Annotated in this window: 35 protein-coding genes and 1 pseudogene; 32 read left to right on the forward strand and 4 right to left on the reverse strand. The window is 43.2% G+C overall.

Annotated elements, in window-relative coordinates; all coding sequences use genetic code 11:
* The 14 genes from AC1U9Z_RS15250 to AC1U9Z_RS15315 form a co-directional block, all read left to right on the forward strand.
* On the forward strand, positions 1 to 197 hold a 197-nt coding region (locus AC1U9Z_RS15250; protein WP_479958206.1), incomplete at its 5' end, for a hypothetical protein.
* An 85-nt stretch (positions 198 to 282) separates the two neighbouring features.
* A complete protein-coding gene (locus tag AC1U9Z_RS15255; RefSeq protein WP_479958207.1) occupies positions 283 to 1,566 on the forward strand; it encodes an IS110 family RNA-guided transposase in 1,284 nt (427 codons plus the stop codon).
* A gap of 477 nt (positions 1,567 to 2,043) precedes the next feature.
* Positions 2,044 to 2,277: a DUF2442 domain-containing protein gene (locus AC1U9Z_RS15260; RefSeq protein ID WP_479958208.1), complete on the forward strand. Its 234-nt coding sequence runs from the start codon at positions 2,044 to 2,046 to the stop codon at positions 2,275 to 2,277.
* Between the two features lie 27 nt (positions 2,278 to 2,304).
* Positions 2,305 to 3,429 (forward strand): alanine racemase, encoded by a 1,125-nt coding sequence (alr, locus tag AC1U9Z_RS15265; RefSeq protein WP_479958209.1) that lies wholly within the window; start codon positions 2,305 to 2,307, stop codon positions 3,427 to 3,429.
* A gap of 38 nt (positions 3,430 to 3,467) precedes the next feature.
* Positions 3,468 to 4,628, forward strand: a complete 1,161-nt coding sequence (locus AC1U9Z_RS15270) for an ABC transporter substrate-binding protein (protein ID WP_479958210.1) — start codon at positions 3,468 to 3,470, stop codon at positions 4,626 to 4,628.
* 17 nt (positions 4,629 to 4,645) lie between these two features.
* The gene (locus AC1U9Z_RS15275; RefSeq protein WP_479958211.1) at positions 4,646 to 7,051 is read left to right on the forward strand and encodes an MFS transporter; all 2,406 of its coding nucleotides are present in this window, start codon (positions 4,646 to 4,648) and stop codon (positions 7,049 to 7,051) included.
* The gene (locus AC1U9Z_RS15280) at positions 7,048 to 7,764 is read left to right on the forward strand and encodes a hypothetical protein (protein WP_479958212.1); all 717 of its coding nucleotides are present in this window, start codon (positions 7,048 to 7,050) and stop codon (positions 7,762 to 7,764) included. The genes AC1U9Z_RS15275 and AC1U9Z_RS15280 overlap by 4 nt, the downstream gene beginning before the upstream one ends.
* A gap of 29 nt (positions 7,765 to 7,793) precedes the next feature.
* Positions 7,794 to 8,936, forward strand: coding sequence for an ABC transporter substrate-binding protein (locus AC1U9Z_RS15285; protein WP_479958213.1), 1,143 nt, complete (start codon positions 7,794 to 7,796; stop codon positions 8,934 to 8,936).
* 27 nt (positions 8,937 to 8,963) lie between these two features.
* Positions 8,964 to 10,244, forward strand: a complete 1,281-nt coding sequence (locus AC1U9Z_RS15290; protein WP_479958214.1) for an NHLP bacteriocin system secretion protein — start codon at positions 8,964 to 8,966, stop codon at positions 10,242 to 10,244.
* A gap of 19 nt (positions 10,245 to 10,263) precedes the next feature.
* Complete coding sequence (locus tag AC1U9Z_RS15295) at positions 10,264 to 12,432, forward strand: NHLP family bacteriocin export ABC transporter peptidase/permease/ATPase subunit (RefSeq protein WP_479958215.1); 2,169 nt, start codon at positions 10,264 to 10,266, stop codon at positions 12,430 to 12,432.
* Between the two features lie 22 nt (positions 12,433 to 12,454).
* On the forward strand, positions 12,455 to 15,151 hold the full coding sequence (locus AC1U9Z_RS15300) for an NHLP bacteriocin export ABC transporter permease/ATPase subunit (protein ID WP_479958216.1): 2,697 nt from the start codon (positions 12,455 to 12,457) through the stop codon (positions 15,149 to 15,151).
* Between the two features lie 38 nt (positions 15,152 to 15,189).
* A complete protein-coding gene (locus tag AC1U9Z_RS15305; RefSeq protein WP_479958217.1) occupies positions 15,190 to 16,389 on the forward strand; it encodes a radical SAM protein in 1,200 nt (399 codons plus the stop codon).
* 95 nt (positions 16,390 to 16,484) lie between these two features.
* The gene (locus AC1U9Z_RS15310; protein ID WP_479958218.1) at positions 16,485 to 16,841 is read left to right on the forward strand and encodes a Nif11-like leader peptide family RiPP precursor; all 357 of its coding nucleotides are present in this window, start codon (positions 16,485 to 16,487) and stop codon (positions 16,839 to 16,841) included.
* Positions 16,842 to 16,858: 17 nt separating this feature from the next.
* The gene (locus tag AC1U9Z_RS15315; protein ID WP_479958219.1) at positions 16,859 to 17,188 is read left to right on the forward strand and encodes a Nif11-like leader peptide family RiPP precursor; all 330 of its coding nucleotides are present in this window, start codon (positions 16,859 to 16,861) and stop codon (positions 17,186 to 17,188) included.
* Positions 17,189 to 17,357: 169 nt separating this feature from the next.
* Here AC1U9Z_RS15315 and AC1U9Z_RS15320 read toward each other — a convergent pair whose 3' ends face one another.
* Genes AC1U9Z_RS15320 through AC1U9Z_RS15330 form a run of 3 tightly spaced genes read right to left on the reverse strand, consistent with a single transcriptional unit; the run spans position 17,358 to position 20,171 of the window.
* Complete coding sequence (locus tag AC1U9Z_RS15320) at positions 17,358 to 18,515, reverse strand: ABC transporter permease (RefSeq protein WP_479958220.1); 1,158 nt, start codon at positions 18,513 to 18,515, stop codon at positions 17,358 to 17,360.
* Between the two features lie 14 nt (positions 18,516 to 18,529).
* Complete coding sequence (locus tag AC1U9Z_RS15325; RefSeq protein ID WP_479958221.1) at positions 18,530 to 19,528, reverse strand: HlyD family secretion protein; 999 nt, start codon at positions 19,526 to 19,528, stop codon at positions 18,530 to 18,532.
* The gene (locus tag AC1U9Z_RS15330) at positions 19,518 to 20,171 is read right to left on the reverse strand and encodes a TetR/AcrR family transcriptional regulator (RefSeq protein WP_479958222.1); all 654 of its coding nucleotides are present in this window, start codon (positions 20,169 to 20,171) and stop codon (positions 19,518 to 19,520) included. Before AC1U9Z_RS15330 ends, AC1U9Z_RS15325 begins: the two co-directional genes overlap by 11 nt.
* A 463-nt stretch (positions 20,172 to 20,634) precedes the next feature.
* Between AC1U9Z_RS15330 and uvrC the strand changes: the two genes are divergently transcribed.
* The 18 genes from uvrC to AC1U9Z_RS15420 all read left to right on the forward strand — a co-directional run bounded on the left by uvrC (position 20,635) and on the right by AC1U9Z_RS15420 (position 43,271).
* Positions 20,635 to 22,485: an excinuclease ABC subunit UvrC gene (gene uvrC / locus AC1U9Z_RS15335; RefSeq protein ID WP_479958223.1), complete on the forward strand. Its 1,851-nt coding sequence runs from the start codon at positions 20,635 to 20,637 to the stop codon at positions 22,483 to 22,485.
* Between the two features lie 303 nt (positions 22,486 to 22,788).
* Positions 22,789 to 23,592: a Cof-type HAD-IIB family hydrolase gene (locus AC1U9Z_RS15340; RefSeq protein WP_479958224.1), complete on the forward strand. Its 804-nt coding sequence runs from the start codon at positions 22,789 to 22,791 to the stop codon at positions 23,590 to 23,592.
* 376 nt (positions 23,593 to 23,968) lie between these two features.
* Positions 23,969 to 24,838 carry an RNase adapter RapZ gene (rapZ, locus tag AC1U9Z_RS15345; RefSeq protein WP_479958225.1) on the forward strand — a complete coding sequence of 290 codons (870 nt, stop codon included), beginning with the start codon at positions 23,969 to 23,971 and terminating at the stop codon, positions 24,836 to 24,838.
* A 13-nt stretch (positions 24,839 to 24,851) separates the two neighbouring features.
* On the forward strand, positions 24,852 to 26,177 hold the full coding sequence (locus AC1U9Z_RS15350) for a gluconeogenesis factor YvcK family protein (RefSeq protein ID WP_479958226.1): 1,326 nt from the start codon (positions 24,852 to 24,854) through the stop codon (positions 26,175 to 26,177).
* A 346-nt stretch (positions 26,178 to 26,523) separates the two neighbouring features.
* Positions 26,524 to 27,210: a polysaccharide deacetylase family protein gene (locus tag AC1U9Z_RS15355; RefSeq protein ID WP_479958227.1), complete on the forward strand. Its 687-nt coding sequence runs from the start codon at positions 26,524 to 26,526 to the stop codon at positions 27,208 to 27,210.
* Positions 27,211 to 27,559: 349 nt separating this feature from the next.
* The gene (locus AC1U9Z_RS15360; RefSeq protein WP_479958228.1) at positions 27,560 to 29,404 is read left to right on the forward strand and encodes a polysaccharide biosynthesis protein; all 1,845 of its coding nucleotides are present in this window, start codon (positions 27,560 to 27,562) and stop codon (positions 29,402 to 29,404) included.
* 152 nt (positions 29,405 to 29,556) lie between these two features.
* Positions 29,557 to 30,567, forward strand: a complete 1,011-nt coding sequence (locus AC1U9Z_RS15365) for a virulence RhuM family protein (RefSeq protein WP_479958229.1) — start codon at positions 29,557 to 29,559, stop codon at positions 30,565 to 30,567.
* Positions 30,568 to 30,633: 66 nt separating this feature from the next.
* Positions 30,634 to 30,993: a prepilin-type N-terminal cleavage/methylation domain-containing protein gene (locus tag AC1U9Z_RS15370; RefSeq protein ID WP_479958230.1), complete on the forward strand. Its 360-nt coding sequence runs from the start codon at positions 30,634 to 30,636 to the stop codon at positions 30,991 to 30,993.
* 648 nt (positions 30,994 to 31,641) lie between these two features.
* Complete coding sequence (locus AC1U9Z_RS15375; RefSeq protein ID WP_479958231.1) at positions 31,642 to 32,859, forward strand: DegT/DnrJ/EryC1/StrS family aminotransferase; 1,218 nt, start codon at positions 31,642 to 31,644, stop codon at positions 32,857 to 32,859.
* The gene (locus AC1U9Z_RS15380; RefSeq protein ID WP_479958232.1) at positions 32,825 to 33,502 is read left to right on the forward strand and encodes a sugar transferase; all 678 of its coding nucleotides are present in this window, start codon (positions 32,825 to 32,827) and stop codon (positions 33,500 to 33,502) included. The genes AC1U9Z_RS15375 and AC1U9Z_RS15380 overlap by 35 nt, the downstream gene beginning before the upstream one ends.
* A 12-nt stretch (positions 33,503 to 33,514) precedes the next feature.
* Complete coding sequence (locus AC1U9Z_RS15385; protein ID WP_479958233.1) at positions 33,515 to 34,240, forward strand: GNAT family N-acetyltransferase; 726 nt, start codon at positions 33,515 to 33,517, stop codon at positions 34,238 to 34,240.
* A 93-nt stretch (positions 34,241 to 34,333) separates the two neighbouring features.
* Entirely contained in the window at positions 34,334 to 35,542 is a 1,209-nt protein-coding gene (locus AC1U9Z_RS15390; RefSeq protein WP_479958234.1) for a glycosyltransferase family 4 protein, read from the forward strand.
* Between the two features lie 13 nt (positions 35,543 to 35,555).
* Entirely contained in the window at positions 35,556 to 36,746 is a 1,191-nt protein-coding gene (locus AC1U9Z_RS15395) for a glycosyltransferase family 4 protein (RefSeq protein WP_479958235.1), read from the forward strand.
* A gap of 112 nt (positions 36,747 to 36,858) precedes the next feature.
* Entirely contained in the window at positions 36,859 to 38,172 is a 1,314-nt protein-coding gene (locus AC1U9Z_RS15400; RefSeq protein WP_479958236.1) for a hypothetical protein, read from the forward strand.
* Between the two features lie 45 nt (positions 38,173 to 38,217).
* On the forward strand, positions 38,218 to 39,720 hold the full coding sequence (locus AC1U9Z_RS15405; RefSeq protein ID WP_479958237.1) for a nucleoside/nucleotide kinase family protein: 1,503 nt from the start codon (positions 38,218 to 38,220) through the stop codon (positions 39,718 to 39,720).
* On the forward strand, positions 39,720 to 40,415 hold the full coding sequence (locus AC1U9Z_RS15410) for a hypothetical protein (protein ID WP_479958238.1): 696 nt from the start codon (positions 39,720 to 39,722) through the stop codon (positions 40,413 to 40,415). Before AC1U9Z_RS15405 ends, AC1U9Z_RS15410 begins: the two co-directional genes overlap by 1 nt.
* 78 nt (positions 40,416 to 40,493) lie before the next feature.
* The gene (locus AC1U9Z_RS15415) at positions 40,494 to 41,999 is read left to right on the forward strand and encodes a lipopolysaccharide biosynthesis protein (RefSeq protein WP_479958239.1); all 1,506 of its coding nucleotides are present in this window, start codon (positions 40,494 to 40,496) and stop codon (positions 41,997 to 41,999) included.
* A 105-nt stretch (positions 42,000 to 42,104) separates the two neighbouring features.
* A complete protein-coding gene (locus tag AC1U9Z_RS15420; RefSeq protein ID WP_479958240.1) occupies positions 42,105 to 43,271 on the forward strand; it encodes a nucleotide sugar dehydrogenase in 1,167 nt (388 codons plus the stop codon).
* A gap of 79 nt (positions 43,272 to 43,350) precedes the next feature.
* Here AC1U9Z_RS15420 and AC1U9Z_RS15425 read toward each other — a convergent pair.
* A pseudogene (locus AC1U9Z_RS15425) lies at positions 43,351 to 43,604 on the reverse strand (transposase); the annotation flags it as partial.

Genomic DNA, 43,604 nt, shown 5'->3' on the forward strand with positions numbered 1-43,604 from the left:
CCCCCCTTGCAATAGCCTTTGAAATTATCAGCCAAGGAAAGGTAATTTACTCTTCTGACGAGGATATGCGCACAGATTACGAGTTCCTTATTTCCGGTCGGTATATGGATTTTAAATATCATCTGGAACGCGGTTACAATGGGTTGTATGAAAATTTAAAGGAGCATTCCTGTAAGGAAATAAAATGGCCTTTGTAAAAAAGAAGCACCTCCTGTAATATACTGGGTGTCGAGCTGTCTAGGCGACCGACCCCTAATTTAATCACACAGGAGGCACTTCAAAGTGAATTATAAACAAAAACAGCGAATTGAGCAACTGACAGAATCAACTTTAATTATCGGTGCTGACATTGCCAAATCAAAGCATGTGGCACGTGCCCAGGATTTTAGGGGTATCGAGCTGGGGAAACGCTTGGTCTTTGACAACACTAGGGCAGGCTTAACCAAGCTGATGCATTGGATTAGAACCCTAATGTTAGAGTATGGTAAGGATCATGCACTCGTAGGCATCGAACCCACAGGACACTACTGGTTACCAATGGCTGAGTTTTTACGCAGGGAAGGCGTACCAGTGGTAGTGGTAAATCCTCTTCATGTTAAGAGAAGCAAGGAATTAGATGATAACTCGCCGACCAAGAACGATATCAAGGATGCAAGGGTAATTGGCCAATTAGTAAAAGATGGTCGCTACTCAGAACCCAACTTACCCACAGGTGTCTATGCGGAGCTGCGGGTGGGAATGGTTCAGCGAGACCGGCTGAATCAAGATCTTAACCGAGTAAAAGGCAGAATCCACAACTGGCTGGACAGGTACTTCCCTGAGTACACAAGTGTTTTTAAGGATTGGGAAGGCAAAGCATCCTTGATGATATTAAATAACTGTCCACTCCCTCAGGAGGTTGTCAAAACAGGTACAGAGGCCATTGTGGCCTTGTGGAAGACCGAGATCAAACGGGCAGTGGGTGTAAAAAGAGCTAACAAACTAATGCAGGCTGCTAGGGAATCTATTGGAGTATCCACAGGGATAGAGTTTGCCCGTCATGAAATAAGGATGCTACTTGAACAATATAACATCCTTTGTAAACAAATGGAAACCCTGATGGTAGCAGTTCAAGTGTTACTTCAGCAAATACCTGGGAGCGCTGAAATGATGACAATTCCAGGAGTTGGTTTTGTTACAGTAGCCGGATTTCTTGCAGAAGTAGGCGATTTAAACGGCTATGAACATGGGCAACAAATTATAAAATTGGCAGGCCTAAACCTAAAAGAGAACAGTTCTGGTAAGCACAAGGGACAATCACGAATCAGTAAACGGGGGCGCCCCCGTCTGCGGGCCTTGCTATTTAAGACTGTGTTAGTCATGGTTGCAAAAAACCGAGAGTTTAAGGCCATTCACCAATATTTAATAACAAGGCATGAAAACCCCTTAAAGAAAAAGCAATCCATAGTTGCCCTTTGTGGAAAACTTATTCGCATTTTGTTCACCATAGGCAGTAAACAAACTCCATATGATGCAGAGCAAGTATTAGGCGTTGTACGCCAAGTTCAATTACAGGAAGCTGCTTAAAAGGCTTTTAAATACTAACACTTATTCACAATGAATTGGACAGACAAACGAAGCACGGGGAAGCCGGGAACTAATTTTTCCATACGGGCATGACCCAGCAAAGGAGCATACCTGGCCTCCACCCCTTGAGAGGTAGAACGAAGGAATGTAAGGGCCATTATTGGACCCCGTGAGACGTGGGAGGGTTAACCACAAGGGTACATGTGGAGATCCATTGTGGGAGCACAAGGGGACGGTTCTTTTGTGTTGCTCTATAGAACAACACAAAAGAACCGTCCCCTTGTGCTCTGCCTTCATTGATAGGTTAGCACCAAGATCCTTCGCTGTCGCTCAATTTTTCATCCTCTGCTGGTGCCGCTGGCGGCACGGGGAACTATCCCATAAAATGTATCTCATGCGATAATATGAAGTGCTAGAAAAATCTGCTATGGTAAATCCGTAGCGGGTTTTTTGTTTTTTAAGAAAGAGAGGTTCACTATGCCAAAGGTTGTAAGAGTGATACCTAATGATGACCATACTTTGTTGATAGAGCTTAATAACCAACACAAGATTATTTACGATATGAGATCCAGGCTGCAGTCCTTGCGTTTTTCCGGACTTAGGGATTTAAACATGTTTAAGCGAGTCAGGGTGGAATATGAAAATACCCTTGTCTGGGACAGTTTGTGTGAAATCACCATCGATGAAATCCTCAATAGAATTGAAAGATAAAGAAGAATTTTCCGGAGGGTGTAAACTGTGCGGCATAATCAATTGGTATGGTCCGAAATCAATCTAACCAACCTAAACCATAACCTCCAAGTAATTCGCCAAAAAATCGGGCCAAAGCGAAAGATCATTGGTGTAGTAAAGGCCGATGCCTATGGACATGGAGCGGTGGCAGTGGCTAAGAGTATTCTTGGACAGGGTGTTGACCAGCTGGCAGTGGCCAGTGTGGCAGAGGCCCAGGAACTAGGGCAGGCAGGAGTAAAGGCACCCATACTTATTTTAGGGGCTGCTTCCAGGGAAGAAATTTTACCAGTGGTGGAAGCCGGCTTTACCCCCATGGTCTATACTGATTCCTTTTGTCGAGATTTAGCCAGCACCTGCCAGGAAAAACAAAAGGTCTTAAAGGTACATGTACGGGTTGAAATTAACTCAGGTAATTTAGGGGTTTCTTTAAAAAATTGCCTTGGTTTTGTACAAAGAATTAAACAGTATCCCTGGTTGGAAATCGAGGGGCTTTTCACCCATTTAGCCTCTTCCTATGGGCATGATCGGGAGGCCATAGCCAAGGATTTAGCCAGATTTGATGCTCTGCTAAGGCGATTAAAGGAGCATGGTATAACTATTCCCCTTATTCACGCAGCCAGCAGTCCGGCAATTTTGCGCCTGCCAGAGGCCCATTATGATGCTGTGCGACCAGGTACCAGTATGTATGGTCTGCCCTCCTTCCTCAATCAATTAGAACCCTTAAAACCAGTTATGCAGTTTAAAACCAGAATAGCAGAAACAAAAATAATCTCCAGTGGGGAGCTATGGGGCTATGGCTACCAGGTCAATACCAACGGACCCATTCAGTTAGCAGTTATCCCGGTGGGTTATAGTAATGCCTTTTTTATGTTATTCCTCAAGCGTGGTGAAGTACTGATAAATAGCAGCCGAGCACCCATCGTGGGTAAAGCCTTTATGAGTCACACCCTGATTGATATAACCCAGTTGCCTCAAAAACCTTTGGTGGGAGACGAGGTGGTGATTTTTGGCAGACAGGGGCAAGAGGCCATCCTGGTGCAGGATATAGCAGAAAAAATTGACATAGGTACAACCCATTGTGAGAGTATTTGTTTCTTAAACAAATCCGTAGAGCGAAAGTACATTTCATAGCAGAAGAGAGGATGGCTTTAGTGAGGGAGAGATTGAAGATGTCCAGATTCATAAATAAGTTCATATTAGGTGCGGCCTTGGCCCTAGGCCTGATTTTTACCTTGACCTACCCCTCTGAACCCACCCCAATTGATAAGACGAAGGCTCCTGAGCTTAATAATCAAAAAAAATGGCGCATTGGCTATATAGAAAGTGAATCCTTTGTTAACTACGGCTCCCATTTATACCACCTGCTGCGGGGACTGGAGGAATTAGGCTGGCTTAGCAGTTTAGAGGCACTGCCTTATCAGCCTGGCCAGCAAGACACCCATATGATGTGGCAATGGCTGGCCGCCAATGGGGTGAGCCCTTACCTGGAGTTTGTGTCCGATGCCCATTATACCCTCAGCACCGATCCGCAATTGGCCAATCAGGTTATACAGCGATTGACGGAAAAAAAGGATTTAGATCTGGTATTCGTTATGGGCACCTATGCGGGCACAGTGGTGGCCACTGACCAACATAGGATACCCACCATGGTTATGTCCGCCAGCAACGCGGTTGATTCCAATATTGTGAAAGACGAAGCAACCTCCGGCATTCCGCATGTATGGGCCCATATGGACTCCACGAGGTTCTACCGTCAGTTACAGGTTTTTCACGATCAATTCAATTTTAAAAAATTGGGGATGGTCTATGAAAACTCCGCCGCAGCCCGCAGTTATTCCGCCGTCAATGATGCCATGGCCCTGGGTAAAGAAAGAGGCTTTGAGGTAGTAAGCTATCATGTGGCTGAGCCAACCATGGATGGCAATACCGAACGCTATTACCGGCAGCTGGCAGAGGCCTACCGGAAATTAGCCGGGGAAGTTGATGCCATGTATATTACCATGGCCGCCATCGACTCCCAGAAGTTACCCCAGTTATTAAAACCCTTTCACGATAAGAAAATCCCTACTTTGTCTCAGCTGGGGGGCAGTGAGGTGAAATATGGTGTGCTCATGAGCATAACCATCGATGACAATACCAATATTGGGCGTTTTGAAGCAGCTACCTTGACGAAAATCCTTAGGGGGACCCCGCCGGGTCAACTGCCCCAGATCTTCAGAAGTACCCCGCATATTTTATTAAACCTGGCAACGGCTGAAAGGATTGGTTACCAGGCACCCTTTGAGATCCTATTGGTGGCAGATGAGTTATATCCAAATATTGCCGAATGAGATGGGAGTGAAGCACCATGGCAGAAGTTCGATCGAAAAAAATTAAAATCGTTATGCTAACCTCAGCCATTCTTTTAATTATCCTGGTGTTGGGTTTTACCGGCGGCCTCAATATTGCTTCCTTCCAAAAAAACTATACCAACTCCCTGATCTCCAGTTACGCCGTCTCCGGTCAAGAAACAGTACGAAAAATTGAATATGCGGTGAAGTATGGTAAGCCCTTAACAAATTTTTTTGGTATTGAAGAGTTGCTGTCGGAAAAAGTAAAGAACTCTGATTACCTGGAAGCAGTACAGGTTATCCTGCCTGACGGCAGTATCCTTTATGACCAGAATGGTACCGTGCAAGGTCAAAAACTGCCCCAGGATATACAACAACAAATTAATTTCCAGCCGGACAAAGGAGAGGATACCTTTACCTCAACCCTTTATGGAGGCAAATACCATGCCATCATTCCCATTCGTGATGCTCAGGCAGCTTGGATCGGCAGTTTGGATCTCCTCTTTGATGAGAGGGTTATCAGTGAACACACAGCAAAATACTTAAACCAATTAGTACGTTATCTGGCCCTCTTAGCAGCTTTGGCCTTACTGGGGCTGTATTTCTTTGTGCAGAAAGCACCCCTGGTGGTGGACAACAAAATTAATAAGAAGTACATGCTGACCGGCTTTATTGCCATCCTGGGTGTGGTGCAAATAATTTATAGTGCCATCAACTACCAGCTGTTTAAGCAGGCCTATCGGGAAATAGCCCGGGAAACTGTGGCCATCAGTGCGGCAATTATGCAAAAGGATATCAATTATGTCATCAACAAAGGGGTGCCCTATAGCAAACTGTATGACCTGGAAAGCTATATGCAGCGCATTGTTAAAGGGGTACCGGAAATTGAGAGGATCAATCTGGTGGGTGCCGATAATCAGGTGTTATACACCACGGCCGGCAGTGCAATTTCCGAAACCACCAGGGATGACCTGAGCACCAGTTTGCACCTGGCTAAGGATAGCCAAAATAATAGTGCCAAAATATCGGTACGAATTTCCGAAAGCTACTTAAATAGTAAATTACAAGCTGTCATTCTGGACGGCTTAACGGTGTTGGTGGCCTCACTGATCATCATGGTGGAAACCACCCTATTTCTCTTAATCTTCTTAAATCGCTGGCTGCAGCGGGAAAAAGCTCCGGCCCAAGGGGGCAGCAGTCTTTTCGAACCGGGTATTATGCGGCCTCTTTCCTTTGTGCTGTTCTTCGCCGTGTTTATGCCCAGTGCCTTTATCCCCCTGTTGATGAAGGAAATTTATCAGCCGTTCCTGGGTCTGCCGAAAAATGTCGTCCTGGGCTTACCTATTTCAATGGAAATGTTAGCCGCCGGCCTTGCCACGGTGGTGGCAGGCTATCTGGTGGATAAATATGATTGGCGCAAGATTTTCTTTACTGGTTTATTTGTTTTAGCCGTGGGCACGGCCCTGTCTGGGCTGGCCAGGGAACCCCTGCTATTTATCCTGGCCCGGGGTATTGTGGGTATTGGTTACGGTTGTTCAGCTATTTCCCTGCGTTCCTTTATTAATACCCTACCCGGTGATGAAGCCAAAAGCCAGGGCTTTACAGCCATGACCGCCGGGCTGTACGCCGGTCTGCTGAACGGTGTGGTAATCGGTGCCATGCTGGCAGACCGGATGGGCTATTCCCAGGTTTTCTTTGTTGCTTTGGCCTTTATGCTTTTGGCGGTACTTTTTGCCCTGGCCTTTTTCCGGGATACAGCCCTGGCAGGTCAAGCCTGTGCCCCGGCTAAGGCGGTGGGTCAGGGAAGCGGCGGAGGTCTGTGGAGCTTCTTTGGCAACAAGCAAGTATTGACCTTTTTCCTGCTCATTGTGTTCCCCCTAACTGTTTGCAGTATGTTTCTGGATTATTATTTTCCGTTATTTGCCGAAAGCATGGGGGCTTCAACCTCTAACGTCGGCAGAGCCTTTATGCTCAATGGTCTTTGTATTGTCTATTTAGGTCCCCTGCTGGGTAAATACACCAGTAAATACCTGAGCCCCGGGGGTTCCATACTGCTATCTGGCCTCATCATTATTCTGGCCTTTCTGCTGTTCTCCCTCAAGGCCACTTTGTTAACGGCCTTCATCGTGGTGGTTTTACTGGGTGTGGCCGAAAGCTTTGGCCTATTGGCCCAAAATAATTACTTTTTAAGACTGGAAGCTACCCAAAGGGTTGGTTCCGGTAAGGCCCTGGGTTATTACGACAATATCCGCAAAATGGGCCAAATGTCGGGGCCGCTGCTCTTTGGCGGTGTCTTAGCCTTTGGTATTTTGGGAGTGGGAGCCATTGGGGTAGTTTCCTTCGTTTTGCTGGGTTTGTTCTGGCTAACCAATCGGCAAAGAGGTGGGTTGAGCAATAAACCTGATAAGGGAGTGGGTCTGTGAGGATTGTAGAAACAGGAGCATTAATTGAAGCAGTCACCGGGGTCTGCCCCTTTCAAATGATTTTACTGGATCCCGAATATTTGCCCGCCATAGAGGCCCTGCAGGCTCTGGTATTGTCAAATTTAGGAAAAAAAGAACTATGTGTTTGTTTAACCAAGGCAGAAATAAAAAACATTCTGGCAGGCCAGGGCTTAGCCCTGGGAGTTATCGTCAAAAGGAAATTGGTGGCCTTTTGTGCCCTCTGCTTTCCGGGCCACAGTGAGGATAATTTAGGCCGGGAATATGGTTTGCCTGAGGCAGAACTGTCCAAGGTAACCCATTTGGAGATTACCCTGATTGCGCCGGACTACCGAGGCAACGATTTACAACGACGGATGTTTAAGCATTTGGGCCAACTGGCCCAACCCCTGGGTCGCTGGAGGTACTTGTATTCCACCATCGCCCCGGCTAATTACCCCAGCTTGAAAGCAGTAATGAAGCAAGGCCTGCTAATCGTAGATCTCAAGCAAAAATACAATCATTACTGGCGCTATATTCTGTTTCAGAATATGGATCGGCCGCTGCAGCTAGACAGGGGTCAAGTAATCCCAGTGCCGCCGAATGATTTAGCCGCCCAGCAGAAGTTACTCCGGGCAGGTTACATCGGCTTTGCACCCAGACAGGGTCCAGAGGGGGTACAGATACTATATGGCAGAAGGCGAACCATTACGTAAGGGCTGGTCAGATAAAGGGAGGAGTGTTTATGAGGTTTGTTTTATTGGCAATACTACCGATGTTTTTGCTTACGGGATGTTTCGGCGAAGTAAATATGGCCGAGGAAAGGGCAGATTGGATCAAGGATATCAGCCATGAAATTGTCTTTGGTATTGCCGGTCCCAAGCAATTGATTGATACCACGGATTTTATGGAGGGTATTAACCTGGCTTTAGAGGAAGTGAATGCCCAGGGTGGGGCAGCCGGACGGCAGCTAAAGGTTGAACTGGGTGACGATGAAAGTACCTTTATCATCGGTTCCACCGTGGCCCAGTCCTTTGCCAATGACCCCAGGGTGATGGCGATCATTGGGCACTGGCATACCCATATAACCCTGCCTGCCTCCACTATTTATGAGAATGCCGGTGTGGTAATGCTCTCGCCGGTGGTTTCCAACACCGAGCTCTGTCAAAGGGGTTATCAACATGTCTTTCAAAATATCCCCAGTGATGCCCAAATAGGCAAACAAATGGCTCTTTATGCCGCCCAAAGGGGGTATAAAAATATCGTCATCTATTACTCCAATACTCCCTATGGTTTAGGCCTGGCCAACGCCTTTGAAGATGTGGCCAGGGAAAAGGGTATTCTCATTGTGGATCGCATCAATGGCTTCATTGATAGCAACGAATTTAAACGCAATATGGATAAATGGGAAGCCCTGGATTACGATGCGGTATTTGTGGCAGGCTCTATGCCTGATGGCGGACTGTTTATTCAAGAATTGAAAAAGCATCGCCGGGATATACCCATCCTGGGTGGCGATGGTCTGGATTTTGACTTCATTGAAACCCTGGGCCAAGATGCCGAGGGAGTTGTCCTGGCCACCATATTTAACCCCACAGACCCAAAAGACAGTGTGCAAAGTTTTATCAAGAAATTTGAACAGAAGTATCACAAAAAACCAGATGTCTGGGCCATTCAAGGTTATGACTCGATCCAGTTGCTGGCTTACGCCATTAATAAAGCTGACAGCCCCCTGCCAGCGGATATTGCTGCTACCCTGAGGGATACCAAGGGCTGGCAGAGCGTTGGTGACAGCATTGGCTTTAATGAAGACGGCACCATCACCAATAAGGATGTCTTTAAAAAGGCAGTAAGAAATGGCCAATTTGAATATTTGCCTGAAAAGTAATCAGTCAGTTGGAAAGGAGGGGCTAAAATGAGTGTGTTTCGCAAGGTGTCCTTAGAAAGACTTTCTTCGCCGGAACAATTGGATCAAATGATCACCGTCACCGCACCAAGGGCCTGGTTTTCCCTGCTCGCCATTGCTGCTATCCTGGTTACGGTTGTTTTTTGGAGTATCTTTGGCAGTATTCCTTCCAAAACCCAGGGACAGGGCATCATTGTAAAAAGCGGCGGCATTTTCAATCTGGTGCATGTCAGTGCCGGGCAAATAACCGATGTCCGGGTCAAGGCCGGAGATTATGTGAAAAAGGGCGACGTGGTGGCCAGAATTGATCAATATGAATTAGTGGAAAAAATCAATGGTTTGAAGGCAGTCTTGAGTCAGGTTAAAGCACTGCAGCAAGTACAGCTTACCACTGTCGGCGGCAGCATGGAAAATGAATTGGAGCAACTGCGGCAGTTGAACAGACGAATTGAGCAGGCTAAGGCTACTTCCAGCTATGAAGAGGAATTTAACGACCTCAAGCATGAGTTGATCAATGCCAAAATCCAGCTTTTACAGTACCAAATCAATGAGCGGGAACAAGCATCGGATGTGGCAAGGCTTACTCAGCTAGTTGAAGCCGGGGCTGTCCCCCAGGATGAATTGTTAAACGCCCAAAAGGAACTTTCCTTACTGCAAGTACAAACCCAGGGGGCAGAGGTGGCAGTGGATCGCACCTTATCCACCATCTCAGCCAAAGTTACTGATACAGAGGAAGCCATTAAAAAGGCTCAGGATGAACTGCAGCTCAAATCGGCCATCGTATCCGAAGAAGAAGGAAGGGTTCTGGAGGTTATCGTCAACCAGGGTGATTTGATCCAACCGGGCAGCAAAATAGTGAGCATTGAAAAGGCCGGGGAAGCTATTCAGGGTCTGGAAGCGGTATTATACATACCTGCCCAGGAAGGTAAAAAGATCTTACCAGGTATGACGGCGCAAATATCCCCCACCATTGTCAATAAGGAAGAACACGGCTTTCTGTTGGGTCGGGTGGTATCTGTTTCGGAGTACCCCGCCACAGGTCAGGCGATGATGAATACCCTGGGCAATGAGGAGTTAGTAAAACAATTGGCAGGTCAGGGTGCCCCCCTGGAAGTACATGTTGATTTAATCGTGGATACCGCCACAGTCAGCGGCTACAAATGGTCTACCCCCAAGGGGCCACCGATCTTGATTTCCAGCGGTACCATGTGTACCGGTTCCATCACCGTACAGGAACAACAGCCCATTCGCATGGTTATTCCTTTGGTTAAGAAATATCTCCCCATATAGGGAAAAGGGGTGATGACAAATGGCAGAAACAAAAAGCACCGCTAAAAGAGTGAAGGTTCCCACCATTCTGCAAATGGAGGCTGTTGAGTGCGGGGCTGCCTCCCTGGCCATGATTCTCGCCTATCATGGGGTCTGGGTGCCTTTGGAACAATTGCGCATTGCCTGTGGTGTATCCCGGGATGGCAGTAAGGCCAGCAACATCCTGAGGGCGGCCAGGAAATATGGCCTGGACTCCAAGGGCTTTCGTAAGGATCCCGATTCTTTGAAGAATATGGCGGGGCCCATGATTGTGCACTGGAATTTTAATCACTTTTTAGTGTTGGAAGGCTTTAAAAATGGCAAGGTTTATCTCAATGATCCGGCGGACGGACCCCGGGCGGTGACCGAAGAGGAGTTTGACCAGTCCTTTACCGGTATCGTATTGACCTTTGGCAAGGGGCAGGAATTTAAAAAAATTGGCAGCAAACCCAGTATCATTGCGGCCCTGGGTAAACGGGTGAGGGGTTCTAAAATAGCCCTTTCCTATGTCATTCTGGTGGGCCTGGCGCTAGTTATTCCAGGGTTGGTTATTCCGATTTTTTCTAAGATCTTTGTGGACGATATCTTACTGGCTAATAAACAAAACTGGCTGGTACCGCTGCTCTGGGGTATGGCAATCACTGCTATCCTCAGGGGTATTCTGACCTGGTTTCGGGAGTATTACCTGCTGCGGTTGGAAACCAAAATTGCCCTCAGTACCTCGGGACAATTTTTATGGCATGTGCTGCGGTTACCCATTGAATTTTTCAATCAGCGGTTTGCCGGGGACATTAGTTCCCGGATGCAAAGCAACGATAAAGTGGCCAAGGTATTATCCGGGGAGTTGGCCACCACGGCCCTCAGTTTAATCACCATTGTTTTCTACTTTATCTTAATGCTGCAATATAACATCCTTTTAGCCCTGGTGGGTCTGGTGGTTGCGGCCTTAAATATTGTTTATCTACGGGTGGTTTCCCAAAAAAGGGTCGATCAAAACCGTAAATTACTGCAGGACAAGGGCAAATTAGTGGGGACCTCTATGTCTGGTTTGCAAATTATCGAAACCCTCAAGGCCACCGGCTCGGAGTCTGACTTCTTTGCCAAATGGTCCGGTTATCAAGCCAAGTCCCTCAATGCAGAACAGGAGATGGGTGTTTCCAATAATAAACTGCAAGTGATCCCCGAATTCTTATCCGGTATTACCGATACCATTGTTCTGGTATTAGGGGGTTACTTCATTATTCGAGGGGAAATGACCATCGGTATGCTGGTGGCTTTTCAAAGTTTGATGCAAAGCTTTATGGATCCAGTGACCAGCCTGGTTAACCTGGGGAGCAAAGTGCAGGAGTTGGAAGGTGACATGAATCGATTGGACGACGTGCTCAAATACCCAATTGATGACCAGACCAAGGAAAATTATACCGTGGAGGAACTGGCCGGGCAGCAAAAGCTAGCCGGCTATGTGGAAATCAAGGATCTGAGCTTTGGCTACAGTCCTTTGGAAGCACCCCTCATTGATAACTTTAGTTTAAGCCTGGTGCCTGGTTGCCGGGTGGCTCTGGTTGGCGGCTCTGGCAGCGGCAAGTCCACCGTAGCAAAAATGGTAGCGGGTATCTACAAACCCTGGTCCGGCCAAATTCTCTTTGACGGTAAAGAACGGACCGAAATGCTGCGTCCGGTGTTAAATCAATCCCTGGCGGTGGTAGATCAGGATATCAGCATGTTTGAGGGCAGCATCAAAGACAATATTACTTTGTGGGATGAAAACATTTCTGAGTTGGATATCATTCGGGCAGCTAAGGATGCCTGTATCCACGATGATATAACAGCCCGGGTCGGCGGTTACGATCACCTATTGGAAGAGGGCGGCAACAACTTTAGCGGCGGGCAGAGACAGAGGCTGGAAATAGCCCGGGCTCTGGTTAACAATCCCTCTATCCTGGTTATGGATGAGGCCACCAGTGCCCTGGACCCCACTACGGAAAAGAGGGTGGATGAGGCGATTCGCCGACGGGGTTGTACCTGTATCATCGTGGCCCACCGCCTCAGTACCATTCGGGATTGTGACGAAATCATCGTCCTGGCAAGGGGCAAGATTATTCAGCGCGGTACTCATGATGAGTTAAAGAATATACCCGGTCATTATGCGGAACTAATCAGTGCCAGCTAGTTTTGGTCAAGGAGGTGAACCCATGCAGATACCTTTGGACTTATTCAGCAAGGAGGGCACTACCCTTCCGGTGGAAGGCAACAAGCCCCTGCTGCTTACGGATACAGCCAGTGTTTGGTTGGTGGAGCAAGGCTCGGTAAATCTTTTTTATATCGAAGTTAAAGCTGACCAACCGGTGGGCAAAAGAAACTTTCTAATGGAAGTCAAGCCAGGCCAGCTTTTGTTTGGTGTCGCTCCCCAAGGAGAAAGTACGAAATTTGGTCTGCTGGCTGCCGGTTCAACGGGCACGGTGCTCAAACAGTTAAGACTAGAACAACACTTTACGGATTTTATAGACGAGGCAACGAAAAATGACTTTTACATTTTAATTAGCCAATGGGTTGAGCGGTTGGCAAAAAATGGCGTAACAAGGGATCAACAAGCAAGTGCTCTCATTAACCAATGGCAAGGGGAAGCAAGCCTCGCAAACCTGAAGGCAGTGAATGAGGCCATCTTGCTTTGCATTCGTCAACAGGCCCGGGAACGGATAGAGCAGGAGCAGCGGCGCTTTAAAGAAAGAGAAAAGTATGATCAGACCTTCATGCGCAAGGCCATTGTCAAGCTGGCCGCAGTTTCCCAAAACCAACTGGCAGATGCAGTGCTAGAAACCGTGGGGGCCGATGCACTGCTCACTGTTACTCAAATGGTGGGTAAAGCCATGCAGATAAACATCAAGACGCCCCTCCAATATCAGGAAAGACCGTCCAGGGACCAACTGGGTGACATTGCCAGGGCCTCCCAGGCCAGGGTCAGGCAGGTGGCCCTCAGGGGAGAATGGTGGCTGCGAGACAATGGTCCCTTGATTGCTTATCTGGAGGAAGATAATCGCCCGGTGGCCCTGCTGCCTCTCTCCCCCACTGAGTACCAGCTCTATGATCCAGCCAAGGGGATCAAGGTAAAGGTAAATAGGCAGCTGGCCCAGGGGGTGAAACCCTTTGCTTACACCTTTTATCGCCCCTTCCCCAACAAAGCTCTGAACTACAAGGATCTATTGCGTTTTGGCTTTGACAGCACCTGGAAGCGAGATTTAGTGATGATTATTCTCATGGGTGCCCTGGGTGGCATCCTGGGTATGCTGATTCCCATGGCCACCGGGGTTATTTTTGACAGTATCATTCCCCAAGGTCAACAGACACAACTTTTACAAATTAGTTTTATCCTGGCTGCCAGTGCCCTGGCCACCATGCTGTTCCAACTGACCCGTTCCATTGCCATGCTGAGATTGGAAGGGAAAATGGAAGGTTCCATCCAGGCAGCGGTCTGGGATCGTTTGCTGAGCCTGCCAACACCCTTCTTTCGGCAGTTTTCCTCCGGTGAGCTGGCCATGCGGGCCATGGGTATTAGTACCATTCGCCAAATGCTGTCCGGGGTGACCATTAACTCAATTATTACGGCTACCTTTTCGGTCTTTAATCTGGGTTTGCTTTTTTACTACAATGTCAAACTGGCTTTATTCGCCATTCTGCTGGTACTGATAGCCATTTTAGTTACCTTGGGGCTGGGTTATTTCCAGATCCGTTATGAACGGCAAACCGTGGACATTTCCAACAGAATAGCTGGTTTTGTACTGCAAGTGTTCAGTGGAGTCAGTAAATTTAGGGTTTCCGGCACAGAAAAGAGAGCCTTTTATCTGTGGGCCAAGGATTTTGGTGAGCAGAGAAAAATCTCCTTTAAAAGTGAGCGGATAGCCAATATCCTGGTGACCTTTAATTCCGTATTCCCTCTGATAACTTCCATGGTGATTTTTTATGTCCTGCTGCAGAATATGGAAAACCCCATGGGTGCCGGTAAATTTATTGCTTTTAACGCTGCCTTTGGCAGCTTTATGGGCAATATGATCTCTTTATCTAATTCTGTGTTAGCTGTCAATGGGATTATCCCCCTCTATGAGCGGGCCAAACCGATTCTGGAAGAATTGCCGGAGTATGATGAAGCCAAGAGCCAGCCCGGTGAACTGACCGGGGAAATTGAGGTAAGTCATCTGTCCTTCCGCTACAAGGCAGATGGGCCTCTGATTCTACAGGACGTCTCCCTGCGTATCCATAGCGGTGAATATGTTGGGTTGGTGGGAACCTCCGGCAGCGGCAAATCCACTTTGTTCCGGCTCCTGCTGGGCTTTGAAAAACCGGAAAATGGACGAATTTACTACAATGGCCAGGATCTATCCAAGGTAGATATTCGGGCAGTGCGCAAACAATTAGGGGTGGTATTACAAAACGGCCAGCTCATGTCCGGTGATATATTTACCAACATTGTGGGTTCCAATCCCAATTTAACCATGGATGATGCCTTGGAAGCGGCCAAGATGGCTGGCTTAGATAAAGATATCGAACAAATGCCCATGAAAATGCACACGGTGGTCAGTGAAGGGGGAGGCACTCTGTCCGGTGGTCAAAGGCAAAGGCTGCTCATAGCCAGAGCCATTGTCAATAGACCCAAAATTCTCTACTTTGATGAGGCCACCAGTGCCTTGGATAATATGACCCAGGCCATTGTCAGCCAGAGTTTAGAGAACTTAAAGGCCACCAGGGTGGTCATTGCCCACCGCCTGAGCACAGTGATGAATTGCGATCGCATTATTGTGATGGATAAGGGTAGCATCGTCGAAGACGGCTCCTATGAAGAATTGATGGGTCAACAGGGTGTTTTTGCCGAATTAGCCCGGCGTCAACTGGCCTAGGGCAAGGGGAAATAAATAGTCTTACGGAGGAAATGCCCATGAAACCAATTTTTCGCGCTGAACAAGGTGCCCTAGTTTATTATACAGCGGAGGGTAAGAGGGGCTATCTCCTTGGGCAGGGGCTAAAATCACTTTTTAGGTGGATTAAATATGGTGAGTCAGATGAGGTAATTCGGTTGCTTAATAAACAAAATATTATCAAGGAAGAGGATAAAGATAAACTTCTCCTGCTGTTAAAAAAATGCACCCAAATAAAATCTCCGCCCTACTCCTTGATCTATCCAGAACAAATGCAAGTGGAGCTTACGACCCGCTGTCCCTTGCACTGTCCCCAATGCTACTGCGATCTTAACGGCCAGGATGTGGATAAAGAAGTGCTGTTTAAATTCCTGCGGCAGGCGGCCTGGCTGGATATTCCCTGTATCTCCCTCAGTGGAGGTGAACCCTTAATCTATCCGCATCTGTTGGAAACCATTGCTTATATCCGTGACCTGGGCATGATTTCTGCCCTGGCCACCAGTGGGGTAGGATTAAACTTGACTTTTCTGACGGCCATAAAAAATGCCGGGTTAAATGATTTGTATATCTCCCTCAATGGTTCAACCAAGGAAATCCATGCCAGATCCAGGGATGCCTACGATGAAACCATTGCTGCCATGCAGCTGTTAAAGGCAACCAAGACACCCTACTATATCAATTGGGTGGCCAGGGAGGATAATGTGACAGATTTCCCCAATGTGGTGAAGCTGGCTAAGGAACTGGGGGCTCAACAAATTGTCATCCTGGTATTAAAATCTGACGCCAGCTATAAATCGGAAAGTTACTTGAAAGAAGAATCCTTCCGCCAGTTGGCAGGGTTTTTGGAAAAGTATCAAGAGCCTGGATTACCGGTAATCGTTGAAAGTTGTTTTGCTAATCTACTGGCCTATCTTAATCGTCATAAGCCACCGATAAAAATTGGCTGTGAAGCCGGACGGTTGATTATGTCACTAAACGTCAATGGACAGTTTTCCCCCTGTCGCCATATTCCCTATCTAGAAAAAAATGAGAGCATCAAGGATTATTGGTATAACTCAAAAGTTTTGCACCAACTGAGGCATACCATCAATAATCTTACAGAGCCTTGCGCTGAGTGTAAGTTTCAGGCTTCCTGTCACTCTTGCCGGGGCAGCAGCATCAAGGAACAGCAACAAATGGCTGCTGGCAGCCAGCACTGTGTTGTCCGCAAGAGGGTATAATGAGCAACTTATACGCCTGAAAAAACCAGGGAAGGGGGTATGTTTAAAATTTAATTATTGCCATCAAAAAATAAAATTATTTAGGAGGTTATTTCATGTCTACTGTTAATGAAGCGATGGTTATTCAGTTTATGGAAAAAATAGGTCAAGATAAGGAATTTATGGAGAAAGTATTAACAACCCAAAACCCCGAGGATGTTCAAAAGTTAGCCAACGAAGTTGGTATCCCCCTGACCATGGATGACATTATGGCATCTAAGGAAGTTCTCTATAAAGCCTTAGATAAAGCCAATCAAAGTGAATTATCCGATGATGAACTTGAATCTGTTGCAGGTGGAATTGAACCAGCCACCACCACAGCCCTAATTGTTGCAGGGATTGGGGTTGCCGGTGCAATAGGTGCAGCAGTTATCCCTGTGGTCTGGGATTCAATTAAAACCTGGAAATGGTAGCGAGGGAGGGTATACTTATGGCAAACGAAAACAACATTGAGCTGTTCCTGGAGAAACTAGCCAGTGATGCTGAATTTGCGGAGAAGGCCTTTAATACCGAAAGTCCTGAGGATGTACAAAAGCTGGCCGCAGCTGTGGGCCTTGAGTTGACGATGGAAGATATTATGGCTTCCAAGGAAATTATCTATAAGGCCTTAGATAAATCAAGTCAGAGTGAATTATCTGACGATGAGTTGGAAAGTGTAGCCGGTGGTTTTAATGTATTTGATTTTAGCAGAAATGTAATCAACAAAGTGGAGTCTATGTATAATAGTTTGCCGTTGCCGACGATATCATTTAAATGGTAAATAATACCTAAAGTTGATAAGTCAAATCAGAGTGAACTTTTAGCGTCATCAGTAATATGAAAGGGTAGGTTAATAGGCCATGAGCCGTGGGCTCATGGCCTTAAGCAATGGGTATAAGTTTCCGTTCAAACAGCTCAACCCCGGCCAAAAGCTAAAAGCTAAGGCAAAGCTAGCCACTTTCTTTCCGATACTGCAGCCAAAAACAGAAAATCGAAAGCGGCAGCAGTACCACAAAAAGTCCCGTCAACACCAGAATACTAGGCAGCACCAGAGACAAATCGATCCCCATCAAAGCAATATCCCGCACATCCGAGGCCAGATAAGTTAGCGGCAGGATGTAAGAAATAACCTTTGCCAACAGGGGCATAGAATCTATGGGCCAGGTAAAGCCGGAAAAGAGGAAGGAGGGAACCGCCACCAGCATAGCAATCTGGGTGGCCTCCAGTTCGTTTTTACAAATAATGGAGAGGAAAATCCCCAGGGTTAAGATGCACAAAATAAACACAGTAAATAACAGCAGCAGCACCAGGTAACTGCCCCGGAAAGGAACTTGAAAAACAGTAAAGCAGGGGGCCAATACCGCATGGGCACTGAGCATGTTTAACAGGAAATAAGGAATCATTTTTCCCAGTACCACCTGATAAGCCCGATAACCCCCGGTGGCCAATTCCGAAAGGGTGCCCAATTCTTTTTCCCGGGCGATGGCCACTGCCATATAAAGTAGGATCACCTGCTGCAGGGCAGTACAAGCCAGGCCCACCAGGAGAAAGTTAGTATAGTTAAAGGCGGGGTTATACCACACCCTCAGACGATAGCTTACCGGCAGAGCGGTGGAGGCGGCCTTTTCTGGCAGCAGAGCTTGACCCCCTGCCAGTGCCTTGATGCTGATACCAGTCGACAAGGTAGCCACAATCTCATTGGCCGCAGACATTACCGCATTGCTATAAAGCATATTCGTGCCGTTAGCAATCACCAGCACCTCTGACCCCTGCCCCTTTTTTACCAGGGTAGCAAAATCCTCCGGAATCACCAGAGCTGCATTGACCCGACGGGTCTCCAGCAAATGGCGTAAAGCATCCTCGCTGGTCACCTGTTCTACCACGGCAAACTTGTCCGAATCCTGAAAACCTTGCACCACCATCCGGCTGGTGCTGGTCTGGTTATAATCCAGCACAGCAGTTTTAATATCCGTCACCACATGGTTGCTGTACATGATACCAAACAGCAAAATGTACAGGGTGGGGATAAAGCACATAATCAGCAGCAGCCTTTTATTCCCTCGAATATATTGCCATTCCCGGGAGGCTATGTTAAGGATTTTACCCATCTTCAACCCCCCGGCTACTCAAATTTGACCTGAACACTCATACCAGGGCGCAGCTCCGGTGTGTTCACCTTGATCTTCATATTATAAGTCACAATATCCTTTTCACCCCGGTCGTTGGTGGCCCGGGAGGTGGCAAATTCCGGTTTTCGACTGATATCGACAATCTGACCGGTATATTTCTTTGTGTCCATAGCAACGGGTGTAAGACTGACCTGTTGACCCAACTTTACCTTATCTAACACCGACTGTTTTACCTTGACATTGACCCAGTTGTCGGTGTAATCCGTTACAGTCATTAAGGGTAAGCCGGTGGAAACCATTTCGGCCTGCTCTACATTGAGCGATGTAACAGTGCCGGAAATGGGGGCCTTGACTTCGGTTTCCTTTAAATTTAGGGCAACCTGCTGCAAATCTGCTTCGGCCTTGGCCAGAGCTGCTTCAGCCCTTTGTACATCGGCCTGGTAGACATCCACCTGGAGGAGAGAGGCCCTGGCATTGGCCAGATCACTCTGGGCCACTGCCACGCCGGCCAGTGCCGCCTGATAATCCTTTTCACTGCTGTCCATCTGCTGATCAGAGATGGCCTGGGCCTTATGTAATTCCATCATGCGGTCGTAGGTTTTTTTGGCCAAAGTAGCATCGGCATTGGCCTTGGCCAAAGCGGCCTCGGCCTTTTGCACCGCAGCCTGGGTACTTCCGGCAGCCAAGGCACTGCCCGCCTTGGCCTTGGCAATATCACCCTTGGCAGCAGCGATACCGGCCAGGGCCTGGGCTTCCTTGGCCTTTAAATCTTCATCATCCACCTTGGCCAACAGCTCCCCGGCCTTTACTGTCTGACCCTCCTGTACCAGCAATTTGACAATCCGCCCGGGAATCTTGGTATTTACATCCACCTCCCGGGCTTCCACAGTCCCGGTTATATCCTCTTCAGAGTTTTTGCTTGAGGCACAGCCACTTACCAAAAGCAGTAAGATCACCAATAATAAGGCGAGGCTTTTTTGCTTAGACTTCATTTATATACCCATTCCTTTCCCCCTTGTTTTGCAAGATCCCGCTCAGAGTAAAATCAAGGATATGTTGACAGCGTGCTTCCAGCATTTCTTCAGACATCATGTCACCGGGCCACAGGGATTGCACCATCTCCCGGCGAGCAAAATAGGCCAGACACATAGCATGAACACTTAGCAGAGTTTGCTGAACATCCAGATCCGGGCGAAAGTACCCCCGCCTAATACCATCCTCCAAAATCTGCCCCAGATCCGATTGGAAAATATCCAGCAACATAGGTAGTACCCTACTGCTGTAGCTCCCCCGGTTCAAGGCCTCCCAACTAACTAAGCGCACAAATTCCTCATCCCCAGCCAAAAAGTAAAAATACTGCCGCAAAGCCCGGGCCACATTCTCCCTAGGATCCGCCCCCGCCATAAAAGACCCTTTACTCAGCTGATAAACCTTTTGACAATTATAGCGCAGCACCTCTACATAAAGATTCTCCTTGCTCTCATAATAATGATAAATCATCCTCTTATTAATCCTAGCCGCCCCCGCAATCTCATCCACCCGAGCCCCATCCAGCCCCTTCCGAGCAAAAACCGCCGCAGCCGCCAACAGTATTCTCTGTTTACTTTCCTCAGCCCGGGAAAATTCGTCGTTCATGTTATCACCCTGTTCTTATACTGTAGTTCTCTCGGGTCTAGCCATCAGCCCTTAGCCGTCAGCCATCAGCCTTTAGCTGATGGGTATTCCTTTGGGGTCAGCCGTGGTTCTTGGATCTTGGGCCTGAGCTATCAGCCATCAGCTATAGGAAACCGAGGGTGCCTGGCTCCCGACGAACCAAGCCCAACCCCACCAGCTATGCTCCCCACACCAAAATCCCCACACTAAGTTTTCCAACCCAAGTAACTAACTAGTTACTTACTCCATTTCTATTTTGACTCACCCCCAACCCATTGTCAAGAAAAACCCCCACCGTTGATGTTATATATTACGTTAGATATAATGTCATTATGTAAGACAACTAAACCTACGGGTTTTCCTAAAACCCCATATCCCAACATGCAAAAAAGCTCACGGCTGATGGCTGAAGGCTGACGGCTAATATGACCGGAGGTGACCACCCTTGCCCCTAACAGAAAAAATCAAAAACATCCCATCCCGCCCAGGGGTTTACCTATACAAAGACGAAAACGACCAAATCATCTACGTAGGCAAGGCCTTGTCCCTAAAAAACAGGGTTCGCTCCTACTTTACCGGGGTAGCCAAACAGTCACCCAAGGTTAAGGCCATGCTCAACCGGGCAGTGGATCTGGACTTCATCGTCACGGATTCCGAAATGGAAGCCCTGATCTTGGAAAACAACTTAATCAAAGAACACCAACCTAAGTACAACATTCTATTAAAGGACGATAAAACTTACCCCTACATCAAAGTCACCAGCCAAGAAGAATTCCCCCGGGTCTTTCTAACCCGCCGGGTTCTCAAGGACGGTGCCCGCTACTTCGGCCCCTTTACCAACCTGGGGGCTGTTAACGAAACCATGCGGCTGCTGAAAAAAATCTTCCCCCTGCGCACCTGCAAGCAGCGGCAGCTAAGCCCCAGGGATCGACCCTGCCTTAACTACCATATTAAACGCTGCCTGGGACCCTGCTGCAATCTAGTGGAGCGTCAGACCTACCGGGAGACAGTCAACGAAGTGATACTTTTTCTGGAGGGGCGGCAGGAGGATTTAATGAAACGTCTGCGCCAGCGCATGGAGGAGGCGGCGGAAAACCTGGCATTCGAAAAGGCAGCCGAACTGAGGGATCAACTACTGGCAGTGGAAAAAATCGTGGAGCGGCAAAAAATTGTTTCCACCGACCTGGTGGATCAGGATGTCATCGCCATGGCCCGGGGCTTTGACGAGTCCTGCCTGACGGTATTCTTCATCCGGGGGGGCAAACTCATCGGCCGGGAACATTACTTCCTGGAGGGCACAGATACCCTGGAACGGGGAGAAATTATGGCCACCTTCATCCAACAGTTTTATAACCAAACGGAATTTATTCCGGCAGAGATAATGATATCCGAAGACATTGACAATAAAGAATTACTAACCTCCTGGCTTAGCGAACGCCGCGGCAGTAAGGTTCAGATCAAGGCTCCCAAACGGGGTGATAAACACAAACTGGTGGAAATGGCTGCCCAAAATGCCCTGCTTTCCCTGGAGCAGGCCCAACTGCAGCGGCAGGCCAACCGGGAAGCAGTGGATGGTGCCCTGGCCGAACTGATGGCTGGCCTGGGTCTGGAAAAACCACCTCACCGCATGGAATGCTACGATATATCCAACATCCAAGGCACTGAAACAGTGGCCTCCATGGTGGTTTTTGAGGAAGGCCGCCCGAAAAAGGATCAATATCGCAGATTCAAAATCCGCTGGGTCGAAGGCCCCAATGACTTTGCCTCCATGCACGAAACGATCACCCGCCGCTTTTCCCGGGCCCAGGAAGAGCAAGAGCAGATTGCCAGGGGAGAACTCACCCCCAAACAAGCCAAATTTACCAGGCTACCGGATCTCGTTATCATCGACGGCGGCAAAGGTCAGCTCTCTGCGGCCAGGGAAGCCATGCAAGAGCAAGGTTTCGCCCAGATTGCCACCTTTGGCCTGGCCAAAGAAGAAGAACTACTTTTCGCCCCCGGCCGCCCGGATCCCATCCGGCTGCCCAGGGAATCCAAAGGCTTGCAAATGCTCCAGCGACTCCGGGATGAGGCCCACCGCTTTGCGGTAACCTATCATCGTAAGCTCAGAACCCAAAGAAACCTCAAATCCCTACTAGACGAAATCGACGGCATCGGCCCCACCCGCCGCCGCGAACTATACAAAGCCTACAAAAACCTAGAATCCATCAAACAAGCCTCCGTGGTAGACCTAGCCAAAATCCCCAGCATGAATACCAAAGCCGCCCAGGCGGTATATGATTACTTTAGGGAGTGAATGATGGGTCTAGCCGTGGGCCATGAGCCATGAGCTTTTTGGCTTGGGGGTATTCCTTAGGGGTCGGGACGCAGGCCATAAAAAAGGGCTCCCAGCCCAAGGCCACCCACCTACCGCAGAAAGACAATCCATCGAACCGCCGGGGACAGTCCCCGCCCCCAAAGCCAGACCCCCCTGAGGGGCCTGTCCCCATACGCATCAGGGATAGCCCAAAACGCCTAGGCGCCCCAGCCAAACAGACCCCAAACAATTACATGCAAAACTGCCCATGGCCCATGGCCAAAACGAAAGGAGACACACCCCATGCCTAACTACAAACTAATTGCCATCGACCTCGACGATACATTACTCAATACGAACCTAACAATCTCACCTCGCAACAAAGAATATATCCAGCGAGCCAAAGACGCCGGCATCCACATCACCCTGGCCACCGGCCGCATGTACTGCTCGGCCCTACCTTACGCTAAAGAACTAGGCTTAAACCTGCCCCTCATCACCTACCAAGGGGCCTTAGTCAAAGAAATCCAAACCGATGAAGTTCTTATTCACCGCCCAGTACCACTGGACCCAGCCAGAGAGGTCATCCGGCGAGGCCGCCAGTTGGGCTACCATATCAACGTCTACGTCAACGATACCCTCTACGTAGAAAAAATGAGCCCAGAGGCCGCAGCCTACCAAAAAATCTCTGGCATCCCCGCCCACCCGGTGGGTGACTTACTGGAATTTCTCAAAGAAGCACCCACCAAAGTACTATTAGTGGGCAGCTCAGAAGAACTGGATGAACTGGAACAAGAAATGACGAAGCAATACGGCACCAGCTTACATATATGCAAATCCAAGCCCCACTTCCTGGAGTTCTCCCACCCCCAGGCCACCAAAGGGCATGCCCTAGACACCCTGGCCAAGGACTGGGGCCTAACCCCAGACCAAATCATCGCCATCGGCGATGCCCCCAACGACCTGGAAATGCTCCAATACGCCGGCCTCGGTGTAGCGATGTCCAACGGCGACCCCACCGTCCAAGCCCTAGCCGACTACATCACCAGCTCCAACGACCACGACGGCGTAGCCGAAGTGATCGAGAAGTTCGTTTTTGGCTTTTAGTTGGAACCCTTAAAGCGGAAAGCAGAAAGTTGGACAGCGGAAGAACCACCCTGTCAGCCTGAGCGGATAGCGAAGGATCTTAAGAGAGCCTCCCCCGCAGAAAGATAACGCGTCGAATCTAGCGGGGGTCTGACCCCCACCCATCAAAGATCCCTCAAAAACCCCACATACCCCCACTACCCAATCTTCTATGTTCCAACTTTCCCGCTAACTAGCTTTCCAACTAAACCAGCACCTTTCTCCCTCCTACCTACTATAATAAAGTTATATCCCCCCTCCAACAGACAGCCGCAAGCTTCCATTTGCCTAAATTAATCGAACAGTTTACAATATAGAAGAAATCAAGCATATGTCTGATTCAAAGGGGGGTGTTGAAGTGACCAGTCCACGTCTGTTAATTGTTACCGGCATGTCCGGTGCGGGGAAAACCCAGGCGGTGCAAAGTTTAGAGGATCTAGGTTACTTCTGTGTTGACAATTTACCTCCGGCCTTGATCACCAAATTTGCAGAGTTGGTGTCCCAATCCAGCGGCAAAGTAGAAAAAGTTGCCCTGGTGGTAGATATCCGCGGCGGCGACTTCTTTCACCAGGCCATCGAAGTATTAAATGAACTGACCGAACAGGGTTACTGGTATGAAATATTATTTTTGGAAGCTTCCGATGAAGCATTGGTACGTCGCTATAAAGAATCTCGTCGCCGCCATCCCTTGGATACGCAAGGGGAAGTGCTGGAGGTGATCCGGCAGGAGCGGGAACTGCTGCGGGAAATTCGCGGCAGAGCAACCAAAATCATCGATACATCCACGGTCACCAACAGCCAGTTGAAGGATCAAATCATTACCCAGTTTGGCGGTGATCGGGAAAGCACCAATCAGTTGTTAATTACCGTCATCTCCTTCGGCTATAAATATGGTATTCCTTTGGATTCCGATCTGGTTATAGACGTGCGGTTTTTGCCCAATCCCCACTATATACCCGAACTGCGCTGTCTCACCGGCAATGACGAACCGGTGCAGCGACATGTGCTGTCCAAGGATGTAACCCAGGAATTCATGGCAAAATTCACTGACTTTGTTCAGTTTCTCATTCCTCATTATCAAAATGAGGGTAAAGCCACCTTAATGATCGCCATCGGCTGCACCGGTGGCATGCACCGATCCGTAACCCTGGCCAATAAGCTGGGGGATATATTAAAGGAAAAAGGTTATCGTGTTAATGTAAGGCACCGGGATATCATGCGAGTGTAGGGCGGTGGAGTAATTGGCTTATTTGTTCAAATGGTTTGTACCTGGAATGAATGTCAAACGCTGGGTTTTCCTAGCCCTGGTGGGGGTCCTTATGCTGGGGCTGGGTTTGGCTTTACTGGATCGACAGCTGGCAGGAATGCTGGGTCTGGCCCTGGATGCCCTGACCAATCAATTAGTCGGAGTGCCCGGCTGGTTAATTGGCAGTGCTTTAGCAGCCAGTGGTTTAGGTCTGACGTTTTACAGCTTTAAAATGGGACTTAAATCCATCATGACCGTGATTCGACCAGACCCCCCGGAACGCTTGATAGAAACCCTTTACCAGCATCGTTCCCTCAAAAAAGGCCCCAAGATTGTGGTCATCGGTGGGGGCACGGGGCTATCCAGCCTATTAAAGGGTATCAAGGAGTATACCAGCAATATTACGGCCATAGTGGCAGTTACCGATGATGGCGGCAGCTCCGGCAGATTGCGGGATAACCTCGGTATTTTACCACCCGGAGATATCCGCAATTGTATTGTCGCCTTGGCTGACAAAGAAAGTCTAATGGAGGAAGTACTGCAATACCGCTTCCCAAGCGGTGAATTGGCAGGGCACAACCTGGGCAACCTTTTGCTGGCCGGCCTAAACAACGTTTCCGGCGGCTTCGACGGTGCTGTCCACGCCCTTTCTAAAGTATTGGCCATCCGCGGCCAAGTACTGCCAGTGACACTGGAAAATGTCATTCTAGGAGCGGAATTGGCGGATAAATCCCTGGTCTATGGAGAATGCAACGTTTCCAGCAGTAAAAGCAAAATAAAAAGATTATTTCTTAAGCCAGAAGTATGCAGCCCCCTACCTGAAGCCCTAGAGGCCATACGGGAGGCCGACATGATTATTCTTGGTCCCGGCAGTCTCTATACCAGTGTCATTACGAACCTCCTGGTGGAGGGCATTGCCGATGCCATCAAAAAATCCCAGGCTCAGAAAATCTACATCTGCAACATCATGACCCAACCAGGCGAAACCCAGGGCTACACAGCCCAACAGCACCTCAAGGCCATTTTTGACCATACAGGTCCTATCGTGGATCAAATCCTGGTCAACAACGAACCAATCCCCGGCCAGATGCTCAAAAAATATCGTACCAAGGGCGCAATTCCGGTCAAAGTAGACACAGCAGCCCTAACCAAACTAGGCGTTAAAGTCTGGCCCAGGCACCTGGTACAACACAGCAACCTAGTCCGCCACCAACCAGAAAAACTAGCCCAAGCCATTATGGAAATCATCTACGACTCCAAAGCCGCAGCCCTTGAGCGAACCCCAGTAAAAATCTACCAACCATCAAGGGCAAGGGAGTAGCAGATGGCTTATGGGTATTGCTTATGGGTCGGCCATGAGCCATGAGTCTTGAGCCTTCAGGCCCCCCGGGTGCCTGGCACCTCTTACAAAGCCCAGCATCCTGAGGTGCCTGGCTCCCGGTGCAAGAACCACCCAAAGACCCCAAAGCAAAACATACAAAAAAAGCCCATGGCCCACGACCCACGGCCCATGGCCAATTCGGAGGTGCACACCCATAATCAAACCAAACAAACTCATCCTAGTTATTCTACTAGTTATCGTAATAACACTGGCCTGGTACCAACACCAAACCAGAGTCATACCCTCCGATGCTAAATACCCCCCAATGCAGGGTATTCCCGTACTAATGTACCACAAAGTCAACCCAGACCCCCGCACCGGTGGTTTAGGCCTCCGAGTACCTCCGGGTAAATTTGAGTGGCAGATGAAATACCTAAAGAAAAACGGCTACCAAACCGTTTCCCTGACCGATGTCCTGGATCACTACCAAAGGGGCAAGGAACTTCCGTCCAAACCAATTGTCATCACCTTTGACGATGGCTACAAGGACAACCATGACTTCGCCTACCCCATTATGAAGAAATATGGCTATACCGGCACCATCTTTGTGGTCTCCAAAGCCATCGGCAATACCAACTTTTTTGACGTAGAAAAGAAACTCCAGCCCGAAAATAAAATTATGAACTGGCAGGAAATCAAAGAACTAGACCAAGCCGGTTTCATCATCGGTGCTCACACAGTGGATCACCCACACCTGGCCAAGATAACACCAGAAGCAGCAAAATACCAAATCGAAGAATCTAAGCGAGCCCTGGAGTATGGACTTAAAAAACCAGTGGAAGTCTTTGCCTACCCCTACGGCAGCTACAACGACCAGGTGGCCCAACTCACCCAACAAGCCGGCTACCGCGCCGCCGTCACCACCGAACTTGGTTTAGCCAAACCAGACTCCAACCCCTTCAAAATCCACCGTGTCCGGGTTACTGGCCGCTATAGTAATGAACGGTTTATCGAAGAATTGCATAAGTACTAGTTGGTTGGAAAACTTAAAGTAGAAAGCAGAAAGTTGGTTAGTTGGTAGGAGGTGCATTTACCCCTGTCCAACTTTCCAACTTTCTGCTTTCCATCTCGTGAAAAATGTCGAAAGAATTTTTTGTCGTCAAAGCAGGAAATATTGCAAGGGATGTAAAATTATTACACTAAAGTTTCTATATACGTAGTACTAAGCAAATTTCATAGGGTATCCTTATGGTGGCAAGAGACCCGGTTTAAAGTTAAATCTTGTCACAACTACTTTTATCAAAGGTGGTTTTTTTACACCCTCTTCATAGGTAAATAGTCCTAAGCAAAACGGTTAAAATGTCTTGAAACGGTGGTATACCATGCGTAACAAATTTAGAATACCTTTATTGATGTTATGTGATGCAATTCTAATAAATCTAGCCATCTATCTCCCCTGTTTTATCTATTTCCACGGAGAGATTCCTCGGTCTAGTCTGCAGGGTCTTTTTCAGTATTCCTTAACGGCAACCCTTTGCATATTGACTATATTTAGTGCTTCCAAACTATATCATCGTGTTTGGGCCTATGCCAGCATAAAAGAACTGGTCATTATTGTACGGTCTGTTACCCTGGGGGTAATAGCCTTGCTTCTCCTTACTTATGTCCTTGAAACACCTCACTCAAAAGCAATGTTTCTTTCAGTTTGGACCTATTCAATCCTATTTATCGGCGGTTCCAGGATGGCCTGGCGGCTTTACGTGGAAAGGCAAGGTAAAAGAAAATGCACCCACACCCATGCCAACAAAAAAATACTAATCTATGGAGCAGGTTCCGCCGGTGCGCTGGTGGCCAAGGAATATTACAACCACTACAATGGCAACCAACAGGTGATCGGTTTTATCGACGATGATGTCAATAAACACAACCTAAGTATTTATGGTCTCCCGGTGCTGGGGGGCAGAGAAAGCATTCCTTCCTTGGTTGACCACTATAAAATTGATGAAATTATCATTGCCATGCCGTCGGTTTCCGGCCAAGCAATTCGTGAGATTATTGAGTTCTCCAAGGATTCCGTTGGGGCGGTAAAAATACTGCCCGGTGTATACCAAATCCTAGACGGAGACGTTTCCATTAATAAAATCAGACCAGTGGAAATCGAAGACCTATTGGGAAGGGAACCGATACAAGTGGATCTGGGGCAAATATCCCAATACATAAAAGACAAAGTGGTCCTGGTAACCGGCGCCGGCGGTTCCATCGGCTCCGAATTATGCCGCCAAATCGCCCAAATGGACCCTACCAAGCTGATCCTGCTGGGTCATGGGGAAAACAGTATCCATAAAATATGGTTAGAGCTACGGGACAAGTTCCCCTTGGTACCCCTGGAAGTAGAGATCGCCGATGTGAGGGATCGCTTTAAACTGCAAATCACCTTTGAAAAGCATAGGCCCCAGGTGGTTTTCCATGCGGCGGCCCATAAGCATGTGCCACTGATGGAAATGCACCCAGATGAGGCCGTGAAAACCAATATTTTTGGTACCAAAAACGTGGCTGAAATGGCAGATCGAGTTGGTTGTGAAAGATTTGTGCTGATTTCCACCGATAAGGCTGTCAACCCCTCCAGTGTGATGGGGGCTACCAAGAGAATGGCTGAGCTGGTTATTCAGAACTTGTTTGTTGGTTCTGAGACGAAGTTTGCCGCGGTTCGTTTTGGGAATGTTCTGGGAAGTCGTGGTAGTGTGGTGCCTATCTTTAAGGATCAAATCGCCAGGGGTGGTCCAGTTACGGTAACCCACCCGGAGATGACTCGCTATTTTATGACCATCCCCGAAGCAGTTCAACTGGTGATCCAGGCTGGAGCTTTGGCTGAGGGTGGGGAAGTATTTTTGTTGGATATGGGTGAGCCGGTTAAGATTGTGGATCTGGCGGAGAATTTGATTAAGCTTTCTGGCTTTGAGCCGGGGCGGGATATTGAGATTAGGTTTACTGGGATTCGGCCGGGGGAGAAGCTGTTTGAGGAGCTTTTGACGGATGAAGAGGGGATTGGCAGTACGAAGCATAAGCGCATCTTTTCGGCGAAGCCGGTGGAGATTGATGAAGCGATGTTGGTGGAGGAGCTGCTGAGGCTAGAGAAGAGGGAAGTGACTGATAAGGCAGAGGTGTTTGGGCGGCTGGTGAAGTTGATGCCGGAGTTGGTGTTGTATGTGCGGGAGGAGACGGCGTAGGTTGGGGGGCGGACACACCGGATTTGGGTGAGGGGTGCCAATGAAATGTACTACTAGACAATAGTACGACCATTAGTATGTGATATGAATAAGACCATAATGTGATAGATATAAACCATCATCTATAATGATATAAGGAGTGAAGGTATAGTATGGGAAATAACACAGAAATCCTAATGTATCAAACAGATGATGGGCAGACCCGCATAGAAGTTAGAATGGAAGATGAGACTGTATGGCTTACACAAGCCCAAATGGCTGAACTATTCAAGACATCACCCCAAAATATTACTATACACATAAAAAACATATATGAAGAAGGTGAACTAAACGAAAACTCAACTTGTAAAGAATCCTTACAAGTTCGCCAAGAAGGTAAAAGATTAGTTAAAAGGCAGACCAAAACCTATAATTTAGATGTTATTATTTCAGTAGGATATCGAGTAAAATCACATCGGGGCACACAATTTAGGATTTGGGCAAGTCAAAAAATTAAAGAATATATTGTAAAAGGTTTTGCCATGAATGATGACCTCCTTAAGAGAGCAGGAGGGGGCAATTATTTTCAGGAACTTCTAGAACGTATTAGAGATATTCGTTCAAGTGAGAAAGTTTTTTATCGGCAAATACTTGATATTTATGCAACCAGTATTGATTACGACCCTAGAGCATCGGAATCAGTAGAGTTTTTTAAAATAGTACAAAATAAAATGCACTATGCAGCCCACGGCCACACGGCTGCAGAAATTGTTTTTTTGCGTTCTGATGCAGACAAGGACTTCATGGGAATGACATCGTTTGATGGTAAGAGTTTGCGGAAATCTGATGCCTCCATCGCCAAGAATTATTTAAATGAAAGCGAGATTAAGATTTTAAATAGATTAGTAACAGCATATTTAGAATTTGCTGAGCTCCAAGCAATTAGGCAAAGACCAATGTATATGAAGGATTGGATAGAAAGACTAGATGATTTTATAAAGATGAGTGGAAGTGAACTGTTGGATCATGCTGGCAAAATCAGTCATGAGCAAGCTAAATTGAAAGCTGAACTAGAATATGAGAGGTATAAAGAAAGAAGTAAAGATCAATTAACGCTGGCAGAGAGGGATTTCATAGAACATTTGAAAAGTACTCAAAAGAAGCTAGAAAAGGGCAAAGGATAATGCCAACGGAATTAATTTGCTCAAGTTGTATGGTATCAAAAGGTGGTCTGGGTGGGCATGAAAAGTATGGATAAGCAAATTTATCATAGTGGTTTTAGTTTGATCGAAATATTGGTAGTGTGTGCTATGTTGGGCATATTGTGCTCGATAGCAGTTTCTTTATACTTTGGCTATATGGAAAAGGCTAAGGGGAAAATCTGTAATGTTAATTGTTTGCGGTTGGAGGGGGAGTATCAGGCTTATTTAGTTATGGATGGTGTAGAACATAAGGAAGCAAGGTTTGATGAATTTGTGAAGGGATATGGTAAAAGGGTATGCCCTAAACAGGGTGACGTTAGTTATGTGAATGGTAGGGTTGAGTGTAATGCTCATCCCCGGGATGAAAAAGAGGATGGTGGTAATGAAGGGGATGTGCCGTATTTGTGATTTGTGATTTGAATGGCGAATTGGAGCATGAGTATGCGTGAGAGATAAAAGAATATGCATGTTCACCATATATTGTGGTTGAATAAAAGGGGCATACAATATGTTGCATAAATACTAAAATATTAAATGGTAAAGCGGAAGTCAGAATGGCTAAGAGATAACCGCTATATATTGTGTTGAAATCAGCGAAAAATCATAAAAATATACAATATATGGGTTTTATCTATATGACATAGTACCGTTTTGTTAGTATATAAAGATAAAATGGCTAAAATCGTGTATTTTGGATTTTGAAAACGTTGATTTGACAGGCTTTTTGGTAACCTAAAATATGGAGAAATATTGAATGGCGTTGAGGTGTTGGGTATTTACTATAGATAAAACGCTGGGGGCCAGGCAGGGCAAGGGTTCCGGTGGTTATGAGGGGAAATTAGCGTTGATTGAATGGCGTATTTAATAGGAAGAAACTCGGGTAAGGATGCTAGTTTGATGTTGGTTAAGTTCATAGGATTGTATTGAGATTCGTGACGTAGGTATATACCGTAGATGTAATTTAGTGGGTTAGTAGTTGGTTGAAAACTGTTTAAATCCAATTAAGTACTAACTGACTAAACATGGTAATTATATCAAGGAAGGAAGTCTTAGGCAATGGAAGACATAAGAGTAAGGAATATACCATTTTCTCCGCCAGATATTACAGATGCTGAGATAGAAGAAGTTATAAAAGTTATGAAGTCAGGTTGGATTACAACTGGATCTAGAACAAAAGAATTTGAAAAAAGAATAGCCGAGTATGTTGGAACAAATAAAGCTGTTTGCCTAAGTTCAGCAACAGCAGCTATGGAGCTGACTCTTCGTATTCTAGGGATAGGGGCTGGGGATGAGGTTATTACCTCTGCATATACCTACACAGCATCAGCTTCAATAATACATCACGTTGGAGCAAAAATTGTACTAGTTGATACAGCTCCGGGTTCTTATGAAATGGATTATTTAAAACTAGCTGATGCGATTACTGAAAAGACAAAAGCAATTATTCCAGTTGATATAGCTGGGAAAATGTGTGATTACGATGCCATTTATGAGGTGGTTGAAAGTAAAAGAGAGCTCTTTAAGGTAAATAACGAACTTCAAGAGCTATTTAATAGAGTAATTGTAATAGCCGATGCTGCCCATGCTTTTGGTGCTGAGAGAAAAGGTATTAAATGTGGGCAAGCAGCAGACTTTACTTGTTTTTCTTTCCATGCAGTCAAGAATATAACCACAGCCGAAGGTGGTGCTGTTGTTTGGCGTGGTGATATTGGATTAGACGATGAGTGGCTTTATAAAGAGTATATGCTTTATTCACTTCATGGTCAGTCTAAAGATGCATTAGCCAAAGATCAAAAAGGTGCATGGGAATATGACATCATATATCCGGGTTATAAATGCAATATGACTGATATTATGGCTGGAATTGGGTTAATACAGCTAAGTAGATATAAGATTTTATTGAATAGACGTAGAGAGATTATTGAGATGTACGATCAAGCACTTTTACCGTTAGGTATTTTAAGTTTGCAGCATTATGGTGAGAATTTTACATCTTCTGGGCATCTTTATTTTGCTAGGATACCTGGAATAGGGGAAACTCAAAGAAATGAAGTGATCATTAAGCTAGCTGAGCTGGGTGTATCAAGTAACGTTCATTACAAACCACTACCTATGTTTACAGCTTATAAAAATTTGGGATTTTATATTGAATATTATCCGAATGCTTTTGGTATGTATGAGAATGAAATTACACTCCCACTTAATACCTTATTGACTGATGAGGATGCAGAGTATGTAATTGAAAGCTTTAAAAGGATTATTAGTGAAGTTTAAGGTGGAAAACAAAATGTATAGGAATTACTTTAAAAGGGTATTTGATCTGACATTATCTTTAGTAGCACTACCATTTTGGGTAATAATTCTAGCAATAATCGGTCCAGTAATTTATTTTCAAGATAAAGAATCAATTTTTTATAACGCACCCCGACTTGGTAAGGGTGGAAAAATATTTAAAATGTATAAACTCCGCTCAATGAAAATGAATGCTCCTGACTTGAGAAATGAAGATGGGTCAACTTTTAATGCAGAAGACGATCCTAGATTAACTAAGATTGGGAAGTTTATTCGAAAAACGAGTCTAGATGAAACTCCACAACTATTAAATATTATCAAAGGGGATATGAGTATTATTGGACCAAGACCTGATTTGCCTGAACATCTGCATTTATATGAGGGGAATGAAAAAAGAAAGCTAGAAATTAGACCGGGTGTTACAGGCTATAATCAAGCTTATTTTAGGAATACTGTACCTTGGAAAGAACGAATCAAAAATGATATTTACTACATTGACCACTTGACCCTATGGCTTGATTTAAAAATTTTTTTTAAAACAGCAGAAACAGTATTAAAACGTGAAGATGTTTATATAACTGATAAGAGTTCAAAATCGGCTAATATAACTAGAATAGGAATGTAGGTACAAAATTTTATGAAACATATAGAGGATGCAGTTACTTTTACGGAATTGATTTGGGATACACACTTTTTTGGGGTCACTAGTGCAAGGGCCGTGTTGCATAGACCATTGACATCAAAGGAATGGGATGCACTAAAGCTTAAATTTCTTCATTATCAATTTATTTCTATCGTGAATCAAAATTCCAATCCAGTTAATTCCCAATTAATAGGGAAAGATACATCTGCATTCTTAGCAGATGTTAATATTCAGCTTCTTAAGAAAATCGCAGACTTTTACGAGATACCCAAAAATGTAACAGTCCACCATTCTCTAAAAAGAAATGACCAAATACTTGGATTGGCTGATTTTCAGTTCTCTAAGTTTACAGAGGATCCTGAATTAGCTAAGCGAGGTGGAAATCAAGTTTACCGTCAATGGATTATGAATGCTTTTGATAAGCAGGATAAATTCTACGCATTATCTAAAAATGGTAATGGTAATATAAATGGTTTCTTACTTTTTTCATACTCAGATAGTGTATGTATAATTGAACTTGTTGCTGTGTCACCCAATGAAACTAAAGGTGGAATAGGTACTAACCTATTTAAAGCAGTAGAACATGTTGCCTTTCAACAGGGGATTAATGAAATTAAAGTTGGCACCCAAATTAGGAATCTGAGTGCTATTAATTTTTATTATAAAGTTGGATGTAAACAAGTTGGGTGCCATCAAGTTTATCATCTATGGAATAGTTAATTTGTATAGGACATCTGTCAATAATTTTTATACTTAATAAAAAGACAGGATATAGCTAAGTTTATTATTACACTTAAAAAGGAATTAGAAATTATGAGAATCTATGTTGTTGCAGAGCATACGACTTTACCAGGTGAGCCTGGCTATAACCGGTTTAGATATTTATGTGATATATTTTCCCAAAATGGTCATGATGTAACACTTATTACTAGTAAATTTAACCATTACAATAAATCTTTTAGAGATAGCAAAGACATAACTGCAGCCTATAGGATTGTTCTATTAGATGAGTTAGGTTATAAAAAAAATGTAAGTCTACTTCGACTTCTAAGTCAAAGACGTTTTGCAAAAAATCTATATATTTATTTGGAAAACTGTAATGAAAAACCAGACATTATCTATTTTAGTGTACCCACTCATGAACCGGTATTATATCTAAAGGGATACATGGCTAAAAACAATATTAAATGTGTAATTGATGTACAAGACTTATGGCCAGAAGCTATGAAACTTGTGGTTAATATTCCATTGATTAATGACATTTTATTTTTACCAATGAGACTGCAGGCTAATAAAGTTTATTCTATGGCAAATAAAATTGTTGCTGTCTCACGTGAATATATGGAGAGGGCACAAAGTGTTAATCAAATTTCAACCTCAAATATTTATGTGTATATTGGTACTTTCATGAAAGAATTTGATAGGGGGAAAAAAGAAAATTTAGATCTTGTTATAAAACCTGATAATGAATTCTGGATTATTTATATAGGGACTTTAGGTATAAGTTATGATATTGAAACATTGATTTCATCGTATAAAATTTTGCAAGCTAAAGGGTATAAAAATATTAAGCTAAAAATTTTAGGTAGGGGTCCAAGCGAAGAGAAGCTTAGGCAATATGCAAGAAGCATTAATATAAATGTTGATTTTTTGGGTTATAAAGAATATGGGGAAATGGCTGCTTATTTAGCAAAATCTGATGTAGCAATTAATGCAATTAAGAAAAACGCTGCTCAAAGTATTATAAATAAAGTTGGAGATTACTTTTCAGCTGGACTGCCTGTCTTGAATGGCAGCTTATGTAAAGAAATGATGTCTCTAATTGAAACTCATAAATGTGGTTTAAACTATACACCAGAAGATTCAATGGATCTAGCTAATAAAATTGAAATTCTTTATCTGGATTATAAAAAAAGATTGGAATTAGGAGTAAACTCACGAATACTAGCTGAATTAAAATTTGATAGAGAGAAAACGTATAAGGATATAATAGATTTGTTCAGAGGTGTTAAAGAGTGCTGAAGGAGACAAAATAATGCTTTGTAATTCGAATGAGAATGTAAGATTATTACATATTTGTGTTGCAGGGATTAAAGATAAATTTTATCAAATTTTTTTTGATAAACTATTTGAAGTTGGAATAAAGTATCAAACAGTTTTTATTCCTTATTGTCCTACAGAATATACTCAAGAAGAGATAGAAGGTGTTTCAAATTATAGCGACTATATAGATGTAAAATTAAGTCCTATCAAAACCCAACTTGACAGGCTTTTTTACTTCTCTAAGATTAAAAAATATTGTAACCATGTTAGAAGAATACATGCCAAAAATCAATATAATTTAATACATGCGCATCATCTTTTTTCGGATGGCGGAGTAGCATACCTTCTACATAAACAATATGACATTCCTTATATTGTTTCTGTAAGAACTACGGATACAGAATATTTTATGAAATATTTTATTCATACTAAAAACTTTATGAACAGAATATTAGATTCAGCTTCGAAAGTTATATGCATCAATCCAATAATAAAGGAAAAACTTTTACAAGGAATTAAAGACAAAACAATTAGAGGTAAGGTTACAGAAAAAGTTATCGTAATGCCTAATGGAGTAGACGATTTTTGGATAGAGAATTTATATTTAAAGAAGTCTAATAGTTTGCCTACTATCAGACTCGTACAAGTAGGCTCACTCATACCTAGAAAAAATCATAAGTGTACTTTATTAGCTATAGAAAATTTAAAGAACAGAGGATATGATGTAAGATTAGATATAGTAGGGGATGGAAAAGGCAGAAAAACTCTTGAATTGCTGTGTAAAGAGAAAAACCTCGAAAAATATGTAAAGTTTCACGGTTTTATAAAGGATAGGCAAAAAATTCTATCTTTTTATCGTTCGGCTGACGTTTTTGTACTTCCCTCATTTACCGAGACTTTTGGTATTGCTTATGTTGAGGCAATGACACAAGGGCTACCAGTTATCTATTCACGAAGACAGGGGATAGATGGGTTTTATAGCAATGGAGAGGTAGGAATAGCGATAGATCCGAGAAATCCTGTGAGTGTAGCTGATGCAATATTATTAGTAACTAGCTACTTATCAGATATGTCAAAACGATGTACCGATTACTCTATTCACTATAAGTGGGATAACATAGTTACAGATTATAAATATATTTACTTGGAAGCTAAAAAAAGCAAACATAGACCTGTTTACTAGCCCTTGGTTTCCAAAGCTTCTAGGAGAGACTTGGAATTAATTTTCCGTTAACCGACATAAGTAAGTTAGGCATCATCGCTTAAAAATGGCAAAACGATGAGGTAAAAGTACAATGAACACAGTTATTACAAGAAATGGACTATTGTTTTTTGGGGTTATTGTATTATATAAACTATCGCTAGACTTTATTTATGCTTATATTTTCATTCCCAACTATGGTTATTTTTTTAGTTTAAACATGCAGTTTCTTTATGGCAAGTATTTGGTAACGCTAGTTCTTATTTTAGCTATGATTAAACCTTTGATTGCTCTGCTGCGCAAAGGTAATGGTTCGAGTATGATTATTCTACTTCTAAGCTTAGTTTATTTTATACCTGGGTGTACAGTTTATGCGCTGGGTAATCTTGATAATTCCTTTTTTGCATTTTTTTCACTTTACTGGGTCGTTTTGGTATCGGCACAACTGCTGTTACCGAATGTTAAAGGCCTTTCAATACAATTTAGAGGGAAGTCAATAATATTTACTGTAATAATCGCAGGATTTGCCACGTGTATTTTGTTCTTATCGGGCATGTATACAAATTTTCATATTAATTTGAGCTTGCAAAATGTATATGAATTACGTTTTGCTGCGAGAGAATATAGTGTTTCAACAGTTATTCAGTATTTATTGAATGCCTCGTATATTATTCTGCCTTTAGGTACCATGTATTTTATTGTAAATAAACAAAGAGGAGCAGCAGTCATACTATTATTGGTTCAATTATTAAGCTTTTCTTTTAATGGGAAAAAGTCTGTTTTGTTTACTATTTTTATTGTTCTTTTGATTGCAAAGTTTTATAAAAAAGAAAGATTACAATGGATATTACCTGCATTTTTAGGATTAAATCTTCTTTCAATTTTAGAATTATTTATAGGGGATGGAAACTCCTTTATTGCTAAATATATTCATAGAAGGGTATTATTTACTCCTCCCATTATTGGTGCTAATTACTTTGATTTCTTTTCTATAAATGAATTAGATTTTCTAAGACAAAGTTTCTTAAGATGGTTTGAAGTAAGCTCACCATATCCAATACCGATTGCTCGCTTGATAGGCTATAATTATTTCAATAATGTCGAGAATAATGCAAATACAGGAATGGTCGGTGATGCATTTGCAAATTTCGGATGGGCAGGGTTATTATATCCTGTACTTATAATTGTAGCTTTACGTTTTTTTGATAAATGTTCAATTAATTTAGATTATAGGATAATTTCTCTTTTATGTGTATTAATATTTTACAAGTTTATTAACGGTTCTTTCTTTACAGTTATGCTAACGGGAGGATTTATTATTACTTGTATAGTTTTGGTAATCTGCCCTCGTAAGCCAGAGGGTAACTTGCAGGAAGACATAAAATATAAGTATTATTGGAGTCATTAATTTTCTTAGCTAATTTTATGTTGTCAAACTAAGGAGAAAGTTCTTATGCATATAATAAATAAAGTATTTAAAGATTTTGAAGATAATAACATTAGATATTGTCATTTTAAAAGCAACCAACATCTCAATGAAAGCTTTAACGGAACTTCAGACTTTGATGTTTTAGTAGATTATAAGAAAAGTAATGATTGCGAAAAAATACTTTTAAATAATAATTGCAAAAGATTTGAACCTAATTATATTGGTACTTATCCAGGAGTTGTTAATTGGATCTCATTTGATGAAGAAACAGGTAAGATATTTCATTTGCATTTACATTACCAATTAGCTAGTGGAAGATCCTTAGTTAAAGAATATATATTACCCTGGGGAGAACTACTCCTTAGAACAGCTATTAGAAGTAAAGAATTTAAAATTTTCGTATCTAACCCAAATGTAGAGGTTCTTTTGCTTTTGACCAGAATCGTAATAAAATCTGGTATCAGAATATATCTTAAATCTTTTTTTGGTTTCTATAAGCTTTCTTGTGATATGGAACGAGAATACAAATATTTACGAGAGCTAATAAATGAGAATGAGCTTAGAACAAATGCAAAACAAATGTTCTCCCCAATAAATGCTGAACGAATAATTAATATTGTGATGGAGTCTACTACAATTCGTTGTAAGCAATTTAAACAGTTGAATTGTATAATTAAAGAAGAACTAAGAGTTTCTAGAAGAATGAATCTTTTCTTAGCCATGATTAACAGTAAGTTGCTTCGAGTTATAGATTTGAAGAATAAGCTTTTTAGTAGAAAATTAGGTAAGTATTATATTACTAAAAAAGTAACACCTTCAGGTGGTAAGATTATTGCGTTTATTGGTGTGGATGGTTGTGGAAAAAGCACATTAACAAGAGAAATAACATCTTGGCTTAATTATAAAATAGAGGTTAAACGTTTTTACATGGGTGAAGGTGATGGCAAGGTTAATATTTTTGCCTACCTTGTAAAAAAACTCTATTCACTTATTTATTCCAAACGAACAAAAACTAATACTCCAGAAAAAATTAAAACTATTTCTCTAAAATCTTCACCTAAAAAGTATATTAAGAAGTATGTTCATGCTTTATTAATCTTTTCAATTGTTAAGAGCAATAAAAAGAAAATTTTAAAAATGCATAGATATAGAATGAATGGTGGTTTTAGTGTGCTGGATAGATATCCCCAACTGCAGCATGAGGGGATGAATGATGGTTTAAAACTAGGAATATATGCAAGGGAACTAAGAAGTAAAATAATTAGTAAATTAGCCTGTCGAGAACAAGAACTTATGAACATCGTTAATGATGTTTATCCGGATCTTGTATTTAGGCTAAACATTAGTCCTGAAGTTTCCATGCAGAGGAAGCCAGAGGAACAGACCAATTATGAGGCAATCAAGATAAAGGCAGATGCTTGCAAAACACTAGTTTTTAAGAAATCTGAATTGGTAGAAGTTGATGGAGAGCAAAATCTTGATGATGTAATTTTGCAGGTGAAACGCAAGATTTGGAGTGGTATTTAATGGTTTTTATTGAATTTAATGGGCTACCTGCAAGTGGGAAAACAACTATAGTTAATGAATTGAAAATTAAATTAAATCAAGATGGTATCAAGATTAAATTACTTGAAGATGTTATATCTTATAAGGTGAGAAGAAATGAAAATAAAATTAAACAGTTAATTAAAGCACTGTTTTCATTAAAATCTATTGGCTTCAATTTAATTGTAGTTAATTTAGTAATAAATATGGGATTTTCAATAGAACGCATAAGATACGCTATGAGACTAATAAAACTAAATTATCAAATTAATAGGGTATTAAATACAAAAACAGATGTACTTCTTTTGGATGAAGGATTCATTCAATTTTTTACATCAATTCCACATAATAAAGGATTTTCAAGTGAGTATTCAGTTAATAGAGCATGCAAATATTTATTAAATTCTTACCCAAATATATGCATTGTTAATTGTGTACTTCCAATTGAAAAAACTATTGAACGTTCTAAAAAAAGACAATCTTCGATTAGTAGATTTGATAATTTAAATCAAGAGGAATTAAGGAGAATCTTATATGTTAAATCAGATAATCTTAATATGTTCAGAAGCTATATTCCAAGCCGTAATCAATACAGAATAGATTCATTGGATAATATTGAAAAAAATGTTAATCTTTTAAATAGCATAATTAAAGAACAGTTATTATCAAATTATTAAAGAACTGGAGGTGGATTTTTCGGACTACATCAGTCTTGCTGGTGCTCTTTTATTAACTAGAGAAATAGGAGTATCTAAATGAGTAAGTCTTATAAAGAGAAAGCTATCACTGGTGTATATTGGATGGCTTTAGTCAGCATAGCAACAATAATCATAAAATCTATAATTATAATAGTTTTATCTAGGTTACTTAGCCCTTATGAATTCGGAGTTGTTGCAGCCATTCAAATAGTAATAACTTTTGCAGATATTTTTTGGATGATGGGTGTGGGACCAGCAATAGTTCAAAAAAAGGTTCTGACCACTGATGATATAGCAACTGGGAATATCTTAAATATTATTTTTGGAATTATTATATACTGTATTATATTTCTGTTTTCAACAAAAATATCTATTTTTTTAGGTATAGAAAACAGTACTATGCTAAAAGTTCTTTCAATTGTTTTTGTTATTAATAGTATTTCAGGGGTATCAGAGTCACTGTTACAGAAAGAAATGAATTTTAAGTATATCGGCGTAATAAATGTTATTTCCTTATTAATATATGGGTTTTCGGCAACTTTATTTGCCATCCTTAATTATGGAGCTTGGTCACTAGTCATTGGGCAGTTATCACAAGCATCTATTAAGTCTTTGCTTTTAATATATAAGATTCCTATGAAAATATCTTATCGTTTTAATATAAAATCCGCTAAAGCACTAATGTATTTTGGTATTGGATTTACTCTATCCAGAATATTTAACAATATTGCTAACCAAGGTGATTATTTAGTAGTAAATAGAATGTTAGGAAGCTCTGCGTTAGGTCTTTATAATAGGGCTTACCAATTGTTAATGATACCAACGGATGTAATTGGAACAGTAATGGATAAAGTATTATTTCCACTTCTATCGAAGTATCAAAGTAGAAATGATAAACTCGCATATGTTTATTTAAATATTACATCTTTAGTTGCAATAATCTCATTTCCTATAATGACTATTTGTTTGATAAGTGGAGCGGACTTGGTGACAATTATACTTGGTGGCGCCTGGGGGCAAACTATTATACCATTTAAAATTTTAGTAATTAGCTTATTTTTTCGAATAGGCTATAAAATATGTGATGCTTTGGTGCGCTCAGTTGGGGCAGTATACAAAAGACTATGGATTCAAATTGTATATGCTGCCACGGTCATTTTTGGTGCATATATTGGGTCGGATTGGGGGATTAATGGTGTAGCCGTGGCGATTTCGTTTGCAATAATGATAAATTATATAATAATGAGTTTATTCATAATGTATATAATAAGATTGAGGTTAACTCTGCTAATAAGATATTTAGCTCCGATCATATTGGTCAGTTGTTTTGTAGGTATGATTAGTTATTTCGCAAGTCTAGTGGTTTCTGGTATTCATTTATCCGTGTTTAGAATTTTAATAATGACTTTAGTTGTAGGATTAATATATTTAATTACTGTTAAATATTTATTATTAAGGTTAATGCCTTTTGATTTTAATGAATTTTTAAGCACAATTCTAAGAACAACGGTTAATAAAATAGTACCGAAAAAATCTGAAAGAAGAAATTCTGTAGAGGCATAGAATTGGTATAAAGTTTTAGTTTGTTTATTATCTGCTTTTGATTTGTTTGGATAATTAGAAAATTAGTGGCTGTTTTACATGTTTTGCTGAAGGAGAGTAAAAATAATGCAAATAACTATAGCGGGAACAGGTTATGTTGGCTTATCTAACGCAGTATTACTTGCCCAACATAATGAAGTTATCGCAGTTGATATCATTCAGGAAAAAGTAGATATGATAAATAATAGTAGGTCTCCCATTATTGATAAAGAGATTCAAGAATATCTTGCAACAAAGAAATTAACCTTAACAGCAACCACAGACAATTATAAGGCATTTAAAGATGCAGAATATGTCGTTATTTCTACACCAACTAATTATGATCCAGGTAAGAATTATTTTAATACTAGATCTGTAGAAGCTGTTATTGCTAGCGTATTATCTATTAATCCTGATGCCATAATGATAATTAAATCAACTGTTCCAGTAGGTTATACTGAGAAGGTAAAAGAGAAATTTGAAACAGATAATGTTATTTTTTCTCCAGAGTTTTTAAGGGAAGGTAAAGCTTTATATGATAACTTGTACCCATCAAGAATAATAATAGGTGAACAGTCGGAAAGGGCTGAAAGGTTTGCGGAACTTTTGGCGCAGGGGGCTATTAGAAGAGATATACCTGTATTATTTACAAACTCTACTGAAGCAGAAGCAATTAAACTATTTGCCAACACATACTTAGCTATGAGAGTAGCTTTCTTTAACGAGCTAGATTCCTACGCAGAAGTAAGAGGACTGGATACAAAACAAATTATTGAGGGTGTTGGGTTAGATCCCAGAATAGGTAATCACTATAACAACCCTTCTTTTGGTTATGGGGGCTACTGTCTTCCAAAAGATACGAAACAGCTATTAGCCAATTATGCCGATGTCCCTAATAACATAATGACAGCAATTGTTGATGCAAACCGAACAAGAAAAGATCATATAGCCGAAATGATTATAAAGAGAAACCCTAAAATAGTAGGTATTTATCGACTAACAATGAAAATGGACTCTGATAATTTTAGACAGTCAGCCATACAAGGTGTTATGAAACGTGTTAAAGGAAAGGGAATAGAAGTTGTTGTGTACGAGCCAGCTCTTCATGAGGATAAGTTCTATAATTCTAGAGTTATAAAAGACTTTGAGGAGTTTAAGAGGATATCAGATGTGATAGTAGCTAATCGGTTGACTATTGAGTTACAGGACGTAGAAGACAAGGTCTATACTAGAGATTTGTTTAGCCGGGATTAGGAGGACAAGCTCATGAAAGTACGTAAAGCAATTATACCGGCTGCGGGCCTAGGTAGGGCTTGCTGAACTGAACCTAATTTCAGTAAAAATAGAAACCGCCATAATGTTGGTTAACCAAAAGTAGGATTACACCTAAATAGATGTCGCAGAAAAAAGGACAAAAAGATACGGAGCCTGTGCTCCAAGTTCATCACCAGGAACTGCAGGCAGATCACGCTTTCAGCGGTCTCTTTCAGGTGCGCCATAATATGCGCCAAGCCATAGCGTCGTTTACCTTCGCCGAATTTACCTTCAACAATGTTACGTTCGCTGGCATCTTGCCGTTCTAAGCGT

The sequence above is a fragment of the Desulfotomaculum sp. genome (assembly GCF_982386235.1).

Bases quoted from the DNA above. Each gene is read 5' to 3' on its own strand.
- AC1U9Z_RS15260 (WP_479958208.1), top strand. From the start codon at position 2,044: ATGCCAAAGGTTGTAAGAGTGATACCTAATGATGACCATACTTTGTTG.
- AC1U9Z_RS15270 (WP_479958210.1), top strand. From the start codon at position 3,468: ATGTCCAGATTCATAAATAAGTTCATATTAGGTGCGGCCTTGGCCCTA.
- AC1U9Z_RS15275 (WP_479958211.1), top strand. From the start codon at position 4,646: ATGGCAGAAGTTCGATCGAAAAAAATTAAAATCGTTATGCTAACCTCA.
- AC1U9Z_RS15285 (WP_479958213.1), top strand. From the start codon at position 7,794: ATGAGGTTTGTTTTATTGGCAATACTACCGATGTTTTTGCTTACGGGA.
- AC1U9Z_RS15290 (WP_479958214.1), top strand. From the start codon at position 8,964: ATGAGTGTGTTTCGCAAGGTGTCCTTAGAAAGACTTTCTTCGCCGGAA.
- AC1U9Z_RS15295 (WP_479958215.1), top strand. From the start codon at position 10,264: ATGGCAGAAACAAAAAGCACCGCTAAAAGAGTGAAGGTTCCCACCATT.
- AC1U9Z_RS15300 (WP_479958216.1), top strand. From the start codon at position 12,455: ATGCAGATACCTTTGGACTTATTCAGCAAGGAGGGCACTACCCTTCCG.
- AC1U9Z_RS15305 (WP_479958217.1), top strand. From the start codon at position 15,190: ATGAAACCAATTTTTCGCGCTGAACAAGGTGCCCTAGTTTATTATACA.
- AC1U9Z_RS15310 (WP_479958218.1), top strand. From the start codon at position 16,485: ATGTCTACTGTTAATGAAGCGATGGTTATTCAGTTTATGGAAAAAATA.
- AC1U9Z_RS15315 (WP_479958219.1), top strand. From the start codon at position 16,859: ATGGCAAACGAAAACAACATTGAGCTGTTCCTGGAGAAACTAGCCAGT.
- AC1U9Z_RS15320 (WP_479958220.1), bottom strand. From the start codon at position 18,515: ATGGGTAAAATCCTTAACATAGCCTCCCGGGAATGGCAATATATTCGA.
- AC1U9Z_RS15325 (WP_479958221.1), bottom strand. From the start codon at position 19,528: ATGAAGTCTAAGCAAAAAAGCCTCGCCTTATTATTGGTGATCTTACTG.
- AC1U9Z_RS15330 (WP_479958222.1), bottom strand. From the start codon at position 20,171: ATGAACGACGAATTTTCCCGGGCTGAGGAAAGTAAACAGAGAATACTG.
- AC1U9Z_RS15340 (WP_479958224.1), top strand. From the start codon at position 22,789: ATGCCTAACTACAAACTAATTGCCATCGACCTCGACGATACATTACTC.
- AC1U9Z_RS15355 (WP_479958227.1), top strand. From the start codon at position 26,524: ATGTACCACAAAGTCAACCCAGACCCCCGCACCGGTGGTTTAGGCCTC.
- AC1U9Z_RS15360 (WP_479958228.1), top strand. From the start codon at position 27,560: ATGCGTAACAAATTTAGAATACCTTTATTGATGTTATGTGATGCAATT.
- AC1U9Z_RS15365 (WP_479958229.1), top strand. From the start codon at position 29,557: ATGGGAAATAACACAGAAATCCTAATGTATCAAACAGATGATGGGCAG.
- AC1U9Z_RS15370 (WP_479958230.1), top strand. From the start codon at position 30,634: ATGGATAAGCAAATTTATCATAGTGGTTTTAGTTTGATCGAAATATTG.
- AC1U9Z_RS15375 (WP_479958231.1), top strand. From the start codon at position 31,642: ATGGAAGACATAAGAGTAAGGAATATACCATTTTCTCCGCCAGATATT.
- AC1U9Z_RS15385 (WP_479958233.1), top strand. From the start codon at position 33,515: ATGAAACATATAGAGGATGCAGTTACTTTTACGGAATTGATTTGGGAT.
- AC1U9Z_RS15390 (WP_479958234.1), top strand. From the start codon at position 34,334: ATGAGAATCTATGTTGTTGCAGAGCATACGACTTTACCAGGTGAGCCT.
- AC1U9Z_RS15395 (WP_479958235.1), top strand. From the start codon at position 35,556: ATGCTTTGTAATTCGAATGAGAATGTAAGATTATTACATATTTGTGTT.
- AC1U9Z_RS15400 (WP_479958236.1), top strand. From the start codon at position 36,859: ATGAACACAGTTATTACAAGAAATGGACTATTGTTTTTTGGGGTTATT.
- AC1U9Z_RS15405 (WP_479958237.1), top strand. From the start codon at position 38,218: ATGCATATAATAAATAAAGTATTTAAAGATTTTGAAGATAATAACATT.
- AC1U9Z_RS15410 (WP_479958238.1), top strand. From the start codon at position 39,720: ATGGTTTTTATTGAATTTAATGGGCTACCTGCAAGTGGGAAAACAACT.
- AC1U9Z_RS15415 (WP_479958239.1), top strand. From the start codon at position 40,494: ATGAGTAAGTCTTATAAAGAGAAAGCTATCACTGGTGTATATTGGATG.
- AC1U9Z_RS15420 (WP_479958240.1), top strand. From the start codon at position 42,105: ATGCAAATAACTATAGCGGGAACAGGTTATGTTGGCTTATCTAACGCA.